The sequence below is a fragment of the Denitromonas ohlonensis genome, from assembly GCF_007625205.1.
GTDB classification, from domain to species: domain Bacteria; phylum Pseudomonadota; class Gammaproteobacteria; order Burkholderiales; family Rhodocyclaceae; genus Nitrogeniibacter; species Nitrogeniibacter ohlonensis.
The window spans coordinates 169,740-227,410 of record NZ_VMNI01000007.1; the positions used below are offsets into that span (position 1 = coordinate 169,740).

A 57,671-nucleotide genomic window follows, 5' to 3' on the forward strand; every position below is an offset into this window, starting at 1 on the left:
CCGTGCTCGACTACAAGGCCCGCGACACCGCCTCGCTGCGCCGGGCGGTGAAAGACCCGGAGGACGGGCAGCTGGCGATCTACGCCGCCTTGATGGACGACGCCGTCGCACAGGCCGGCTATGTGGCGCTCGACGGCGATCGTGTCGATACCTTTGCGCTCGACGACCCGGCCGCGGCCGCCGCAGCTCATGTGGCGCGGCTCACCGATCTGTTTGAACGCATGGGCGAGGGCGCGGCGATGATCGCCAACGGCGTCGGCAGTGCCTGCGACTACTGCTCCGTTCGTGGCCTGTGCCGCAAGGATTACCACGATGACTGATCTCTTCGTCCGTCAGGCGTTGGACCCGGCGCGTAGCGTGGTCGTCGAGGCCTGCGCCGGCAGCGGCAAGACCTGGCTGCTGGTGTCGCGCATCTTGCGCATTCTGCTTGCTGGCGCCCGCCCGGGCGACATTCTCGCCATCACATACACCCGCAAGGCCGCGCGCGAGATCGAGGCGCGGCTACGGCTGTGGTTGCGTGACTTGGCCCGGCTGGATGATACGGCGGCTTGCGCGTTTCTGGTTGAACGCGGGCTCGACGCCGCCGAGGCGCGCGCAGCCTTGCCCCGGGCACGTGGCTTGATCGAAACGGTCGAGCAGGCCAGCCCGGCGATCACCATCACCACTTTTCACGGCTGGTTCGGCCGTATCCTGTCAGGCGCCAGCCTCAACGCCGGTCTGGCCGGCTTTGCGCTCGCCGAGGCCGAAGGCCCGCTGATGGACGAAGCCTGGGCCTTGTTCGCGCGGCGCTGCGCCGAGGCGCCGGACGGCCCGGCGGCTACCGCGCTCGGGCAGCTCTACCTGCTGTTCGGTAACAACAATACCCGCAGCCTGCTCGACGCCTTTGTGTCGCGCCGAGGCGAGTGGCAGGTGTTCGCCAACGGCGCGCCACTCGAATCCGTGTTGGCCGAGATGCACGCGGCGGCGGACGTGTCGTCCGACGCCGAGGCGCTGGCGATGTTCTTTGCCGCGCCGGATCTCGTGCCGCGTTTGCAGCGCTACGCCGCCTATCTCGGCAAGAACACCGCCTCCGACCAGAAGTCGGCCAACGCGCTGATCGATGCGCTGACGATTGCCGACGACGCCGCGCGCTTCGAGGCGCTGATGCCGGTCTTCCTGACTGATAAAGGGACGGTGCGTGCCCGCAAGGCATCCAAGGCGCAGGCGGGGCGGTTGGGCGAGGCGGGCGAGGCCGACCTCTTGACGCTGCACGAATCGCTGGCCGCGGCCGTGCTCGATTGCGTCGCCGCGCGACTGGAACTGCGCGTGCTGGCATTCAATGTGGCGGCACTGACCGCCGGCACTGCGCTGCTGACCGAGTTTGAAGCCTTCAAGCGACAGCGGCGGGTGATGGATTACGCCGATCTGGAGATCGAGGTCGACCGCCTGCTCGATGACGTGGACCGCGCGCCCTATCTGCAAGCGCGACTCGACGCCCGCTACCGGCATCTGTTGCTCGATGAGTTTCAGGACACCAACCCGGTGCAGTGGCGCATTTTGCTGGCCTGGCTGGCAGCCTATGAGGTGGATGCGTATCGGCCGTCGATTTTTCTGGTGGGCGACCCGAAGCAGTCCATCTACCGCTTTCGCCGTGCCGATTACCGCATTTTCAATCACGCCGCGGCCTGGCTGGAAACCGACTTCGACGCGCTTCGTCTGCCCAACAACCACACCTGGCGAAACGCCCCGGCGGTGGTCGAGGTGGTCAATGCGCTGTTCGTCAAAGAGCCGGCGTTTGTCGGCTTTGCCGAACAGGCGGCGCGGCGCACCGGGCGCGAGGGCATGGTGTGTCTGCCCGCGCTGGTGAGCGCGCCCGAGGCGGCCGACGCGGTCGATGACGGCGCCCTGCGCGACCCGCTGAGCGTGGCCCGGCGCGTGCGCGAGAACCTTGCCCGTCGCCAGGAAGCGCAGGTGATGGTGTCGACCTTGTTCGACTGGGTGGGCGATCGCGCCATCGACGGCAACGCCGGCGCGCGCCCCATGCAGTGGGGCGATGTACTGATCCTGACCCGCACGCGTGGCATTCTGCCCGAGTACGAGCGGGCGCTACGCGAGTCGGGCGTGCCGTATCTGAGCGTCAGCCGCGGCCAGCTGCTGTCGACGCTCGAGGCCGCCGATCTGACCGCGCTGCTGCGTTTCCTGACCACGCCGTCCGATGACCTCGCGCTGGCGCATTGTCTGCGCGCGCCGTTTTTTGATCTGTCAGACGACACGCTGCTGGCCCTGGCGGCCGAGCCGGACGGCGACTGGTGGGCGCGGCTGCGCGCCGTGGCGGCCGGCGCGGGGCCGCACGCGGCCGTGCTGGCACCGGTGGTCGAGCTGCTGTCGGACTGGATGGCTTTGGCGGCGCACTTGCCGGTGCACGACCTGCTTGACCGGATCTACCATCAGGGCGAGGTGATGGCCGCCTATCGTCGCCGTGTGCCGCCGCCGATGTGGGCGGGCGTGGCCGCCAACCTCGAGGCCTTTCTGGCGCTCGCGCTGAGCGTGGATGGCGGGCGCTACCCGAGCCTGCCGCGCTTTGTCGATGAGCTCCAGCGACTCGGCCGCGCCGGCGACGACGAGGCGCCGGATGAGGGCGCGCTGATTGATGGCGCGTCGCAGGGGCGAGTACGCATCATGACCATCCACGGCGCCAAGGGGCTGGAAGCGCCGGTGGTGTGGCTGATCGATGCCAACAACACGCATGTGCGGCCGGACAGTTATCAACCGCTGATCGACTGGCCGGCCGGCGCGCCGCGGCCGACGCACTTCTCGTTGCACGCCACCACGGCGCTGGCCGGGCGGGCGAGGGCGGCGATCTTTGAATCCGAAGCGGCGGCCCGTGAGCGTGAGACCCTGAATCTGCTGTATGTCGCCATCACCCGCGCCGAGCAGATTTTTGTCGCCAGTGGCAGCGAAGCACGCGGCGACGCGTCGCAGACCTACTACGGGCGGCTGCGCCGGGCGCTCGACGATCTGGACGCCGGCGAGGCGTATGGCGACATCGCGCGCATTCGTGCGCCGATGGTGGAGACTTCGGTGGATGCCGTTGAGGCGCCGACCGAGCTGGCGGTGACGCCAGTGGGTGAGCGGGTTCTTGCGCCTGAGGCCAGTCAGGCGATGGATTTTGGCACCGCGATGCATGCGCTGATCGAGGCGGCCACCACGCCCGGCGCAAGCTTGCCGGAGTCCGTCGATGAGGCCGTGCGCAGCGCCGCCGAGGCGATTCTCAAGGCGCCGGATCTGCAGTGCTTTTTTGACCCCGCGCAGTTCGATCAGGCCTATACCGAAGTAGAGATCATCGACGACGCGGGGCGTCTCGGCCGGATCGACCGGCTGGTACTGCGCGGCGGTGACGCCTGGGTCATCGACTACAAGAGCGGGCATCCCGAGCCGCAGCTGATGGCGAAGTATCGACAGCAAATGCAGGACTACTGCCGTGCGGTGTCAGCCATGTTCCCGGCGCGCGAGGCGAGGGCGATGCTCGTGTTTTCCGACGGCAGTCGCGAGCGTGTTGAGCTGGCAACGTGATGGATAGGGGGTTTCCCGCTTCCCCCGTGCCACGCAATCGACTACCATCCGAGACAAACAAGCGCACCCAAAGAGTGCAATCCGTCAGGCAAGGGGTAAATCATGCAGGTGAGTGAAATCCTGGCGATCAAGGGCAAGGTGCTCTACACGATCGCTCCGAACCGTAGTCTTTCCGAAGCCGTTGCCATCATGACCGAGCAGGACGTCGGCTCGCTGGTGGTGTTCGATCACGGCAAGATGGCCGGTATGCTCACTTTCCGTGAAGTGCTCAAGCATGTGCATGGCGCGGGCGGCAGCTGGCAGGATCTGTCGATTGCCGACGTCATGGTCCGCGATCCGCTGACCGCCGGTGCCAACATGGAAATGGATGAGTTGCGCCGCCACATGGTTGACCATCATCAGCGCTATCTGCCGGTCATGGACGATGACACCCTGTTGGGCGTGATCTCTTTCCACGACGTGGCCAAGGCCGTGCTGGAAGAACAGAGTTTCGAGAATCGCATGCTGAAAAATTACATTCGCAACTGGCCCGAAGAATCCAACGAGGCCTGAGTCGAGTGTGACCGGCTCGACGCCTCAGGGGGGGCGGCGAGCCGGTAAAGAGTCGTTGGAAATGCGCGTCGTCGATTGACGGCGCACTTGCCTTGGGAGGGCGGGGTCCGGCTATGGCCGGATCAAATTCCGACGCAAAACAAGGAGACACCATGGACAAAATCTGGCTCAAAAGCTACCCCCCTGGCATTCCCGCTGAAATCGATCTGTCCGAGTTCGATTCGATCGGTGACATGTTTCTTCAAAGCTGCCGGCAGTTCGGCGAGCGCACGGCCTATGTCAACATGGGCAAATCGATGCGCTTCGATGAACTGGAGCAGCTCAGCGAGCAGTTCGCTGCCTATCTTCAGGGCGAGTTAAAGCTGCCCAAGGGCGCACGCGTCGCCCTGATGATGCCCAACGTCATGCAGTACCCGATCGCCATGTACGGCGCCTTGCGCGCCGGCTATACGGTGGTCAACTGCAATCCGTTGTACACAGCGCGTGAGCTTGAGCATCAGCTCAAGGATTCCGGCGCGGTGGCGATCGTCATTCTCGACAACTTTGCCCATACGCTTCAGGACGTGCTTGCGCACACCGGGATCAAGCACGTGGTGGTGACCCGACTGGGTGACCGGCTCGGCGGCCTCAAGGGCGGCATTGTCAATTTCGTGGTCAAGTACATCAAGAAGATGGTGCCGGCCTGGGATCTGCCCGGGCACAAACGCTTCAACGACATCCTTGCCGTCGGTGCGCGGCACACGCTCAAGCCCGTTCAGGTCGGCCATGACGACATCGCCTACCTGCAATACACCGGCGGCACAACCGGCGTGGCCAAGGGCGCGATGCTGACCCACCGCAACATCATCGGCAACCTGCAGCAGGCACACGCATGGATCAAGCCCTTCCTGGGCGACAAGCCCGAGGTGATCATCACCGCGTTGCCGCTCTATCACATCTTCTCGCTCACCGCGAACTGCCTGACCTTTTTCAAGCTGGGCGCCACCAACGTCCTGATCACCAACCCGCGCGATATTCCCGGCTTCATCAAGGAGTTGGGCTCGGTACGTTTTTCTGCCATTACGGGTGTGAACACCTTGTTCAATGCGCTGCTGAACAACCCTGAGTTTGAAAAAATCGATTTTTCGTCCCTGCGCATCACGCTCGGTGGCGGCATGGCGGTGCAGCAGGCGGTGGCTGAGCGCTGGAAGAAAGTCACCGGACGCCCGCTGATCGAGGCTTATGGTCTGACCGAAACCTCGCCGGCGGTGTGTATCAACCCGCTGGACCTGGTTGAGTTCAACCACGCGATTGGTTTGCCGGTCAGTTCCACCGAGGTCAGCATTCGCGACGACGACGGCGTCGAACTGGCGGTGGGCCAGCCCGGCGAGCTGTGCGTGAAGGGGCCGCAGGTCATGGCGGGCTACTGGAAGCGACCGGACGAAACCGCCAAGGTCATGACTGCCGACGGCTTTCTGCGCACGGGCGATGTGGCAACCATCGACCCCGATGGCTTCGTGCGCATCGTCGATCGCAAGAAAGACATGATTCTGGTGTCGGGCTTCAATGTGTATCCGAACGAAGTCGAAGACATCGTGGCCAGTCATCCGGGCGTCATCGAAGTGGCGGCGGTTGGTGTGCCCGACGAGCGTTCGGGCGAGGCCGTGAAGGTGTTTGTGGTGCGCAAGGACCCGAATCTCACCAAGGAGGCCTTGGTCGCTTATTGCCGTGAAAACCTGACCGGTTACAAGGTGCCGCATCTGGTCGAATTCCGCGAGGAATTGCCCAAGACCAACGTCGGCAAGATCCTCCGTCGGGCCTTGCGCGATGAGGATGGAAAGGCCTCATGACAAAACAGGGCTTGCCTTTTTATTTCGATCGTGGTTTTATCGCCTCGTTGCTTGAAACCAAGATCTGTTGACCCGATGAACCGTTTCGCCCTAGCCCTCGACGTAGTTGTCGTAGTACGCGTAGTCAGCGTAGGCAAGGTCGCGTCGTAACGGGTCACCCAGAAAAATAGATTCTGAAACCCCCGCCGGCGCGAAGCTGGCGGGGGTTTTTGTTTTTCTCCCGCCGGTTTTTACCCGGACTGAAACCTGGAGAAAAACATGATGCAGATGACTGGCGCCGAATTGATCTTGCGCCTCCTTGAGCGACAAGGCATTGAGACCGTGTGCGGCATCCCCGGCGGCGCGATCCTGCCGTTTTACGATGCCCTTGGTCAGTGCGACACCATCCACCATGTGCTGGCGCGCCATGAGCAGGGCGGCGGCTTCATGGCGCAGGGCATGGCCCGCGTGTCGGGCAAGCCTGAAGTGTGTCTCGCCTCGTCAGGCCCGGGCGCAACCAATCTGGTGACGGCCATCGCCGATGCCAAGCTCGATTCGATCCCGATGGTCGCCATCACCGGTCAGGTGCCGCTGGGCATGATCGGCACCGACGCCTTCCAGGAAGTGGATACCTACGGGATGACCATCCCGCTGACCAAGCACAACTTTCTGGTGCGTGATGCCAATGATCTGCTTGAAGTCATCCCCGAAGCCTTCCGTATCGCCATGTCGGGCCGTCCCGGTCCGGTGCTGATCGACGTGCCCAAGGACGTGCAGTGCCAGATGGTGAGCTTCGAAGACTACCCGCCGGTGGCCGTGCCGAATGCGCTGCCCGAGGTGGATCTGGTGGCCATCGAAAAGGCCGCCGAAATGATCAACGCGTCGGAGCGTCCTGTGCTTTACCTCGGCGGCGGCGTGATTCATTCCGGCGCTTCGCACCTCGCGGTCACGCTGGCCGAGCAGGGCGGCTTGCCGACCACCATGACGTTGATGGCGCTCGGCACCATGCCGATCGACCACCCGCTGTCGATCGGCATGCTCGGCATGCATGGCGCGCGCTACACCAACTACGTGCTCGAAGAAGCGGATCTGCTGATCTGCGTCGGTGCGCGTTTCGATGACCGTGCCATCGGCAAGGCGGCCGAGTTCTGCCCCCGCGCGAAGATCATCCATGTGGATATCGATCCGGCCGAGCTGCACAAGATCAAGACCGCCCATATCGGCATTACTGGCGATGTCACGCAAGTGGTCGAAGCGCTGCTGCCGCTGGTGCAGGTCAAGCTGCGCGAGCCGTGGCTGGCGCAAGTGGCCGATCTGAAGCAACGTTTTCCGCTCGCAAAGCCCGACCTCGACAACCCGCGCTCGCACTACGGACTGGTGCAGGCCGTGGCCGACGCGCTCGATGACGAGGCGGTCATCGCCACCGACGTGGGCCAGCACCAGATGTGGGTGGCGCAGGCTTACCCTTTCCGACGGCCGCGACAGTGGCTCACTTCGGGCGGCCTGGGCACCATGGGCTTCGGCCTGCCGACCGCGATCGGTGCTGCGCTGGCCGCGCCTGAGCGCACGGTGGTGTGCTTTACCGGTGACGGCAGCCTGAAGATGAACATTCAGGAAATGGCGACGCTCGCCGAGGAAGATCTCAACGTCAAGATCGTGTTGATGAACAACAACTCGCTCGGGCTGGTGTATCAGCAGCAGAGCATGTTCTACGGCAAGCGACCGGTGGCGTCGAAGTACAAGCGCGCGGTGAATTTCCTGAAGATCGCCGAGGGCTTCGGTCTCGATGCGGTGGATCTGGATACCGCCGAGAATCCCGCGGCCACGCTGGCCGAGGCGCTGCAGCGTCCGGGCCCGTGCCTGATCCACTGTTCGATCGACCGGGAAGAGTTTGTCTATCCGATGGTGCCGCCGGGTGCCGCCAACACTGAAATGATCGGCTAAGGAGTCAATCGCATGTCTATGGTTATTGAACGCGAAACGGCCGCAGTGACGAAGGTCGTGCTGGAACTGGAAGTGGCGAACCACGCCGGGGTGATGTCACACATTTGCGGCCTGTTTGCGCGCCGTGCCTTCAACGTGGAAGGCATCTTGTGCATGCCGCTGGCCGACGCCTCGCGCAGCCGCATCTGGCTGCTGGTGTTTGAAGATGAGCGTCTGGAGCAGATGATCAAGCAGGTCGAAAAGCTCGAAGATGTGATCAGCGTGGTTCGGCATGGCGCCGAGCACGCCGTGTTCGAGCGTCTGGAAACCTTCTTCCGCTAAAGCGAGCGGTTGAAGAAAACGGCCGGCATTGCGCCGGCCGTTTGCCGTTTACTGTGCCGTGGCGCCAGCTTCGGTGGGGGTTTGCCAGCCGCCGCCGAGCGCGCGGAACAGATCGGCAATTGCGGTCTTTTGTGCCGCCGATGCGTTGGCCAGCGCCACTTGCGCGTCGAGCAGGCTGCGTTCGGTGTCGAGCACCTCAAGCCGGCTCACCAGCCCGGCATCAAAGCGCTGTTGCGACTGGTCCAGCGCGGTGTGCAAGGCTTCGACCCGCGTGGCCTGTGCTGCGCGGCTGTCAGTCGCGCCGCGTTGGGCCGCCAAGGCGCGACGCACATCGGCAAAGGCGCCGGCCACGGCCTGGGTGTAGCGCAGGCGGGCTTGCGTGGCGCGGGCCTCGGCGATGTCGACATTGCGCTTCAGGCGACCGGCGTCCCAGATCGGCTGGGTGAGGCTTGCGGCCAGCGAGAACACGCCGGCGTTGGCATCGAGCAGATTGGAGAGGTCGGTCGATTCGCGCCCCAGCGCGGCGGTCAGCGCGATCGCCGGCAGGCGTTGCGCCTGCGCTTCGCCAATGCGTGCGGTGGCGGCGACAAGCGCCTGCTCGGCCTCGATCAGATCGGGGCGACGGCGGAGGAGTTCGGCGGGCAGGCCGGCCGGCACCACCACGGCGGTGTCGGTCTTGGCGCCGCGCGCCAGCGTCTCTTCGAAGATCGCCCGCGGCGAGCGCCCGAGCAGCACGGCCAGCGCCGCTTCGGTGCTTTGCTGCGCGCTCAGCGTCGTGGCCAGATCCGATTCGACTTGGGCCACGGCGGCATCGGCTTGCAATACGTCGAACTGCGAGGCGCTGCCGGCGTCCATGCGTTGGCGCAACAACGCGGCGGTGTTCTTGCGGGCGCTCAGCGTTTGCTGCAGCACACGCAGGCGTTCGTCGGCCGCTTGCAGGTCGAAGTAGCGCGTGGCCAACTCGGCGCTGAGCGACAGCGCCACCGTGCGCCGCGCCGCCACCGCGCCGAGCAAGTCGGCGCGTGCGGCCTCGCTGGCCTGGCGGTAGCGCCCCCACAGATCGAGCTCGTAGCTGGCGCTCAGGCCCAGCGTATGAAGGTTGTAGGTGCGGGGGTCGGTGGCGATGCCTTGTTCGCTGCTGCGAATGCGATTGCTGCCGGCGCTGGCGCTGACGGTCGGGTAGCGGTCGGCGTCGGCGATGCCAGCGCGGGCGCGGGCTTCTTCGAGCCGGGCTGCGGCCAGTTGCACGTCGGCGTTGTGGGTCAGCGCTTCGGCCATCAGTTGGTCGAGCACCGGGTCCTGGTAGTGCAACCACCAGGCGTCGCCGAGCTGGGTGGCGAGCGTGGCGCTGGCCGGTACCGCCTCAAACTGGCCGGGCAGCGCGATGGTCGGTGCTTCATACACCGGGCCGACGGCGCAGGCGCTGAGCACCAGCGCGGCGAGGAGGGGGGCGAGGCGCGTCAGGGGCTTAGTCATGGCCGTGCCCCTTGCCGTTGGCTTCCGCTTGGGCGACCAGTTTTTCGTGGGTGATGTCATGGTGAATACGGATTTCCTCGAACATCTCATCGCGGGAGCGTTGCTCCGAGAGTTTGTGTTCGGTGATGAAACGATAGAACAAGGGCACAAAGAACACCGCCAGGAAGGTCGCCGCGAGCATGCCGCCGACCACCCCGGTGCCCACCGCATGCCGTGCACCAGCGCCCGCACCGCTCGACAGCACCAGCGGTGTGACGCCGAGGATGAAGGCCAGCGAGGTCATCAAAATCGGACGGAAGCGCAGGCGGGCTGCTTCGATCGCGGCGGCTGCAGCGCTCATGCCTTCGCGGTGTTTATAGATGGCGTACTCGACGATCAGAATCGCGTTCTTGGCGGCGAGGCCGAGCAGGGTGACCAGACCGATCTGGAAATACACATCGTTGGTCATGCCGGTCAGCCACACCGCAGCGAGCGCGCCGAAGGTGCCAAAGGGCAGGGCCAGCAGCACCGCCAGTGGCAGCGACCAGCGCTCGTATTGCGCTGCGAGAATGAGGAAGACCATCACCGCGCCGAGCACCAGCGCCAAGCCGGACGAACCGCTGGATCGACGCTCCTGGTAGGCCGCGCCGCTCCAGTCGAGGCTGAAGCCCGGCGGCAGAGTCTTGGCGGCGATTTCTTCCAGCCGGGCGATGGCCTGGCCGGTCGAAAAGCCCGGTGCCGCGCTACCCAGGATCTTGACGGCCGGCAGGTTGTTGAAGCGCTCCAGCGTGTCGGGGCCGGCTTCGTTGCGAATGGTGGCGAGTGACGAAATGGGCACCAGCGCGCCGCCGTCGGCCCGCACATACGCGGCCGCGATGTCCTGCGGTTCGTTGCGGAAGGCCGGATCGGCCGACATCAGCACCTGCCAGGTGCGGCCATACTTGTTGAAGTCGTTCACATAGTAGCTGCCGAGATTGGCGCCCAGCGTGGCAAACAGGCCGTCGAGCGGTACGCCGAGGCTCTTGGCCTTTTCGCGGTCGACATCGACAAACAGCTGCGGCGTCGACGCGCGCCAGAGGGTTTGCGCCATGGCAAACATCGGGTCCTGGTTGACCGCACCGAGGAACAGGTCCTTGGTGGCGGCCATGACTTTCGGGTCGTTGTCGCCCCGGTTTTGCAGGTAGAACTCGAAGCCACCCGCGTTGCCCAGACCAAAGATCGCCGGCGGGTTGAAGGACAGGATCAGCGCCTCCTGAATGTGGCCGGTGGTGGCGTAGGTCTTGCCGACCAGTTCAGCCGCCGTGGTGGTCCGCTCGTCCCAATGCTTGAGCGTGACGAAGAAGGTCGCCGCGCTGTTCTTGAAGCTGCCGCCGAGGAAGTCGAAGCCGGTAAAGGCGATGGTGTAGGCGACGTTCGGATCGCTGCGGATGATCTTTTCGACCTCGGCCACGACCTTGTCGGTGCGCTCCAGCGAGGCGCCGTCGGGCAGGAAGACCGCGGTGATGAAGTAGCCCTGGTCTTCGTCCGGCACCAGGCTGCCGGGCGTGGATTGCCACAGCTGCGCGGTGATGGCGACCATGCCGACAAACAACAGCAGGCCGACCATGCCGCGGCGGATGAGCCACGCAACACCATGGGTGTATTGGCGCGTGACGACATCGAAGGCGCGGTTGAAGCCGCGGAAGAACCAGTTGGTGGCCTTGTGCTCATGACGCAGGATGAGCACGCATAGTGCCGGCGTCAGCGTGAGCGCAACGACGCCCGAAATGCTCACCGCGATGGCGATGGTGACCGCGAACTGCCGGTACAACTCGCCAGTGAGTCCGCCGAGGAAGGCAATCGGCACAAACACCGCGCACAGCACCAGCACGATGGCGATCACCGGGCCGGTGACTTCGCGCATGGCCTGAATGGCCGCCTGGCGAACCGTCAGGCCTTCCTCGTGCATGATGCGCTCGACGTTCTCGAGCACTACGATGGCGTCGTCCACCACGATACCGATGGCCAGCACCATGCCGAACAGGGTCAGCGTGTTGATTGAGTAGCCGAGCATCATCAGGCCGGCGAAGGTGCCGATCAACGACACCGGCACGGCCAGGGTCGGAATCAGCGTGGCGCGCCAGTTCTGCAGGAACAGGTACACCACCAGGAACACCAGCGCCATGGCCTCAGCCAGCGTTTTGATGACCTCGCGGATCGACACGTTGACGAAGTCGGTGGTGTCGTAGGGAATGGTGTAGCTCAGGCCGTCGGGGAAACGCGTGCCCAGGTCCGCCAGCGTGGTTTTGACATCCTGCGCGACATCCAGCGCGTTGGCGCCCGGCTTGAGGAAGATGCCGACCAGGGTAGCCGGCTGGCCGTTGATGCGGCCGATGAAGTCGTAGTCGCGGGCGCCGAGTTCGACGCGTGCCACATCCTTGAGGCGCAGCTGGGCGCCATTGGCGTCGGCACGCAGGATGATGTTTTCGAACTCGCTGGCCTCGGCCAGACGGCCGCGGGTATTCACCGTCAGTGACAGGGCCTGACCGGTGGCGACCGGCGGCTGGCCGATGCGACCCACGGCGTACTGCGCGTTCTGCTCCTCGATGGCGCGGATCACGTCAGTGGTGGCGAGATTGTGGTGGCGCAGACGATCCGGATTGAGCCAGACCCGCATTGCGTAGTCCTTGGCGCCGAAGATCTGGACGTTGGTGGTGCCCGGCACGCGCTTGAGCACATCGAGTACGTTGAGCGTCACATAGTTGCTGGTGTAGACGTCATCGAAACGACCATCCGGCGAGTTGAAGGCCACCACCTGCAAGAAGGCGGACGAGCCTTTCTCGACGCTGATGCCCTGGCGGCGTACCTCCAGCGGCAGGCGCGGCTCGGCCTGCTTGACGCGGTTGTTGACGTTGATCACCGCTTGGTCGACATCGGTGCCGATGTCGAAGGTGACCTGAATCTCGACGCGGCCATTCGAGGCCGAGGTCGAACTCATGTAGAGCATGTTCTCGACACCGATGATCTGGGTCTCGAGCGGCGCGGCGACGGTCTTTTCGATCACGTCGGCCGAGGCGCCGGGGTAGGTTGCGGCGACGGTGACCACCGGCGGTGCGATTTCGGGGTATTGCGCAATCGGCAGGCCGCGCATGGCGGCCAGACCGGCGATCATGATGAACACCGAGAGGACCGTCGCGAAGATCGGACGGTCAATAAAGAAGCGCGAGAACATGCTTAGGCTCCCGGCTTGGCGGCGGCATCAGCCGGCGGCGTGACCGACACCGGGGCGCCCGGGCCGATCTTGAGTACGCCATCGGTAATCACCTGGTCGCCGGCAGTCAGTCCATCGACGACCATCGTGTTGCCGCTCCAGTCCAGCGGCGTGACGGGGCGTACGGCGGCCTTGCCCTCGCTCACGATATACACGAAGCGGCCACTCGGCCCTTCGAGCACCGCGCGCTGCGGCACGGCGATGGCGTTGGGGCGGGTCGCGCCTTCGAGGCGTACACGCACGAATTCGCCGGGCCGCAGGCGACGGTCGGCGTTCGGCAGATCGGCTTGCGCTTCGCTGCTACCGGTTGTCGGGTCGATGCGCACATCGGTGAAGTCGAGGCTGCCGGTGGTGTTCGTGGCTTGGTGGGCGGCGCCGATCAGTCGTACCCGGAAGCGGCCGTCGGCCAGGCTCAGGCGGCCCGCGGCGATGTCATTGTCGATGCGCGTGCGATCAGAGTCCGGCAGGCCAAAGCGCACCTGAATCGGGTCGGTCTGGGTGACTACCGCGAGCAGGGTTTCGGGCCCAGCCAGCAAGCTGCCTTCGGATTGCAGTGCGCGTGAGGTGATGCCGTCGATGGGCGATTCGACGCGGGTGTATTTGAGCGACAGACGCGCTTCGGTCAGGCGGGCGCGCGCGGCCAGCACATCGGCGGCGGCGATTGCCTGGTTGGAGGTGGCGTCGTCAAAGTCGCGCTGCGCCACGGCCTTGGAGGCGACCAGCGGCTTGAGGCGCTCGGCTTCGCGGCGGGCTTGCGCCAGGCGGGCATCGGCGGCGGCCAGATCGGCTTTGGCGCGGGCGACGGCGGTCTCGCTGGGCACCGGGTCGATCTGGAAGAGCGACTGGCCGGCTTTGACGCGGGCGCCTTCCTCGTACTTCCGCTTGAGCAGGATGCCGCTGACGCGGGGGCGGATTTCGACCTCGCGGGCGCCGTGCAGGCGGGCGGGGTATTCGAAGCTCACCTCAATCGAGGTTGGCATTGCGGTCATGACGCTGACTGAGGCGGGCGGCGGCGCGGCGTTCTGGGATGCGGGGGCGTCGCTGCCGCAAGCGCTGACCACCAGGGCGGCGGCAGCAATCAGGGCGACGACGGGGTGTGATGCCGTTCGCGTGAAAGGGATGAGGGCTGGCATTGGGGCGTGTTCCGATCGTTATTGGTATGGGCGCAATTGTAGAAACATTCATGAATGTATGTAAAGTGACATTTTCGATTTTGTGTGCTTCAATCCGTGGCAACAGATGTCAGCAAGGACTGCGAGAGCGATGGTAAGAAAGACCAAAGAAGAGGCGCTCGAGACGCGACATACGATTCTCGATGCGGCCGAAGCGGTGTTCTACCGCAAGGGTATGGCGAGGACGACCTTGGCGGATATCGCGGAAGCGGCCAGTGTCACGCGCGGGGCGATCTATTGGCATTTTGCCAACAAGGGCGAGGTGTTCGAGGCCATGATGCGCCGCGCCATCGACCCACTCGAGGCGATCTCCGAGGTCGACTACTCGACCAGCGAGCGTCCGCTGGAAGAGCTGCGTGAACGGGTGCTGGGCGTGATTGAGCGTATCAATTCCGATCCGCGTTACATCCGGGTGTTTGCCATCGCAATGCACAAAAGTGAATACGTGGACGAGATGGTGCCGGTGGTGGATCAGTGCATGGAGTGCTGTGACCGCCATCTGCTGCGTCAGGAGCAAGCCTTTGCGGTGGCCAGAGCGCGGGGCGATTTGCCGGCCTCGGTTGACCCGCATCGCGCGGCCTTGTCGTTGTCCGTCATGATCGATGGACTGATCGCCAGCTGGAGTCTCCAGCCCGACGTCTACTCGCTGGATCTGGCGGGCGGGCTGATCAATTGCTTCTTTTATGGGCTCAAGCACGACGCCTGTCATTGAGGGCTGCGCCGGCCATTGGGCGGCGGCCCCGCCATTTGATAAACTCGCAAGCTTTCCTCGCTCGCGGTAGATCCCATGTCCGGTAATCGTTTAGGCAAGTTGTTTTGCGTGTCGTCCTTTGGCGAGTCGCATGGGCCGGCGATCGGCTGTGTGGTTGACGGTTGTCCGCCGGGGCTGGCGATTACCGAGGCGGATATTCAGGCCGAACTGGATCGGCGCAAGCCGGGCACCTCGCGCCATGTGACGCAACGCCGCGAGCCCGACACGGTCGAGATTCTCTCAGGCGTGTATGAAGGCCTGACCACCGGCACGCCGATCGCGCTGTTGATCCGCAATCAGGACCAGCGCAGCAAGGACTACTCCAATATTGCCGAGACCTTCCGTCCCGGTCACGCCGACTACGGCTACTGGCAGAAATACGGCATTCGCGACCCGCGCGGTGGCGGTCGCTCGTCGGCGCGCGAGACGGCGGTGCGTGTGGCGGCGGGTGCGATTGCGCGCAAGTGGCTGACCGAGCGCTACGGCATCGTGATTCGCGGCTACATGGCGCAGCTCGGCCCGATCGAGATCCCGTTCAAAGCCTGGGAAGACCTCGACGCCGAAGGCAATGCCTTCTTTGCGCCCAATCTCGCGATGGTCCCCGAGCTGGATGCCTATATGGACGAGCTGCGCAAGTCGGGTGATTCGATCGGCGCGCGGATCAATGTGGTCGCCACCGGCGTGCCCGTGGGCTGGGGCGAGCCAGTGTATGACCGCCTCGACGCCGATATTGCCCACGCGATGATGAGCATCAATGCGGTCAAGGGCGTCGAGATCGGCGCCGGTTTTGACAGTGTCGTGCAGCGCGGGACGGAGCATTCGGACGAAATGACGCCTGCGGGCTATCTCACCAACCACGCCGGCGGTGTGCTGGGTGGCATCTCCAGCGGGCAGGATGTGATGGTCAGCATGGCGATCAAGCCGACCTCCAGCATCCGGCTGGATCGCCGCTCGATCAACAAGGCGGGTGAGCCGGTGATCGTCAATACGCATGGCCGGCACGATCCCTGTGTGGGCATCCGCGCCACGCCGATCGCCGAGTCCATGCTGGCACTGGTGCTGATGGATCACGCATTGCGCCATCGTGCTCAGAATGCCGATGTGGTCTGCGCGACGCCGAAGATCGCCGGTCTGGCGCCGGAGGGCACGCAGGCGGTGCCGTCGCCGACACTCGGTGCACGGGGCGATTGACCTGAATCAACTCAATGCCGCAGGGCGGGGCGTAGGCTGAAGTCAACGAAACGGCAACAAAGAGAGGACGAAAGATGAGCTTGCAAGCCCATGATCTGCATACTGAATTCCCCGAATACCGCGACGCGATTCATGCACTGAAAGTGTCCGACAACCACTTCTCGCGCCTGTTTGATCGCTACCATGAAGTCAATCGCCATGTGGTGCGTATCGAGGTGGAAGCCGAGGTGGCGACCGATCCGGAGCTTGAGGATCTGAAAAAAGAACGGCTCAAACTCAAGGATGAGTTGTTTGGTCTGCTGCAACGCTTCAGCCCGGCCTGAACCGGTTCGCGACATGACGAAAGCGCCTGCGGGCGCTTTTTTCATGTCTGCCGTGCATGCGTCGTTTGCGGTGGCGGGCTGTCGGTACAATGCCGGCCATGCTTCCTTACTGGCGCCTGTCGGGCTACTACTTCTTCTATTTCGCGTTCATTGGCGCTTTTTCGCCGTACTTCACGCTCTACCTGCAGTCGCTCAGCTTTTCGGCCACGGATATCGCCATTCTGATGTCGCTCATGCAGGTCATGCGGGTGGTGGCGCCCAATCTGTGGGGCTGGTTGGCTGATCGCCTCGGTGCGCGGATGCCCATCGTGCGCTTGTCGGCTTTTGCGTCGCTGGCGGGCTTCGCGGTGTTCTTTCAGACCACCAGCTTCGAAGGCATCTTTGTCGGCATGGCGATCATGGCCTTCTTCTGGAGCGCGGCCTTGCCGCTGGTCGAGAGCCTCACGTTCAGCCACCTCGCGGGGCAATCGGGGCGCTATGGCAACATCCGGCTGTGGGGCTCGGTCGGATTCATTGTCGCCGTGCTCGGCATCGGTCATGCCTTGAGTTGGCTGCCCGTCGATAGTCAGTTGTGGATGACCGCCGCCCTGCTGGCGGGGATTGCGGCGTTTGCGCTATGCGTGCCCGAGGCGCCGCGGCCGCCGCATCATCACGACACGCCCGGGCTGTCGGCGGTGCTTCGGCGGCGCGATGTGCGCGCCATGCTCGGGGGCGCGTTCTTTATGTCGGCGGCGCATGGCGCCCTGTATATTTTCTACTCAATCCTGCTGGTTGATGCGGGCTACTCGAAAGCCTTTGTGGGCTGGATGTGGACGCTCGGCGTGGTGGCGGAAATCGGGGTCTTCATGGTCATGCCGCAGCTGACCCGACGCTTTGGTCTGCGTCAGATTCTGCTCGTTGCGTTTGCCGCGGCGGTGCTGCGTTTTGCAATGATTGGCTGGGGTGTGGCTTCGCTGGTGGTGCTGGTACTTGCCCAGTTGCTCCATGGGGCAACGTTTGGTGCTTATCATGCGGCCTCGATTGCGGCGGTGAATCAGTGGTTCCCGGGGCGGCTACAGGCGCGTGGGCAAGCGATCTACGGCAGTTTGAGTTTTGGCGCGGGTGGGATGCTGGGCGGTTTGATCAGCGGTTACACTTGGGACTGGATGGGCTCTGGCTGGACATTTACCCTCGGCTCCGTGTTTGGGCTGATGGGCTGGTTGTTGATCTGGCGGGGCTGGCGGAATGACTCGCATCAGGAGGTGTAACATGCGTAAAACTTGGAGTCGCTGGTGTGGCATGGCATTGGCCGCGCTGGTGCTGGCGGGGTGTCAGACGATTCAGACAACGCAAGGCGGCGCGGTCGGTGTGGATCGCGGCCAGTCGATGCTGGTCTCGGCCTCGGAAGTGGAGCAAGCCTCGGCGCAGCAATATCAGCAGGTGATCGCCGCGGCGCAGAAGAAAGGTCAGCTCAATCGTGACCGACGCATGCTGACGCGGGTGCGTGGCATCGCCAACCGGCTGATTCCGCAGACATCCGCTTTCCGTGCCGACGCGCCGGGTTGGCGTTGGGAGGTCAACGTGATCGAGTCAAACGAGCTCAACGCCTGGTGTATGGCGGGCGGCAAGATTGCGTTCTATCGTGGTTTGATTGACCGCTTGAAACTGACTGACGACGAAATCGCGGCGGTGATGGGGCACGAAATTGCTCACGCACTGCGTGAGCACGCCCGCGAGCGCGTGTCGCAAGCCATGGTCACCAATATTGGAGTATCGGTATTGAGCGCGGCAGTCGGGCTCGGGCAGCCGGGCGCGGAGTTGATGGGCACGGTCGCCAAGGTCAGCTTTGAGCTCCCCAACTCGCGCCTGCACGAGACCGAAGCCGACAGCATGGGGGTCGAGCTGGCCGCTCGCGCCGGCTACGATCCGCGCGCGGCGGTGGGGCTGTGGGACAAGATGGCGAGCCAGAGCAATGGTGCGCAGCCGGAATGGCTGTCCACCCACCCCTCGCATGCGACCCGCAAGGCCGAACTGGCACGCGATGCCGCGCGGGTGATGCCGATCTACGAGGCCACCCGGCGCCGTTGAAAATGCGGATGGCGCACTGCAGCATATCGGCTATCCAGCAGGGAATAGCTGTGGTTTAATCAAACGTTCACGGTGTGTTGGAAGACAAGATGCAACAAGCACAAACACTTTACGAAAAGTTGTGGTCCAGCCATGTGGTTCGCCAGGATGCGGACGGCACGGCGCTGATCTATATCGATCGTCATCTGGTGCACGAAGTCACCAGTCCGCAGGCCTTCGAAGGGCTCAAGCTGGCCGGGCGCAAGCCGTGGCGGGTGAGTTCCATCGTGGCCACGGCCGATCACAACACGCCGACCGATCACTGGGAGGAGGGGATCAAGGATCCGATCTCTCGCCAGCAGGTCGAGACGCTGGACGCCAACATCCGCGAAGTCGGGTCGCTGGCCTATTTCCCGTTCAAGGATGAGCGTCAGGGCATCGTGCACGTGATCGGACCGGAAAACGGCGCCACGCTGCCGGGCATGACCGTAGTCTGCGGCGATTCGCACACTTCGACGCATGGCGCGTTCGCCTGTCTGGCGCATGGCATCGGCACCTCCGAGGTCGAGCATGTGCTGGCCACGCAGTGCCTGATGCAAAAGAAATCGAAGACGCTGCTGATTCAGGTCGATGGCGATCTGGCTCCGGGTGTGACCGCCAAGGACGTGGTGCTGGCCATCATCGGCCGTATCGGCACGGCCGGCGGGACGGGCTACGCGATGGAATTCGGCGGCAGCGCGATTCGTGGGCTGTCGATGGAAGGTCGAATGACGATCTGCAACATGGCGATCGAAGCCGGCGCACGCGCGGGCCTGATTGCTGTGGACGAGACCACGATCGAGTACCTGAAAGGGCGTCCGTATGCGCCCGCGGGCGATGCGTTTGAGCAAGCGGCCACCTACTGGCGCACGCTCACCTCTGACGCCGGCGCGGTGTACGACAAGGTCGTCGAGATGGACGCCGCGGCGATTCGCCCGCAGGTGACCTGGGGCACGTCCCCCGAAATGGTGTCCGACATCAGCGGTGTGGTGCCTGATCCGGCGGCCGAGAAGGACCCGGTCAAGCGCGAGGGCATGACCCGTGCGCTGGCCTACATGGGCCTGGAAGCCGGCACGCCGATCAAGCGCATTCCGGTCGATCGTGTGTTCATTGGCTCGTGTACCAACTCGCGGATTGAAGATCTGCGTGCAGCGGCCGCGGTGGCCAAGGGGCGCCAGAAGGCCGATTCGGTCAAGCAGGTGCTGGTGGTGCCGGGTTCCGGACTGGTCAAGCGCCAGGCGGAGTCGGAAGGGCTGGACAAGGTCTTTGTTGCGGCCGGTTTTGAGTGGCGTGAGCCGGGCTGTTCGATGTGCCTGGCCATGAACGCCGATCGTCTCGAGTCGGGCGAGCGTTGCGCGTCGACCTCGAACCGCAACTTTGAAGGGCGCCAGGGCGCCGGTGGCCGGACCCATCTGGTGAGTCCGGCGCTGGCGGCTGCGGCGGCGATTGCCGGTCACTTTGCCGATGTGGCCGAGTTGAACTGAGGAGCGTGAGATGAAACGACTGATCGCTTTGATCGTGGCCACGATGGCCTTGGTGAGCCTGTCGGCATGCAATACGGTGCGCGGCGTGGGTCAGGATATTGAAAAGGGTGGCGAAGCCATCCAGAAGGCGGCGAAAAAGTAATGCGAGCTTTTACAACTCTCGATGGATTGGTCGCGCCACTCGACCGTGCGAATGTCGATACCGACGCGATCATCCCGAAGCAATTCCTGAAGTCGATTCAGCGCAGTGGCTTCGGCCCTAACCTGTTCGACGAATGGCGCTATCTGGACCACGGCGAGCCGGGCATGGACAACAGCACCCGCAAGCTGAATACGAACTTCGTGCTCAATCAGTCGCGGTACACCGGCGCGCAGATTCTGCTGACTCGTGACAACTTCGGCTGCGGCAGTTCGCGTGAGCACGCGCCGTGGGCGCTTGACGACTACGGGTTCCGCGCGCTGATCGGCACCAGCTATGCCGACATCTTCTTCAACAACTGCTTCAAGAACGGCGTACTGCCGATTTGTCTGCCAGCAGATGTTGTTGATCGCCTGTTTGCCACTTGCCTGGCGAACGAGGGCTATCGCCTGAAGATCGATCTGGCCGCGCAGCAAGTGATCGAATCCGACGGAACCGCTCACCATTTTGATGTGGACGCCTTTCGCAAGGAATGCCTGCTCAATGGCTGGGACGAGATCGGGCTGACGCTGCGCCATGCTGACGAGATCCGCGCATTCGAGGCGAGCCGCAAGGCCGAGCATCCTTACTACTTCCGCTAATCGCGAACCCATTTGCTGTCGGCGTGCGTGGCGCGCCGGCCGGAGAATTGAATGAAAATCTGTGTGCTGCCCGGCGACGGAATCGGTCCCGAGATCATGGCCCAGGCGCTGCGCGTGCTGGACGCATTGCGCGCTGACGGTTTGCCGTTTGAAACCGAAACCGCACATCTGGGCGGTTGCGCCGTCGATGCGACCGGCGTGCCGCTGCCCGAGGAAACGCTCAAGTTGGCCAAGGCGGCTGATGCGGTGCTGCTCGGTGCCGTGGGCGGCCCGCAGTGGGATGCGCTGCCGCGCGAACAGCGTCCAGAACGCGGGCTGCTGGGCATCCGCAAGGAACTGAATCTGTTTGCCAACCTGCGACCGGCGATTCTGTATCCCGAACTGGCCAACGCCTCTTCGCTCAAGCCCGAGCTGGTGGCCGGGCTGGACATCATGATCGTGCGCGAACTGACCGGCGACATCTACTTCGGTCAGCCGCGCGGCATCGAGGTGCGCAATGGCGAGCGCGTGGGCTACAACACGATGATCTACAGCGAATCCGAGATTCGCCGCATCGGCAAGGTGGCCTATGAGATTGCCCGCAAGCGCGGCGGCAAGCTGTGCTCGGTGGACAAAATGAACGTCCTCGAATGCACCCAGCTGTGGCGCGACGTCATGATCGAGATGGCGCCGGATTACCCCGATGTAACCCTGAGCCACATGCTGGTCGACAACGCCGCGATGCAACTGGTGAAGAACCCGAAGCAGTTCGACGTGGTGGTCACCGGCAATATCTTTGGCGACATCCTGTCGGACGAAGCGGCGATGCTGACCGGCTCGATCGGCATGCTGCCGTCGGCCTCGCTCGACGAGAACAACAAGGGCATGTACGAGCCTTGTCACGGTTCGGCGCCCGATATCGCCGGCAAAGGCCTGGCCAACCCCTTGGCAACGATCCTGTCGGTTGCGATGATGCTGCGTTACACCTTTAATCAGGAAGCGGCCGCGCAGCGTATCGAGACGGCGGTCAAGTCGGTGTTGGCGCAGGGCTATCGCACCGGCGATATTTACGAGGCCGGCACGCGCAAGGTGGGCACGATTGAAATGGGCGACGCGGTGATCGCGGCGCTCTGATCCGGAAATCTTTGAAACCAGGAATCAAGACGATGGCAACGATGCGAGTAGGTCTGGTGGGGTGGCGCGGCATGGTCGGCTCCGTGCTGATGCAGCGCATGCGCGAAGAAAACGATTTTGCGCTGATCGACCCGGTGTTTTTCAGCACCTCCAACGCCGGTGGTGCTGCGCCTGACGTGGGCAAAGATGCGCCCCCGTTGCAGGACGCAAACAGTATTGACGCGCTCAAGGCCATGGATGTGATCCTGACCTGCCAGGGCGGTGATTACACCAATGAGGTCTTCCCCAAACTGCGTGCGGCGGGCTGGAAGGGCTACTGGATTGACGCGGCTTCGGCGCTGCGCATGAAGGATGAGGCAATCATCGTTCTCGATCCGGTCAACATGGATGTCATCCGCAACGGTCTGCACCGCGGCGTGAAGGATTACATCGGCGGCAACTGCACGGTCAGCCTGATGCTGATGGCGCTGGGCGGCCTGTTTCAGAACGATCTGATCGAGTGGGCCACGTCCATGACCTATCAGGCCGCGTCGGGTGGCGGTGCGCAGCACATGCGCGAACTGCTCAACCAGATGGGCTATTTGAACGCTGCCGCCGGTGATGCGCTCAAGGATCCGGCAGGTGCCATTCTTGATATCGACCGCAATGTCGCGGCTGCGCTGCGCAACAGCGACTGCCCGACGGCGCAGTTTGGCGTGCCGCTGGCTGGATCGCTGATTCCCTGGATCGACAAGGATCTGGGTAACGGTCAGAGCAAGGAAGAGTGGAAGGGCCAGGCCGAAACCAACAAGATTCTTGGTCGCAGCGGCAGCCCGATCGTGATCGATGGACTGTGCGTTCGCATGGGCGCCATGCGCTGTCATTCGCAAGCTTTAACAATCAAGCTAAAGAAAGACGTCCCGCTTGACGAAGTAAACGACATGCTGGCCAAGGCAAACGGTTCGGTCAAAGTGGTGCCCAACGAGCGCGAGCTCTCGATGCGGGATCTCACGCCGGCCGCCGTCACGGGAACATTGACGGTTCCGGTGGGGCGTCTGCGCAAGATGGGCATGGGCGGGGAGTATCTTTCCGCCTTTACCGTCGGCGACCAACTGCTGTGGGGTGCTGCCGAGCCCTTGCGTCGTATGTTGCGCATCTTGCTCGAGCAGTAATTTGCGATGGCCCGGTGCTCAGGTGCCGGGTCATGTCATGACCGTCGAATGCGGAATATGACGCTTGTAAGACCGCGATTGTCATTGGCTGGCAGACCGGAGAAGGAAATTTTCCTTCCGTTTTAAGGTTTTGCGGATAATACTTAATGTGGATACTTGCTTGATACACCCTATCCATAATGATATGTTCGCAATCCTGTATTGCTCCAGCGCGAGGATGCGGTTTTGAATACCTTCCAGAAGACCTCTCTCAGGGCCACCGTTATTGCGGCCACGATCGCGGCGATGCCGTTCAGTGCTCAGGCCGCCGGTCTGGGCCGCATTTCCGTACTCAGTGCGCTCGGGCAGCCACTCAGGGCAGAGATCGAACTGAATGCGACCGCCGACGAAGTCAAGTCAATGACGGCTGCCGTCGCCGCGCCAGACGCGTTCAAGGCAGCCAAGCTCAGTTACGCGCCGGCACTGACCAGCGTGCGAATGGCCGTTGAGCAGCGCGGAGGTAAATCCTACGTTCGCCTGAGCAGCGTCAAACCCGTCAATGATCCGTTTGTCAGTTTGCTCGTTGAGCTCAACTGGCAGTCGGGGCGGCTCTTGCGCGAATACACCTTCCTGCTCGATCCGCCGTCCATGCCGGCGCCCAAAGCGTCTGCCGGTGTGGCCGCAGCGCCGATCGTCAAGCCGCAGGCAGCAAGCGCGCGTCCCATCGGCGGACAAACCGGCGGGACTTACAACGTTCGCCGTGGCGACACCCTGGGCAAGATCGCCGAACAGCATCTGCCGCAAGGCGTTGCGGTCGACCAGATGCTGGTGGCGCTCTACCGCGCGAACCCCGATGCCTTTGTTGGCAACAACGTGAACCGGCTGCGCTCGGGCGTGATTCTTAACGTGCCCGATGCCGCCGAGGTCAGCGCAATTCCGCGCGCCGAAGCGCGCCGCGAAGTTGTTGCTCATGCAGCCGACTTCGCCGACTACCGTCGCCGCGTTGCGGCGCGCGTTGCGCAGACCGCACCCGAGCCAGAAACTGCGCCGTCGGGTCAGACCAGCAGCGGCAAGATTACCGCCAAGGTGGAAGAGCCCACCTTGCCAAGCGCCGCGAGCAAGGATCAGGTCAAGGTTTCCAAAACAGTCGACGACGCCACACCTGCGGTCGCCGACAATGGCACGGCAATGGCCGCCGCCACCGAGCGTTTGAAGTCACTCGAAGAAGATCTGGTCGCACGCGACAAGGCCCTGCGCGAGGCCACGGATCGTCTGGCTGCGCTTGAAGCCAATATCGCTGAGTTGCAAAAACTCATCGCGCTGAAGAACGAGAATCTCGCCGCACTTCAGACGCAAGCGAGCACGCCTGCACCGGCACCCACCGCGGCGGCGCCGGCACCTGAACCTGTAGCGCCCGCGCCTGAGGCGTCCGCGCCCATGGCAGCGCCAAAAACCGAGACGCCGCCTGCCAGCGCTGCTGAGCAGGACGCGATCGACAAAGAACTCAAGGCGCTGGTGGCGCCCGAGCCTGCAGCCGAACCGGCCGTGGCGCCGGCGCCGCCCGTTGAGGCACCAGCCCCCGTCGCAGCGGAGCCGGCGCCGACGCCAGCTCCCGCTCCTGCACCGACGGCGCCGCCACCGGCGGAGCCCAGCTTCCTCGATTCATTGATCGCCAATCCGACTACCCTATACGGTGGCGGCGGCATTCTCGCCTTGTTGCTCGGCTACGGCCTGCTTCGCAGCCGCAAGAATCGCGCCGCATCGCCCGAGGCAACCGCGATGGCATCGGTTTTCCCGCCTGACCAGAATTCGGTGTTCGGTGAAACGGGTGGCCAGAGTGTCGATACCGGTAGCAGTAGTCTGATTCAGACCGATTTCAGTCAATCCGGCTTGTCGGCCATTGATGCCGACGAGGGGGTTGATCCGGTGGCCGAGGCCGATGTCTATATGGCCTACGGCCGCGACGCGCAGGCTGAAGAGATTCTTCTGGATGCGCTCAAGGGCGATCCGAACCGTTCGGCGGTTCATGTCAAGCTGCTCGAAATCTACGGCCAGCGCAAGAACATGAAGCAGTTTGAAACCACGGCGACCGAGTTGTATTCGGTGACCGGTGGCAATGGCCCGGACTGGGCGAAAGCGGCCGAAATGGGCCGCAAGCTCGACCCGGAGAACCCGCTGTTCCTGCGCGGACCGCAGAGCGAAATCGATCTGCCGCTTGACGAAGCGCTTCCGGACGCGGCTGGCTTCAAGGCGGATGACGACACGACGGATGACAAGGCAGCATTTTCTGCGCCAGTCGCCGAGGCAGCCGTGGAAGCGGCGCCTTCGGATATCGATGCGGCCATTGACGGTGACGAGTCAGCCGAGATGCCGCTCGACTTCTCCTCGTCCGTGCCGAATCCCGATGCGCCTTCTCCGTCACAGCTGAAAGATACTTGGGCAATCCCCGGCGACCTGAACCAATACACCGACTCCGATCTTGAAGCAGCGGCGGTGGCTCAGATCGAAGAGGAGGCGGCGTCTGATGCCGCTGAGGCGCCAGACGCGCTTGATTCGGGCGATCTTGACTTCAACCTGGATCTCGATGAGGCCGAAGCGCTACCCACGGCGGACGCAGCCTCCATGGAAGCCACCGAAGTGGCGGGCCGACGTCTGGACGAGAGTTTCACCACGACCGATACAGGGCTTGAGTTCAACCTCGATCTGGCAGATGGCGACGAGGTTGCAGACGCATCGCTGGATGTGACGCGTGTCGATGGCGTCGAGCCAACTGCGGATGCCGATGTCGGCCAAGCCAGCGATCTGGATTTCGATGCCGAGATCACCCTGCCGGAAGTGGATGCAGACGCCGAGCCTGACGTCGATGCCGGTGTGAAGGTCGCGCCTGAGGCCGAGACCGCGGCAGAACCGGAAGCAGAAGCCGAGGCGGATCTGGACCTGGATCTGCCAAAAGAAGATGAGACCAAGGCGTCTGCAGACGCCGCGGGTGTGTCGGTAGTTGATCTCGAGAAAACAAATTTCGATGGCAGTTTGCTGGATTTCGATTTTGATCTTGATGAAGGCCAACCTGGCGCGGGCGACGATGAACGGATGATGGCAACATCTCTCGACTTGTCGGATATCAGCCTGGACCTGGAAGGTGCCGACGATGAGGTCAAGCCGGCTGACGCCGGGCCAGAAAATGCAGCCGCTGAACCGCCGGCCGAAGTTGCTGATGATGCAGTCGGCGACAAACTCGATATCGATGTTGGCGACGAGTTGGACGATGAAGCGCCGGTATTTGACGAACCTGCCCCCGCGGCTGCCGAAGCCGATGAGCAGGCTCAGGAAGACGACATGATGGCATCGCTGTCCAAGAGCGTTGTAACCTCGCTCACCGATAGCCGCAGCATGCCGGACCTTCCCGATGACGAGGATCTGAATCAGGAAGTCGACACCAAGCTCGAACTGGCGCGGGCCTATGAAGAAATGGGTGACGCTGAAGGCGCCCGGGAACTGCTTGACGAGGTCATTCGCGATGGCAATGACGCTCAACAGGAGCAGGCGCGTGCGGTGTTTGCACGATTGGGGTAAGCCTGCATGACACGTGCTGGCTGACGTGATGGTCTTGCATCCGGCGGCGATGCTCACCCTTTGGGCGGGCGTCGCCGTTTTCGTTCAGACCTTGCCGGCGCCGACGCTGTGGGTCGCGGCCTTGGGTGTGTTGGCGGTCGCGCTGTGGGTGGATCGTACGCGGACGATAAAGCTGATTCGCCGCATCCGCATTTTGCTGGTGATGATTGCGCTGATGTTCGCCTTCGCGACGCCCGGGACAGCCGTATTCGCCGATGGGGCCTCGTGGAGTCCGACCTACGATGGGGTGGCGCTCGGTGCAACACATGCGGCGCGGCTGCTTGCCATGGTGTCGCTGGTGTCCATTTTGTTATCGAAAATGCCGGTGGCTCATCTTGTTCTTGCCTTGCATGTGCTGGCGTCGGCACTGCGGCCTTTGGGCGTGAGCCCGGAGCGCGCCGCCGTGCGGTTGAGCCTGGTGCTGGCCGAGCTTGACGGTCCGCGCATGCGGTGGCGCGACTGGCTTGAAACAGTGGAGGCGCCCGCAACACAAGGCGCGCTGACGCTCGAGGCCTTGCCTTGGCGTGTGCAAGATCACGGCGCTGTTGCCCTTGTTTTTTTTGTGGGTCTTGTTTGGTGGTGGGTTTGATGCGTACCGTACTGAGTGTCGAATACGCTGGCGAGTCCTTTGAGGGCTGGCAGACGCAGCCGCATGGCAGGACGGTGCAGGACGCACTGGAACTGGCGTTGGCGCGGATCGCCGATGCACCTGTGCCGACAGTGTGTGCCGGCCGCACGGATACGGGGGTTCACGCCACGACGCAGATTGCTCACTTCGATGCCCCGGTGGCACGACCCCTCAGCGCGTGGGTGAGGGGTGTCAACAGCCATTTGCCGGATGGCGTGTCGGTACGATGGGCGCAAGGGGTGGCCGATGATTTTCATGCACGCTTCAGCGCCACGGCCCGTCACTATCGCTACGTGCTGTTCAACGGCCCTGTACGCCCGGCCTTGCTGCATGCCCGCGTGGGCTGGTTCCATCGCCCGCTAGATGCAGGCGCAATGGCAAAAGCGGCGCTGGCCCTGGTTGGCAAGCACGATTTCACCGCTTTCCGCGCGGCGAGCTGTCAGGCGCATTCGCCGGTGCGTACCATGCGACACGCCCGGGTTCAGCGCCATGGCGAGTATGTTATTTTCGATTTTTGCGCCGACGCCTTCCTGCACCACATGATCCGAAATCTGGTGGGTGCCCTGGTGTATGTCGGCAAGGGTGCTCAGCCCTTGGACTGGCTGACGGTGCTGTTGTGCGGGCGCGATCGCACGCTCGCGGCGCCGACCTTCTCGGCGTCGGGCTTGTATCTGTGTGGTGTCGAGTATCCGGATCAATGGTCCTTGCCGGGGCAGGGGCGTATCATTTGCACTCCGCAACTTGCCCTGCCTGAATCGTGCATCGAACCCGAATCAAAATTTGTGGACTGACCCGCACACAAGACGTTGACGCGGCTGTCGCGTCGGGCGCCGATGCTGTGGGTTTTGTTTTTTATCCCCCCAGTCCGCGCAATGTCACGATCGAACAGGCGGCGGTCTTGATGGCGCGGGTGCCGCCTTTCGTGACCATCGTGGCCTTGTTTGTCAATGCTGATCCGGCCTGGGTCCGCGAGGCGCTGGCGCGGTTGCCGATTCAGTTGTTGCAGTTTCACGGCGATGAAACCGAAGCGGACTGCCTGCAGTACGGCCGCCCCTACATCCGCGCCGCGCGGATGCGGGCGGGGGTCGATCTGGTAGAATACGCAGCTGGTTTTCCGTCGGCGCGTGGCCTGTTGCTGGACGCCTTTGTCGAAGGCTACGGCGGCGGTGGAAAAGTGTTTGATTGGTCCTTGATCCCCCCGGATTTTGATCGGCCCCTGATTCTGTCGGGCGGCTTGTCGGCGGACAACGTTATCGATGCCATGCGGCGCGTTCGCCCATGGGCGGTGGACGTGTCCAGCGGTGTCGAAGCGGGCAAGGGAATCAAGGATGCCGAGGCGATCGCCCGGTTTATTTCCGGAGTTAAAGATGCAGATGGCTGACACGCCGTATCAGATGCCCGACGCGCAAGGCCATTTTGGGCCGTATGGTGGCGTGTTTGTGGCCGAGACGCTGATCCCCGCCCTGGACAGTCTTCGTGAGGCCTATGCTGCCTGCCAGAAGGATCCGGCCTTCATGGAGGAGTATCGCTACGAGTTGCGCCACTTTGTTGGCCGACCGAGCCCGATTTACCATGCCCAGCGTTGGTCCGAATTGCTGGGCGGCGCGCAGATCTACCTCAAGCGCGAAGATCTCAACCACACTGGCGCGCACAAGATCAACAACTGTATCGGTCAGGCGCTTTTGGCTCGTCATATGGGCAAACCGCGCGTGATCGCCGAAACCGGCGCCGGCCAGCACGGCGTGGCAACGGCAACCGTTGCGGCACGCTATGGGCTGGAGTGCGTGGTGTACATGGGCTCCGAAGACATCCGCCGGCAAGCCGCGAACGTCTATCGCATGAAGTTGCTGGGCGCCAGCGTTGTGCCGGTCGAGTCGGGCTCGCGCACGCTCAAGGACGCCCTGAATGAAGCCATGCGCGATTGGGTGACCAACATCCATGACACCTTCTACATCATTGGCACGGTGGCCGGCCCGCACCCCTATCCGCAAATGGTGCGTGATTTCCAGAAGGTCATCGGTGAAGAATGCCTGACTCAGATGCCGGAGATGACCGGGCGTCAGCCTGATGCTGTCATTGCGTGCGTTGGCGGCGGGTCGAATGCAATGGGTATTTTCTACCCGTATATCCCGCATGCGGATGTGCGATTGATTGGTGTTGAGGCCGCCGGTGATGGTCTTGATTCCGGGCGGCATGCGGCCTCTTTGAGTGCCGGGCGTCCTGGGGTGCTGCACGGCAACCGCACCTATCTGCTGCAGAACGAGGACGGGCAGATCATCGAAACCCACTCGATCTCCGCTGGCCTGGACTATCCGGGGGTTGGGCCCGAGCACGCCTGGCTTAAAGACTGCAGCCGCGCCGAGTATGTCGGGGTGACCGACGCCGAAGCACTGCAGGCGTTTCACGATTTGTGCCGCTACGAAGGTATTATCCCGGCCCTCGAGTCCTCGCATGCCCTGGCATACGCGGCAAAGCTCGCGCCGACGCTGGGCAAGGACAAGGTGCTGCTGGTGAATTTGTCCGGACGTGGCGACAAAGACATGCATACGGTGGCCGAAAAGTCCGGCATCCAGTTCTGATTTTTGGCCGGGTGCACTCAGCCCGGCGTGTAGGTGTTTATGTCACGAATTCAATCTTGTTTTGAACAGTTGCGTGCGGCCGGTCGGCGCGGACTGATTCCTTTTATCACCGCAGGCGACCCGTCGCCCGAGGCGTCCTTGCCGCTGATGCATGCGCTGGTCGATGGCGGCGCCGATATCATCGAACTGGGTGTACCGTTTTCAGACCCGATGGCTGATGGCCCAACCATTCAACGTGCCTCCGAGCGGGCGCTCGCCGCAGGCATGTCCCTGCGCAAAGTGCTTGCACTGGTCGAGGCGTTCCGCAAGACCAACACCACCACGCCGGTGGTGCTCATGGGCTACGCCAACCCCATCGAAGCCATGGGGGCCGAAGCCTTCGTTGCTGCGGCTGCTGCCGTGGGCGTCGATGGCGTACTGGTGGTGGATTACCCGCCGCAGGAGTGCGTTGCTTTCGCCGGCATCGCCAAGAGCGCGGGGATCGATCCCATCTTTCTGTTGGCGCCAACCTCGCTCGAGTCGCGTTTTGACGATGTGGCGAAGGCCGGTAGTGGCTATATCTACTATGTTTCCCTGAAAGGGGTGACCGGCTCAGCCAAGCTGGATCTCGACGAGGTCGCCCAGCGGATTCCGTTGATCCGCGAGCGTGTTGGCATGCCGGTCGGCGTTGGCTTCGGCATTCGTGACGCCGAAACGGCCAAGGCGGTCGGCGCCGTGGCTGACGCGGTTGTGATTGGCAGCCGGATTATCGAAGAAATTGAACACGCTGGCCCCGACGCCGCGGTCGCGCGCGTGACGGCTTTTCTGCGCTCGATTCGCGAGGCGCTAGACAGTCTTGGAGAACCCCGCTCATGAGTTGGCTTCAGAAACTGCTGCCCCCGAAGATCAAGCGTGATGACAGCGCCGCCCGCAAGTCGATTCCCGAGGGATTGTGGAGCAAGTGCCCGGCCTGCGAAGCGGTGCTCTATCGCTCCGACCTGGAAAGCAACCACAGCGTTTGCCCCAAGTGCAGCCATCATCAGCGCATTCGTGCGCGCGAACGCCTGAATCTGCTGCTCGATCCCGAAGGCCGATTCGAGATCGGCGCCGACGTGACGCCGATGGACTTGCTCAAGTTCAAGGATTCGAAACGTTACCCTGATCGGCTCAAGGCCGCTGCACGTGAGACGGGCGAGCAGGACGCGATGGTTGTGCTGCAAGGTGCCATTTTGAGTGTGCCGGTGGTGGTGGCCTGCTTTGAATTCGACTTCCTTGGCGGCTCGATGGGCTCGGTGGTGGGCGAGCGCTTCGTGCGAGGTGTTCACGCAGCCATCGAACAGCGCGTGCCGTTTATCTGCATCACCGCCACGGGCGGGGCGCGCATGCAGGAAGGGTTGTTTTCGCTCATGCAGATGGCCAAGACCACGGCGGCCATCAATCAACTGGCCGTGCGCAAGCTGCCCTTCATTTCGATTCTGACCGATCCGACAATGGGCGGGGTGTCCGCAAGCTTTGCCTTTATGGGCGACGTGGTCGTTGCCGAGCCGAATGCGCTCATTGGCTTTGCCGGCCCGCGGGTGATCGAGCAAACCGTACGCGAGAAACTGCCCGAGGGCTTCCAGCGCGCCGAATTCCTGCTTGAAAAAGGCGCCATTGACATGATCGTCGACCGTCGTGAAATGCGTCGCCGCCTTGCCGACCTGATGACTCTTTTGACACGCCAGCCCGCTACGAATGCCTGATTCCGTTTTGCCCGGCGATCTCGCCGGATGGTTGGCCCTGATCGAAGCCCGACATGGCCAACGTATTGAGCTCGGCCTTGAGCGTGTTGCCGCGGTGCGCGACGCCATGGGGCTGTCTTCTGACGCGATTGTCATCACCGTTGCCGGCACCAATGGCAAGGGCTCGAGCTGTGCAATGCTCGAAGCGATCTGCCTGGCCGCAGGCTATCGGGTCGGGCTGTACACCTCGCCTCATCTGATGCGCTACAACGAGCGGGTTCGTATCAACGGTTTCGATACCGACGATGCCACGCTTGCCGCCGCGTTCGCACAGGTCGAGCAGGCCCGCGGCGACACCTATCTGACCTATTTCGAGCATGGCACGCTGGCCGCCTGGGCTTGTTTCGCCGATGCCGCGCTGGATGTAATCATCCTTGAGGTCGGATTGGGCGGCCGGCTGGACGCGACCAACGTGTTCGAATCGGATTGCGCCATCGTCACCAGTATCGCCATGGATCACATGGAATACCTCGGCGATACCCTTGAAGCGATCGGACGCGAGAAGGCCGGCGTTTTCCGGCCCGGGCGCCCCGCGATCTGCGCTGATCCGCAGCCACCGGCGACAATCGAAGCGGTCGCTGCAGAAGTGGGCGCGCAGTTGCAGATCAGTGGGCGCGATTTTGGTTTTTCTGGCGATCGCACGCAGTGGAAATTCTGGGGGCCTGGCGTCCGCCGTGGCGGACTGGCCTATCCGGCGCTGCGTGGCGCCAATCAGTTGCTCAATGCCAGCGCGGTCATGGCGGCGCTCGAAGCGATTCGCGACCGGCTGCCTGTGTCGATGCAAGCCATCCGCGAAGGCATGATGCTGGTCGACTTGCCGGGGCGTTTCCAGACCTTGCCGGGGCAGCCCGCCGTCGTGCTGGATGTGGCCCACAATCCGCAGGCGGTCGGCGTGCTGGCCGAGAACCTTGCCAACATGGGTTACTACCCGGAAACCTGGGCGGTGGTCGGCATGATGGCCGATAAAGCCGTTGAGGCATCGCTGGCGCGAATCAAGCATCGTGTTGATCACTGGCTGCCGGCCAGTTTGCCCGGACCGCGGGGATTGTCCGCCGATGATCTCGCGGCGCGCATGACGGCTGCTGGCATCGACGTCGGTGATCATCGCCATGCGTCGCCCGCCGACGCCTATCGGGCTGCTCGGGCGGCGGCACAGGACGGTGATAGAATCATCGTCTTTGGTTCTTTCCTTACGGTGGCCGACGCATTGGTCGCCATTCGCGCTGAACGCTGAGCTTGCCATGGCGACCGACGACGCCCAGACCGATCTGAAAAAGCGCGCACGCCGCCGCCTGGTAGGCGCCGCTGCGTTGGCGCTGCTTGCCATCATCATTTTGCCGATGGTGATGGATCCGGCGCCCAAGCCCTTGGGTGAGGATATTCAGGTCCGCATTCCCAGCCAGGATGGCGAAAACTTCGCGCAACGAAAGATCGAGTTGCCATCGCCACCCGTGGTGTCGCCGATGGCGGTGCCTGCCGATGCGCCGAAGATCGAGCCGCCGCCTGAACCTGTGGCGGCTGCGCCGGTCAAGCCGGCCGCTGTCGACAAGCCAGAACCGAAGCCTGTCACACAGAAAACGCCCGAGGACCAGAAACCGGCGCCGACGACTGCGACGACCACGACTACGACTGACGAGCGTGCCCGCGTCGAGGCGATTCTGGCCGGCAAATTGCTGAAACCCGAAGCCCCAGCGACGGGTGAGGCCTTTGTGGTGCAGCTGGGTGCCTACAGTAATGCGGATAGCGCGACGAATCAGGCGAACAAGGTGCGCGAAAAGGGATTCAAGGTATTTACCCAGAAGGTTGGGACCAGCACGCGTGTGCGTGTGGGGCCGTACGGCAGTCGGGACGCCGCGGAAAAGGCCGCAGATCAATTGGAAAAAGCCGGTTTCAAAGGCGTGGTAATGGCCCGCGGCTGAGTGGCCGGGCACCGTAATGACAGTTTTCGACTATGCGTTTCTGGGTTTGCTCTGCGTCATGGCGATTCTCGGCTTTTGGCGCGGATTGATCAGTGAAGTCCTGGCCCTGGCGGGTTGGATTCTCGGCTTTATCGTGGCGCGCATGTTTGCCGGTCAGGTCGCGTTTTTGTTTGCCGACTGGATCAGTGAGCCCGCGTTTGCCTATCTTGCCGCGTTCGCGTTGATCTTCCTGGCGGTGCTTGTGTTGGTGGCGGTTGTCCGGTATGCCCTGCGTGCGCTGATTCACGCGGTCGGTCTGGGCTTTGTTGATCGAGGATTTGGTGCGCTGTTCGGAACGGCCAAGGCGGTTGCGATTGCGTGTCTGCTGGTAGCTTTTGGGGGTGCGAGCGGTCTGTCTCGGGCCCCGTGGTGGGAGGCGGCGATGTTCTCGCCGCTGCTTGAGACAGCCGTGGTTGCGGCGAAACCCTGGATGCCCAATGTGGTGGCGGAACGGGTGAGTTTTCGATAGGTGATGGCATGTGCGGGATTCTAGGGGTTGTCGCTACAACGGCGGTCAATCAGTTGCTCTACGACGGACTGCAGGTGCTGCAGCACCGCGGCCAGGATGCGGCCGGGATCGCGACCACCGAGGGTGGGCGCTTCCTGATGCACAAAGGCTCGGGTCTGGTTCGTGATGTGTTCCGTACGCGCAATATGCGCAACCTTCAGGGCAACTGGGGGATCGGCCATGTGCGCTATCCGACGGCGGGTTCGGCGTATAACCCGGCTGAGGCGCAACCGTTTTATGTGAATTCGCCGTTCGGGCTGATGCTCGCTCATAACGGCAATCTCACCAATTCGGAAGAGCTCAAGCGCGAGATGTTTCTCGCAGACCTGCGCCACATCAACACCAACTCCGACTCCGAGGTGCTGCTCAACGTGCTCGCGCACGAGCTGCAGGCTGCCTCCAATGGATGCAAACTGGACGAGAAGGCCATTTTCCAGGCCGTCGCGGCGGTGCATCGTCGTTGTCGCGGCGCGTATGCCGCGGTCGTGATGATTGCCGGGTATGGTCTGCTGGCGTTTCGCGACCCCTACGGGATCCGGCCGCTGGTGATTGGTCGCAATGACGCACCGGCTGGCACAGAGTGGATTGTCTCTTCGGAGAGTGTTGCCGTCGATGCGCTCGGTTTCAAACTGTTGCGCGACGTCGAACCTGGCGAGGCGATCGTCATCGACATGGAAGGCAACTTCCGCAGCCACGCCTGTGCCGAGTCAACGGTGCACGCACCGTGCATGTTCGAGTATGTGTACCTGGCACGGCCGGATTCGCTTATCGATGGCGTGTCGGTGTATGAAGCCCGCCTGAAAATGGGCGAGTATCTGGCAGCCAAGTTTCGACGCACCATGCCGCATGTCGAGGTCGATGTGGTGATTCCCATCCCCGACTCGAGCCGGCCCGCCGCGCTTGAAATGGCCAACCAGATGGGGGTGCCGTACCGCGAGGGCTTCGTCAAGAATCGCTATATCGGTCGGACTTTCATCATGCCTGGTCAGGCGGTACGACGGAAGTCAGTGCGCCAGAAGCTCAATACGATCCATCAGGAATTCAAAGGCAAGCGGGTGCTGCTCGTCGATGATTCGATCGTGCGTGGCACCACCAGCCAGGAGATCGTGAGCATGGCCCGCGATGCGGGAGCGACCAAGGTGTATTTCGCCTCGGCGGCGCCTCCGGTGCGTCATGCCAACGTGTATGGCATCGATATGCCCACCCGCGCCGAATTGATCGGCTCAGACCGGGACGAGGCCGAAATTTGTGCAGCCATCGGCGCCGATGGCCTGCTGTATCAGGATCTTGAAGACTTGCGCGCGTCAGTGCGGGCCATCAATCCGTCGCTCCAATACTTCGAAACTTCCTGTTTTGACGGCAAGTATGTGACCGGCGATGTGACGCCGGACTATCTCTTTGGCATTGAGAATCGTCGTAGCTCGCCGCCGGTGACGCTGGAAGACACCGACAGCGATCCGGTCGCCAATCAGCTCGACCTGAATCTGGCGTCGGACAACTCGGACTAGCAAGGACTTTCGCGTGGCAGATCATTCCGGGCTCTCGCTCGATTTCGATACCCTGGCAGTGCGCGCAGGCATTGAGCGCAGCCAGTTCAACGAGCACAGCGAGGCGATGTACCTCACCTCAAGCTTCGTGTTCGACAGCGCAGCGCAAGCGGCGGCGCGTTTTTCCGGCGAAGAGCCTGGCAATGTGTACGCGCGCTTCACCAACCCGACGGTCTCGGCCTTGCAGACCCGTCTGGCCGCGCTCGAAGGCGGCGAGGCCTGCGTGGCCACGGCGTCCGGGATGGCGGCCATCCTGTCGACCGTGATGGCCTTGCTCAAGAGCGGCGATCACATCGTTGCCTCGCAGGGACTGTTCGGATCGACGCAGCAGTTGTTCGGGAATGTCTTTTCGCGTTTCGGGATCGAAACCACCTTCGTGCCCGCTGCGGACATCGCGGCGTATGATGCGGCGGCGCGTCCGAACACCCGGCTGTTCTTCGTCGAAACCCCGTCCAACCCGCTCACCGAACTGGTCGATATCGCTGCCGTGGCCGAAGTCGCCCATCGTCACGGTGCATTGCTGGCTGTCGATAACTGTTTCTGTACGCCTGCGCTGCAAAAACCTTTGGCGCTGGGTGCCGATCTGGTCATTCATTCGGCCACCAAGTATCTCGACGGACAGGGCAGGGTACTCGGCGGCGCCGTGGTCGGCGCCGCATCGCTGACCGAAGAAGTCTTCCGCTTCCTGCGCACTGCCGGACCGTGCCTGTCGCCCTTCAACGCATGGGTGATTCTCAAAGGCCTGGAAACGCTGCGTATCCGCATGGAAGCGCAAAGCGCCAGTGCGCTCGCGCTGGCGCAGTGGCTCGAAGCGCAACCGCAAGTCGAACGGGTGTATTACCCGGGCCTGCCGTCGCATCCGCAACATCAACTGGCATTACGCCAGCAGGGCTCGGGTGGGGCGATCGTCAGTTTCGATGTCGTCGGCGGTCGTGCTGCAGCGTGGCAACTGATTGACGCGACGCGCCTGATATCAATCACGGCCAACCTGGGCGATACCAAGACCACCATCACCCATCCGGCTTCGACCACGCACGGTCGCATTTCGGCGGAAGCGCGCGCGGCGAGCGGGATTGGCGAAGGTCTGATTCGTGTGGCCGTCGGGCTGGAGTCGGTGGCTGATTTGCGGGCGGACTTGGCGGGACTGACTCGCTGACATTGTCGTGAGACATCTCGAAAGGCGCTGACGAAAGTCCGCGCCTTTTTATTTTGGAAGTCAGTATGTAAGAGTCTGTAGCAAAGATTCCTGCGGATCACTTTCTTCAGTGGCCGGCTTTGCCTTGCTACTCGCCGGATCGAGCATGGAAGTGCACTTCTGGCGTGTGCTTTAAGCCCATGGCGTCAGCGTTTCACTGTGAGTTTGCATGGCGCAAGATTGGGAAACGCGTCTATTTCTGACGATGAACCGTAACGTCGCGCTGACTGGCTGCGCGCGTTCGCTCCAACTGATCCGGTGTGTCCGCCTCGTCGTCCAGTCACTGTTCTGCCGTGCTCTTGTCGTGTTGCACTGAAGAGCTCGTCGCTGACATGGAGGTTGCACATGCGCTGGATGCTGGCTTTGCTTTTAGTCGCGCTTGCAAGCATTGCTTTGGCCGACGACGACACGACGACGCCATTGATCTGGGTCGAATTCGATATTGATCGCACGCCTTCGCAGTACCAGGGGATGCAGTTCGATCACCCGGATGTATGCATCTCGTTACCTGAAGTGAACAATCGGGTGCACAACCAGAAATCCGCCGGCAATGCACCCAACGGTATCAGCGGCCCCGGCCGTCTCATGCGTCGTGACAAGACCGGGCGGGTGACTGTTCTCTACGACTGTGCCGCTGCCGGGAAGATCTGTATGCCTACGGATCCTCGCCTGTCGTTTGATGGCACGAAAGTGGCGTTCACGCTTTATCACGGTAGTCAGTGGGAGCCGGTGTGTGGTTCAAGGAACAGGGTGCTGGCCGGGGTGTCTGGCGCCAGCGTCGCTATTCATGATTTGGTCACTGGGTCCACTACCGCTTGGCCCTATAAGCCAGGGCAGCATGACCTGACGCCGGCATTCGTGAATCAGAACGGTCGTTTGCGGGTGACGTTTTCATCGGATCGCGATCGCGAGTACGAGCCATTGTTGCCGCGAATGTCTGTTCAGGGCTATGCAAACCTGCAAACCTATTTCGCCGATCTCGATGGCGCGAATGTCGTCAAGACGGGTTATCACGACATGGCCAGTTTTTACGGTGCGACTCAAATTCGGGATGGCCGATTGATTGGCTCGTGCGCCCAGTGGGGCCATGATCTGGCCTATATCGGTTATGGCCCGGTTTACACCAATTACCCGGGAACCCTTCTGAATCAATGGTGGATATGCGCGACCGATCCTTGGGGCGGCTCTCAGGAGTCGTCGTTCGGTGCGCATTATCGTGGCCGTGCCTTGCACTGGGTCAGCCAGCTCCAGGACGGCAGGCTGGCGGTTGGGGAGTACTACCGAGGCAATAATAATCAGGGGGCGGGCAAGATTTTTCTGTGGTCGCCCAAGCCGTTCACCGTCGAGGGAGTCCCGGTTCGTGAAGCGAAGGGCCGCTTCGCCGCGCTCAACCCTCGCGATCTACTTGATGTTGCGAGTTGGGCGAACGGCAACGATGAAAAGGCACACTTCGATTTTTCCAATGCACGCTACAAGGGCAAGATCCGCGATCCGTTTGGCTTGCCTGGGAACGCCTTGGGTTTTGTGTGGTGCCAGGGCATGTGCAACAAGCAGATGGGCCTGAAGCCGGATGGCAACGACCGTTTTGTGGAACAAGGCCCCGACCCCAGCCGGCGCCCCGCAAATATCGTCAATCCAGTCGGGATCGAGATCGGTATCTACAAATTGCCGGCGGACAAGATCCCGTCGGATGATTACCAGCGCGACCCGGTGCGTTTGATTGATCGACCGGGAGTGGCTGAATACGGAGCGATTTACGGCGGGCCGTATATCGATGTTCACGGTCAAGCCACACCCGACAACGTCGCACAGCCACGCTCAGAAGATGGAAAGTGCTATTTGCATATCGCGTCCCAGCAGTCTGAGACGAAGGCCTATCCGGTGCTGCATGGCAACTACCGCTGGGGGCATCAGGAGTTGTCGCCCTTGCTTGGCAAGGAACTGGTCGGAGTCAAAGATGCCGATGTGAAGTACATCCGGATTACCCAGGTGCTGCCGAATACCGAGCGAGTGCGCAATTTCGCCGGGGAAGGTCGGCAGTGGTGGTCGGTGTGGGGGTATCGTGGGGCGATTCTTGGCGACGCGCCCGTCGAGTCGGATGGCTCGGCAAACATCGAGGTGCCCTGCGATGTGCCTTGGGTGCTGTCTGGTCTGAACGCCGATCACGAAGTGATTCGTCGAGACATGATGCCGCAGTCCTTGCGCCCGGGCACTGTACTTAGTTGCGGCGGTTGCCACAACCACAATGATATTGATGCGTCCCCCGAGTTTTCTGGCAGCCTCGCCGCAATGCAGCCGCCGACGCGCCTGCTCGTCGCGACCCGTCAGCCCGAATACAACGCGGATATCGTGCCGATTCTCAACCGTCGTTGTGTCAGCTGCCACCGTGGATCGCAAGCCGCGGGGGGCATTGATTTTGACGACCGTGATGCCTCTGATGGAATGACGACGGTAAAGATGCTCATCAACGACTTTGAGCAAAAGGTAAATCCGCGCCCTGTGCAAGTGCATCAGCGCTCGGAGGGTTATTCCGAGAAGGCTGTGTATCGCCTCGATCGACCGCACATCTCCTGGCTGATCAACGGAAACTACGCCGCCGGCTCCGCCTTCTACTGGTATTTCAAAGGGCGCCGGGCGGACTATCGAACGAATGCAAGCACGAGTAATGACATTGATTTCAATGCAGCACATCCGGACGTCGGTGCCAGTGCCGAGGAGGTGACGGTGGTGCGGAACTGGATCGATACCGGTGCGTTTGTCGATCCGACCGTTCCTGCGCCACGTTATGATGGGGAGGGCACCAGGCGTGTGCCGCCATCACCGGGCGTCAGCGGAGGCGGTCAGGCGGGTGCCAAGGGCGGTGGTGGCGGTGGGGTTGACCGGCAGCCCGTTGGCTATCTGTCGGCGCCCGAGCGACCGGCAAAGACGGGTGGCGGGCCGGCGGGTAAGTGGGCGTGGTTCCCGGGCGTGTGGCAGATTGCCAATGAACGGTATTTCGATCCTCATGGCGTGGATTTTCAATGGGCGTATTCACGCACGGATCCGGTGCCGCCCCGCATGCGTCTGTTTGTGCACCTGCATGGCTCGTCCGCAGGAAATGGCGCCGGCATGACGCAAGTCTTCGCGCCACCGCTTGCACGGGCGGGTCAGATCGAATTGCGCAACCAGGACGCCGAAGCGCATCAGGGCGCCTGGCGGGAGTCTTGGGCATACGGTGCGGACGGGCAGATTTATGCGGGCCGGAGGTTGGCCGGGTCTATTGAATACTTGTTGCAGCGCTACCCCCAGATTGATGTTGATAAATTGGGTATCGTGCTCAAAGGCGGCTCAATGGGCGGTGGGGGTGCAGTGAGTCAGAGCATGATTCTGCCCGACCCGTGGCGCGCGCGAATTGCCTACGTGACCGGGGCTATTGGCCTGATCATGCCGCGCCGGATCGCGCAGCGTAACCCCGGCATGTACGCTGGCTGGCCGCCCGACCGGGGGGGCGGCAGGGTCTCTTGGGATCGCATCGATTTCGCCATTCAGGCTGAGCGTGATCCGGTCGTGCGAGGGATTCACTATCGCCACGTGTTCTCCACGGATGACGGATTCAGCGCCGGACCGGATGGTAATACACAGCTGGAATTCGTGAATCTGGTAGAGAAACACCGTATTGGCGGGGCGTTTTCCTGGTTTCGGAACGGGCACAATTCATCCGAACCGGGGGTGAGCCTGCCCGCGCTGTCGGAGTTCGAGGCCCCGGAGCAGGACGTCACACTGGACCGGGCGCATCCCGCATTTACACGGTCTACCGGAAACCACCCGTTGTTGGCGGAGGATCGGGTTGATGAAGCACGCTTTCCGCGCGGGCACTACAACATGGGCTTGTTGTGGGATCACGCGAAAATCGTGGATACGGCCTCACAACTTGTGTTCCCGATTCGCTATAAACGGCGGACCGGTATCGGCGCGGAGGTGCCCGATCAGCCGGCGCGCATCACCGTCAGTGTGACGCCGCGTCGGTCAGCGCATTTCCGCCTGCACGAAGGGGAGCGGATTCGTTGGTCTTGGGATGGTGGCGCCCTGGAGGGCAGCGCGCTTGTGCTTGGCGACACGGTGACTGCAGACGGCATTCCGTTGATTTCCGGTGAGCCGTACAAGACGCTGAGGTTTTATAAGTAGGTGTGTTTGTTGGTTGTGTCGGCTAGATGCGTAGTTCTTTACGACGCAAGACGCCGTCCAAGCACTCTAGATAGGGGGCACTACCATGCCAGTCAGCCAAGACCCAGCGCTCGCATGGCTGATTCTCGATGTCGTGAATATGGGTCGCCGGGCGGTGGGTGTGTCCGTGGATCATCAGGCCGCATTCGGCGCTCTGGAAGGCTGAAACAACCGCGGATTCGTTGACGTCCATGATGTCGGCCGCTTTTTGCTGCTTGCCAGCTTCGCTTTGCGCGCGGATGCCTTCGATGATGGCTCGGCGCTCGTCGAGCGGGCGGGCGAGAAATGCGGCTTGCCAGTCAGGGTTTCGGACTTGTTGTCGGAAGGCCTGGTAGGCGTGATCGTCGGTGCACAAGACGTCACCGTGTAGAAGGACCGCGTCGCGTCCGCCAAGCGAAATGGCGACAGGTTCGATGGCGAGCGCGATGCCGGTCGCCGCGCAGAAGTCTGCGCCGATCAGAAAATCGCGGTTGCCGGCCACGAAGATGACGGTGGTGCCGCTGGCTGTGAGATCGGTGAGGTGATCGGCAATGTGGCGGTGATACGGGGCGGCGAGGTCGTCGTCGCCAGCCCAGTACTCGAAGAGATCGCCGAGGATGTACAGCGTTTTGGCCTGGCGCGCGGGTCCGGCCAAAAAAGCTTCGAAGGCGCGCGTGGTCGCGGCCTCGGCCGCACACAGGTGCAGGTCGGCAATGAAGAGAACCGGTCCGTCCACCTGTGTGCCCATGGGCGCGATCAGATGATCTCGGCGCGCTCGATGATGACGTCTTCGGTCGGCACGTCCTGGTGGAAGCCGGACGAGCCGGTCTTGACCGCGCGGATAGCGTCAACGGTTTCCAGGCCTTCGGTCACACGCCCGAAGACGCAGTAGCCCCAGCCCTGCGGCGACGGCGAGCGGTGGTTCAGGAAGTCGTTGTCAGACACGTTGATGAAGAACTGGGCGGAGGCTGAGTGCGGATCCTGGGTGCGCGCCATGGCAATCGTGCCTTTGTCGTTCTTCAGGCCGTTGTCGGCTTCATTCTTGACCGGTTCGTTGGTCGGCTTTTGCTTCATGCCGGGCTCGAATCCGCCGCCCTGAATCATGAAGCCGTCGATCACACGGTGAAAAATGGTGTTGTTGTAGTGGCCGGCCTCGACATAGGCCAGAAAGTTCTTGACCGTCTCGGGCGCTTTTTCAGCGTCGAGTTCGAGGGTCATGGTGCCGTGATTGGTGTGCAGTTTGACTGCCATGTGATGCTCCTTGCGTGTTCGGGTGAGATTATTTGCTGCCGGTGATTTCACGGGCGCTGCGAATGGTGATGTCCTCGGTGGGGACATCGCGATGACCGCCAGCGATGCCGGTCGGCGCGGCGCCGATGGCTTTGACCACGTCCATGCCTTCTACGACTTTGCCGAATACGGCGTAACCCCAACCATCAAACGAGGGGTAGTCGAGCTTGCTGTTGTCGACGAGGTTGATGAAAAACTGGGCGCTGGCCGAGTGCGGATCGCTGGTACGTGCCATGGCGATGCTGCCGGGGACGTTGCTGAGGCCGTTCTTGGCTTCGTTCTTGATGGGCTCGCGGGTGCTCTTCTGCTTCATGCCGGGCTCAAAGCCGCCGCCCTGGATCATGAAGCCGGGAATGACGCGGTGAAAGATCACGCCATCGTAGAAGCCGTCATTGACGTATTTGAGAAAATTTTGGGTTGTCACCGGTGCGGCTTTGTCATCGAGTTCGATGACGATCTGGCCTTTGTTGGTTTCGAGTGCGACCTTGGGGCCAGCGTAGGCGGCGCCTGTGGACAATGCAAAGCTCAGCGCGAGCAACAGTGCTTTCATGGTGTTTACCTGTGTCGGTTTTTGGGGTGAGCGGGGTGGTGTGCCCCGGCACGTCAATTGCGAGAGATCAGCGAATCAGGCGTTGCCTTCATAGGCAATTCGCCACTGGCCGTCTTCCTTGATCCAGTATTGCTTCTTGCGCCGCTGATCGTCGTGGTTGTTGCTTTCATAACGCTGATCGAAGCTCACTTCGACCAATTCGTCCTTGCCGGGGCTGCGCAGCATGCTGATGCGATCCAGGCCCACTTTGATCCAGGTCTTGCCGCCGGCCACTTTGCTTTTGTGCTTCGACCAGCTCGCCAGATCGGCGCTGCCGCTCTTGAAGTTTTTGGCGTAGTGCTTGAGATAGCGGGCAACATCCCGGCTCTCCCAGTCTTTGCGCCAGGATTCAATAGCCGCATTGAGCGAACCGCGCTCGGCCTGCCAGTCGTCCATCGACAGCCATTCGATCTGGTTGCTGATGATGACCGGCGTCATGCCGACCTGGACGTAATTGGACAGGGTGTTGAAGTCCTGATTGGCGAGCACCACGCAGCCCTCTGAAGCGCGCGGCGGGCGAGCATAGGTGTCTTGCGGCACGCCATGCAGCCAGATGCCGTAGCCGGTGCGGCCGACCCGTTTGTCCCACTCGTTGGGGTAGTTGATCGGGAAGGCGCCGTCGCCGTAGAGGTCGGGGAGCTTGCTGCGATCAATTTGCGAGATGACGTGATAGACACCCACTGGCGTCTTGTTGTCGCCTTCGCGGATTTTTTCAGCGCCAGCCTTGCCGTGACTGGCATAGAAGTCGGCCACGAAACGCGGCGTACCGTTCTCGTTCTTGTAAACGTAGAGTCGGGCGCGGCGGGTATCGACCACCACTGCGTACTTCTGCTCTGCGCCCATTTGCAGCAAATAGCGCGGTACGTAATGGGTCTGCGGTTTGTCACGGTAGGCGCTCAGCCGGGCCAGCGCTTCGTCACGCAGATCGTTGATCGCGCCACTGCTGCTGCCGGTATTACCGAAGCCTTTGAGTGCGCCCCCGCGCGCGAGCAGGAGATCGCCCTTGATCAGGTGGGCCAGCCGGAAATTCGGATACACCTTGATGATGGCCTCGGTCTGCGCGAGTGCCTCGTCAAGACGCTTTGATTCAATGGCTTGAAACACCCGCAACAGATCGGCGTCCGGGCCGCTGTCCGACAGTGTTGCCGCGGATGCGCCAAGTGCGACCGTTGCGAGCGCCCCGATGACACCGAGGCGGAGGGTATTGAATACGTTCATTGGAGACCGATCAATTCCTGCTGAATGCGCCACCGGCCATCTTGCTGAACAAAGACCAGTGTTTTGTTGGTGGAGCCGCTAAAGCCGGATGAATCATAGTGTTGGCGGAATGTGGCTTTGGCCGTTTGGCCCTTGATCGTGACGTCGATATTTTCGAGCACGACTGAAATCTCACCGGGTTTGTCACCCACGCGCGCCTGACGTTCATTTTCCCATTGCGATCGGCTTCGGCCGCCCGGTACGCGGAAGTCTTTGGCGTAGTGCGACAGGTAGGCCTTGACGTCTTTGCGGGCCCAGTCGCGCGCCCAGCCGCTGAGTGCCTCGCGGACTGGATCGGTGGCGTCGACTTTGGCAGGCGCCTTGACGGGCGCGGCCGGTGCGGCCACGGCGACTGGCGCCGGTGTTGGTGCCGCAACGACTGGTGTGGGTGCCGGGGCAGGCGCAGCAACGGGGGCGGGTGTCGGGGCAGGCGTCGGTGTGGCCACGGCGACTGGCGCCGGTGGTGTTGGTGCCGCAGCGACTGGCGTGGGTGCCGGGGCAGGCGCAGCAACGGGGGCGGGTGCCGGGGCAGGCGCCGGTGTGACCACGGGTGACGGCAAGGGCGTCTGCGCGGGCTTGGCAACGGCGACCGGTGCGACGGGTTGGGCGATGGGCTTGGCTGGTGCAGGGGCGGCCTGAGCCATGACCACTGGCGGTGTGTGCCCGCCCGAAGCGGTCATGAGCTCGCGAATCAAGGCCAGCTTGGATTGCGCGACGGTATTGCTGGAGTCGAGCTGCAAGGCCTTGTCGTAGGCCTGGCTGGCCATGCGGGCGTAGACATCGCCGAGATTTTCGTGTGCCGTGGCGTAGCTCGGATGCGTGCGAATCGCCATTTCGAGCGCCGCCTTGGCTTTGTCGAAGGACTTTTGCTGGGCGTAGAGCACGGCCAGATTGTTGTACGGCTCGGGCAGCTCCGGATAGTCCTCGGTCAGCTTGCGGAAGACACCGATCGCCTCTTCGACCTTGTTCAGTTCGGTGAGAGCGACGGCTTTCAGGAAGCGGGTCTGTGGATCCGTGGGATTGCTGGTCAAATCGACGTCAGCAACACGGATCGCTTCAGGGAATTGGCCACGTGCGACCAGGGCCTGGATTTCCTGAACAGACGCGATGGCGCTCTGCCCGAAAGTGAGGAACAGCGCAGCGGATGCGGCGTGCAGGACGGAGGAGTCGCGTTTTTTCATTGTGATATACTTCGGCACCAAATTTGTCGCCGTTGATAGCTCGAAAAACAACGGGGCATTCTACCAATAAACATCAGTCGAGTCTCACCCGGGGCGCTTTGCCGGTTGCCGACTTGCCGTCGAAAAAGGCGGGTTCCCCTTGTGGGGCCCGCCTTTTTTGCGATTGGCGCGGGCGTTGGCACGAAGCTCCCATCTGAACAGGCACTTGTCCCATGTTGATGATTCACAATTCCCTTTCGCGTGAAAAAGAGCCGTTCCGCCCGATAGAGGCCGGAAAAGTGCGGATGTATGTGTGCGGGATGACGGTCTATGACTATTGCCATCTGGGGCACGCCCGGGTGATGGTGGTGTTCGACATGGTGACGCGTTGGCTGCGGGCCAGTGACTACGATGTGACCTATGTGCGCAATATTACCGACATCGATGACAAAATCATCCGACGAGCGGGCGAAAATGGCGAATCGATTCGCGCCCTGACCGATCGATTCGTCGCTGCCATGCACGAAGACGCGGCCAAACTGGGCGTCTTGCCGCCCGATCATGAGCCGCGCGCGACCGAGTACGTCGAGGGCATGCTCGGCATGATCGGCCAACTCGAAACCCGCGGCCTGGCCTATGTGGCCGACAACGCCGATGTTTGCTACGCCGTGCGCAAGTTCGCACCCTATGGTCGTCTGTCGGGCAAAACGCTGGACGAATTGCGGGCGGGCGAGCGCGTGGATGTGGCCGACGGCAAGCGCGATCCGCTCGATTTTGTGCTCTGGAAGCGCGCCAAGGAAGATGACCCGCGCGACGCACGCTGGGCGTCGCCGTGGGGCGAAGGGCGTCCGGGATGGCACATCGAGTGCTCGGCCATGGGCTCGGCCTTGCTCGGCAAACAGTTCGATATTCACGGCGGCGGCCAGGATCTGCAGTTTCCACACCACGAAAATGAAATCGCCCAGAGCGAAGGCGCGCATGATTGCCAGTATGTGAATTACTGGATGCACAACGGATTCGTGCGGGTCGACAACGAAAAAATGTCGAAGAGCCTGGGCAATTTCTTCACCATTCGCGAGGTACTCAAGCAGTACGACGCCGAAGTCGTGCGCTTCTTCATCTTGCGTGCGCACTATCGCAGCCCCTTGAATTACAGCGATGCCCATCTCGATGATGCCCGCACGGCCTTGACGCGTCTGTACACGGCACTCAAGCACGCGCCCGAGGCAATCGAGGTGGTGGATTGGACGGGCGAGTTTGCGCTTCGGTTCCGCGCCGCGATGGATGACGATTTCAATACCGCCGAAGCCATGGCGGTGTTGTTTGAAATGGCCGCCGAGGTCAATCGCACCGCAAACGCGTCGCTGGCCTCGCAGTTGCAGGCGCTGGGGAATGTGCTCGGTTTGCTTGAGCGTTCGGCGACGAGCTTCTTGCAGGGGGGCGGTGACGCCGATGGTCTGGATGAAGCCGCCATTGAAGCGGCGATTGCCGAGCGCGTGGCCGCCAAGCGAGCGAAGGATTACGCGGCCGCTGACCGCATTCGCGCCGAGCTCCAGACGGCCGGCATCGTGCTTGAAGATACGGCCGAAGGCACGCTGTGGCGTCGAGCGTGACATGTTGAACATGCATGCGCGGCACGCGGGGCTGGATTCGGGCACACTTCGTTCATGACGCGAGTGCACCTTCTTTCCCAGTGGTCCGGGCACACCGATTGTGCCAAATGCCCGGTGCGCGACTCGGCCTTGTTCTCGTCCTTGGCACCTGAGCAGATCGCGCTGGTTCAGGGCAGTCTCGATGATCTGAAAATCGAGGCAAAGCGGGTGCTTTATCACCAGGGCGCTCGAAGCGACGCGCTCTATACGGTGCGAGAAGGTGCGATCAAGCTGGTGCGCCATGGCGCCGATGGCTCGGCGCGTATTGTGCGCATCATCAAGCCGGGCGATCTGGCCGGTCTCGAGGTGCTCAGCGGGCGCGAATACGATGCGTCGGCCATCGCCATTGGTCCGGTGAGGGTGTGTCGCTTGCCGCTGGCTACGCTCGATCGTTTGCGGACCATCGATTCGGGTCTTGGTCAGCGCATGCTGGAGAAAGCCGGCGACGCGTTGGCCGAAGCCCAGTTGTGGCTGGCTGAACTCACCGCAGGTAGCGCCCCGGCGCGTGTGCGCGTCGCGCGCCTGCTGCTGCGCTTGAAGACCAAGCCGGGCAGCACTGAGGTGTTTCGCCTGGCCTCGTCGGATATCGCGGCCATCCTGGGGATCACCGTTGAAACCGCGAGTCGGGTGATCGCGGCCTTCAAGCGCAGCGGTGTTTTGACGCCGCCGGCGGCAGGCAGTTATGTCATGACGGCCGATTCAGATCGCTTGATGCAGGAAGCCGAAAGCCGCGCGGACTGAGTCGTGCCGGTTGTCGTGCCGCCGCGTCCAGATGCGGCGCGGTGCTGCAAACGCGGGTGTCTTGGCCGCGCTCCGACGACCCGCGCTCCGTCGCTTGGTGTGCTCTCAGCGCAGATATTTCCCGCGGCTGATAATCGCCAGATCGACAAATTTCGAGGCCACGTGATCGCGGGGCGAAAAGCCGATCTTGACCCCACCCGCATCCCAACCGTTCAGACTTTCCAGCGCCTTGATTAGCTTGTCGCGTGTCAGCTCCGCGCTCGCGCGCGTCAGGCCTTCCGTCAGCACCTTGGCCGCCATATAGCCTTCCAGCGAGGTGTAGGACATCTCGACTTTCGCCGCTTCTGCCGCTTTCCGGTAGGCCTGAGCCACCTCATGGTCAAAGCGGAAGGGGGAGGGCACCACCTGCGCAATCACCAGGCCGTGCGCGTTTTCGCCCAAGGTCTTGATCAGCTGATTGGCGCTGATGACTGACAAGCCGTAGAGCATCGGACGCGCATCGCGGGCGCGCAGTCCCTGCATGATTCCGATCGAGCTTTTGCCCGCGGTGACCATGATCAAGGCGGCGGGGTTGGCTTGCGCGATCGTGTCGGCGGCCTGCTCGGCGTCTTCGGCCGAGGCTTTGACCGCAACCTCGACGACTGCCGTCAAGCCTCGTCCGGCGAGCGCCTTGCGCGCCACGTCCAAGCCCGCGGTGCCAAAGCTGTCCGCGTGGTGAACGACCCCAATGCTGGTGATGCCGGCGCTCACCAGATGGCTGACGATCTTTTCGATTTCCTGGCCATACGAGGCGCGCATGTGGAACACCTCGGGCTTCATGCCTCGCAGCATGTCTGCGCCGGTGTAGGGTGCAAAGAACGGCACCCGGGCTTCGGTGGCGACCGGAATCGTGCGCAGGCTGGGGCCGGTGCCGAAGCATCCGAACAAGGCAAACACCTGCTTGTCTTGAATGAGGGCTCGTGTGTTCTGTTCTGCACGTTCAGCATCGTAGGCGTCATCGAGCGTGATCAATTCGATCTTGCGCCCATGAACGCCACCGCCGCGATTGACCGTGTCGAAATACAGGCCGGCGCCGCCAAGGTACTCACTGTTGAGCGTGGCCAGCGGACCGCTTGCGGCGCCCGTCTGGCCGATCAGGATGCGCTCGGCGGTGACGCCGATTTCGGCATGAACCAGGGGGGTGGCCGCGAGCAGCACTGCGGCGATCCAGGATTTGAGTGGTCGCATGGGCGTCCTCTATGTAAGGGGGGCGTTGGAGCGCGGAGTCTCGGCGGATGTTCGGGTCAGGCGGCGTGCACGGGCAGGCATCGCGCGGTGACACGCGGCGGATGTGCTGGGTGGGGGCCGCGCTTTTGGCGGAGGTGGGCAGTGCGGTTGGATGTTCCGTGGCCGGAGTGTCCGAGCCATGCGGGTACGACGGGAGCGATCGTGTGGTGCGGACGCGTGGCAGTCGCGGCCGAGGGCCCTCGTGGCGAGCCGCCTAGAGTGAGATATGGCATTGTATTTATGTCTTTTGTAAAAAAATGTCTCCTGCGGGTCGAGTATAGCGAAGCTTCCGCGAACGTAAACGTTCGTTTGACGATGGCTGACGAAACGGGGGTACGGGCGGATGTGCGGTCGATGCTGGCCGCGAAGCAATCGGAGTGGCACGAATGGCCACTCCGGGTAAGGGGTGTTACTGGAAGAAGTCTTTTACCTTGTCCATCCAGGACTTGGCTTTTGGGTTTTGTCGGTCGGCATTCTCGGAGCCAATACTTTGAAATTCCTCAAGAAGCTCCTTCTGACGATCAGTCAATTTGACCGGCGTTTCGACCAGCACATGGCACATCAGGTCACCCTGAACATGTGAGCGGACATTGCGAATCCCCTTGCCGCGCAGGCGGAAGACCTTGCCGGTCTGGGTCTCGGCGGGCACCTTGATGCGGGCCATGCCGTCCAGTGTCGGGATCTCGATGTCGCCGCCCAGGGCTGCGGTGGCGAAGCTGATGGGCATTTCGCAGTGCAGATCGTCCCCCTCACGCTGGAAGACGGCGTGCGGTTTGATATGGATTTCGACATAGAGGTCGCCTGACGGGCCGCCGTTGATGCCAGGCTCGCCATGACCGCCGTGACGCAGGCGCATGCCTTCGTCGATACCGGCGGGAATCTTCACTTCCAGCGTCTTTTGCTTCTTGACGCGGCCCGCGCCATGGCAGGTGGCGCAGGGGTCGGGAATGTACGAGCCCGAGCCGTGGCATTTCGGGCAGGTCTGCTGGATCGAGAAGAAACCTTGCTGGATGCGCACCTGACCCGCGCCGCCGCAGGTCGGGCAGGGCTTGGCGTGTGAGCCAGCTTTGGCGCCACTGCCGCCGCAGGTGTCGCAGCGTTCCTGGGTGGGAATGCGGATGGTTTTCTCGGCGCCGCGGGCGGCTTCTTCGAGCGAGATTTCGAGGTTGTAGCGCAAATCTGCGCCGCGATAGACGTTGGAGCGTCCGCCGCGACCACCGCCGCCACCACCAAAAATATCGCCAAAGATGTCGCCAAAGGCGTCGCCGAAGCCCTCGAAGCCCTGGCCGCCCGCACCGGCGCCCATGCTCGGATCGACGCCGGCATGGCCGTAGCGGTCGTAGGCGGCACGCTTGTCGGGCTCGGACAGCACCTCGTAGGCTTCTTTCACCTCTTTGAAGTGTTCCTCCGCATCCTTGCTGTCCGGGTTGCGGTCGGGGTGAAACTTCATCGCCAGCTTGCGATAAGCCTTTTTTAGGTCGGCGTCGGAGACGTCACGATTGACGCCGAGAATTTCGTAGAAGTCGCGCTTGGCCATGGTCTTGTATCAGCTCTGTCGTGGAAAGGCCGGACCGCGCTGCACGAGGTGCAGTACGGCCCGGCCGGGTGTTGCGAGGGAGCGAATTACTTCTTCTCGTCCTGCACTTCGGTGAACTCGGCATCGACGACATCGGCGTCTTCGGCCTTGCCACCCTGGGCGCCTTCAGCCGCACCCGCCGCACCGGTTTGGGCCTGTGCGTCGGCGTACATCTTCTCGCCCAGCTTCTGGCTGACCTGACCGAGAGCCTCGGTCTTGGCGACGATGGTGTCCTTGTCGTTGGACTTCATCGCTTCTTCGGCTTCGACAACGGCCGCTTCGATCTGCGCTTTTTCCTCCGCTTCGATCTTGTCGCCGTGCTCGGTCAGCGCTTTCTTGATTGAGTGCACCAGCGTGTCGCAGGCGTTGCGGGCATCGACCAGTTCATGCGCCTTCTTGTCATCTTCGGCGTGCGCCTCGGCGTCGCGCACCATGCGCTCGACTTCCTCGTCGCTCAGGCCGGAGTTGGCCTTGATGGTGATCTTGTTTTCCTTGCCGGTGGCCTTGTCCTTGGCCGACACATGCAGGATGCCGTTGGCGTCGATGTCGAAGGTGACTTCGATCTGCGGCATGCCGCGCGGTGCCGGCGGGATGTCGGACAGGTTGAACTGGCCCAGGCTCTTGTTGCCGACGGCCATCTCGCGCTCACCCTGCAACACATGGATGGTGACTGCGTTCTGGTTGTCTTCGGCCGTCGAGAACACCTGGCTGGCCTTGGTCGGGATGGTGGTGTTCTTCTGGATCAGCTTGGTCATCACGCCGCCCATGGTCTCGATACCGAGGCTCAGCGGGCTGACGTCGAGCAGCAGCACATCCTTGACTTCACCTTGCAGCACGCCACCCTGAATCGAGGCGCCGATGGCGACGGCTTCGTCCGGGTTCACATCGCGGCGGGCTTCCTTGCCGAAGAACTCCTTGACCTTGGCTTGCACCATGGGCATGCGGCTTTGACCGCCGACCAGGATCACGTCGTCGATGTCGGTCACTTTCAGGCCGGCATCCTTGAGCGCCACGCGGCAGGGCTCGATCGTGCGGCTCACCAGCTCTTCGACCAGCGACTCGAACTTGGCGCGGGTGATCTTCACGGCCAGGTGCTTGGGGCCGGAGGCGTCAGCAGTGATGTAGGGCAGGTTGACTTCGGTCTGGCTGCCGGAAGAGAGCTCGATCTTGGCTTTTTCAGCGGCTTCTTTCAGGCGCTGCAGGGCCAGCACGTCTTTCTTCAGATCGACGCCCTGGTCTTTTTGGAACTCGGTGACGATGTAGTCAATGATGCGCTGGTCGAAGTCTTCGCCGCCCAGGAAGGTGTCGCCGTTGGTGGCCAGCACTTCGAACTGGTGCTCGCCGTCGAGGTCGGCGATCTCGATGATCGAGATGTCGAAGGTGCCGCCGCCCAGGTCATACACCGCAATCTTGGAGTCGCCCGGCTTCTTGTCCATGCCGAAAGCGAGCGCGGCTGCGGTCGGCTCGTTGATGATGCGCTTGACGTCCAGACCGGCGATCTTGCCGGCGTCCTTGGTGGCCTGACGCTGGCTGTCGTTGAAGTAGGCCGGCACGGTGATGACCGCTTCGGTGACTTCTTCACCGAGGTAGTCTTCGGCGGTTTTCTTCATCTTGCGCAGCACTTCGGCAGACACCTGCGGCGGGGCGATTTTTTTGCCGCGCACTTCCACCCAGGCGTCGCCGTTGTCGGCCTTGGCGATGGTGTAGGGCATCATCGCGATGTCTTTTTGCACTTCTTTTTCTTCGAAGCGACGGCCGATCAGACGCTTGATGGCGAACAGCGTGTTCTTGGCGTTGGTCACCGCCTGACGCTTGGCCGGGGCGCCGCACAGGATCTCGCCGTCTTCGGCGTAAGCGACGACGGACGGCGTGGTGCGCGCGCCTTCGGAGTTTTCAATGACCTTGGGCTTGCCGCCTTCCATGACGGACACACAGCTGTTGGTGGTGCCCAGGTCGATACCGATGATCTTTCCCATGATGGTTCCTTTAACGAGATGCTTGTCTGGCCGGACCAGGCATCCGGTCCGTTGTTGAATTCAGAAGTGGGGGCGTGGTGCGAAATTTCAACCCGCTTTGGGCGCAGAAACGATCACCAGCGCCGGACGGATCACCCGCTCGTGCAGGCTGTAGCCGCGCTGGAGCACGTTGATGACACGGTTCGGCTCGCCGTCGTCCGGCTGGGCGCTGATCGCCTGGTGCAGGTTGGGGTCGAATTTTTCGCCCATCGGGTCGATGACGGCGAGGCCGGCGCCGTCGAAGGCGGCGGTCAGTTGCTTGAGTGTCAGCTCAACACCATCACGCAGGTTTTCGACCGTGCTGTTCTCGGCGGCGAGGGCGGCCTCAAGGCTGTCCTTGACCGGCAGCATGGCCTGCGCGAATTTTTCGGCGGCAAATTTACTGGCCTTGCCGATGTCTTCCTGCGCGCGGCGACGCACGTTTTCGGTCTCCGCTTTGGCACGCAGCCAGGCGTCGTGATGTTCGCTGGCTTTGAGTTCGGCCTGGCGCAGGGTTTCTTCCAGGCTCGGCATCACGTCGGCTTGCGCGGTGTCCTGGGCAGCTTCAATGGTGTTTTCTGTGGCGTCGGTGTCGGTCGCATTGACGTCGATAACCGGCGTTTGCTCGGGGGCTTCGGGCGTCTGTTTCTCTTGCATGGATCGGTCCTGATGCGGTTTGAGTTGGGCGATGCAGGCCTAACTTGGGGCTGGGTCGCGGATTTCAAGCCGAAAAAGCGAAATTTGTTGTGCCCAGTAATGGTGTGATTTGCATCAAGCCGGGGAGGCGGGGGCATAATGATGCGTATCAAATACGGCCGCGCGTGTGTGCCGTCACGGCTTGGGTGGAGGATTTCAATGAGCGATCTCCCGGCACAGATCGGGAATTTCCGGATCATCAAGGAGCTTGGCAAGGGCGCGACGGCCACCGTCTACCTGGCCGAGAGCCCGGACTATCCGGAGCCGGTGGCCCTGAAGTACATCCGCTTCGAAGACAAGTCCAAGGACGAAGCCAAGTGGAACCGGCGGCTGCTGAAACTGCTCAAGGCGGAGCGGGCGGTCGCCAGTCGACTCAACCATCCGCACATCATCCGTATCTTCGAAGGCGTGGTCGCCCACAAAGAAGCCTATGTGGTGATGGAGTATTTCGCCGGCGAATCGCTCGAGCGCTTCTGTACTTTCGCCCACTTGCTGCCGGTGCATCGAACCATCGGCATCGTATTCAAGTGCTGCATGGCGCTCGACTATGCCTATCGTCAGGGCGTGGTACACCGGGACATCAAGCCGGCAAACATCCTTGTGGATGAAAAGGACAACGTCAAGATCACCGATTTTGGCTTGGCCATGAACATCAACAAGAAGGTGGATACCGATTCGACCTTCATCATGGGCGTCGGCTCGCCGGCCTACATGTCGCCGGAGCAGATCAAGAGCTATCCGCTCAATCAGAAAACCGATCTCTACTCGCTGGGTGTGGTGCTTTTTCACATGCTCACGGGGCGTTTGCCGTTTCGCGCCAAGAATCCCGCGCAATTGATCTACAAGATCATCAATGCCGATCCGCCTGCCGTGACGCAGCTATTGCCGGATCTGCCGGAGCTGATGGATCGCGTGATACGCAAGTCGCTCGAAAAGGATCTGTACTCGCGCTACAAGAACGGCGCCGAGTTTGCCAAGGATCTGTCGGCCGTCCGCTACCAGCTGGTCGATGACAAGCTTCTGCCGCCAGACACCAGTCGCTTCTCGACCTTGCGCAAGCTGAGCTTTTTCACCGAGTTTGACGACATCGATGTCTGGGAAGCGCTACGCATCTCCACCTGGCGCACCGTGAAACCGAATACCACCCTGATTCGCGAGGGCGATCAGGACCAGCGCTTTGGTTTGGTGATTGAAGGCAAGGTCGAGCTGTCGGTGGCCAACAAACGGATCATCGAGTTGGGTGAAGACGAGGTATTCGGTGAAACCGCATTTCTCGATGAACTTGGCCACAAGCACGTGTTCTCGGTGGTGTCGCTGACCGACGCGACTTTCCTTGAGATCAACCCGGCGGCGCTGGCCTTGTCGACTGACGAGAGTCAGGACCTGTTCCGCCGGCGCCTGACAACGACCATGGTCAAGCGCTTGAGCCTGCTCTCGGCGGATGTCGCGAAACACGCCCCGTCGGCCGCCAAAGGCCAGGCGCTGGCCGCGGGTATTGATTTGCAACTGATGGACGACTGAGCCGCGGCTCAGAGGTTTTCACGCGTCCAGGCGGCCAGTCGGGTCGCGTCCATGGCGCCGCTGATGCGCGCGACTTCCCGTCCCCCACGAAACAGCACCAAAGTCGGAATGCTGCGAATGTTGTAGCGGCCGGCGAGCGCCTGTTCATCCTCGGTGTTGACCTTCAGCAGACGGGCTTCGGTCATCAGCGCCTTCGCCGTGGCCTCAAACGCCGGCGCCATCGAGCGACAGGGGCCGCACCAGGGCGCCCAGAAGTCCACCAGCACCGGCAGATCATCGTTGGCCAGATGGCGCTCGAAGACCGGTGCGCCGGTCGGGATGGCTTTGCCTTCGATGAGTGGCTCGCGACACTTACCGCAGCGCGCGCCGTCGCCGAGGCGGTGAGCGGGAACACGATTGACGGCTTGGCAGTGCGGGCAGACGACCTGCGGTGTGTCGGCGGGCATGGGGCGTTCCTGATGATTAGCGATGGCTGATACATGGTGGCCGCTTGTCGGCTTTCAAGACCGTTCTTCCGCTACCGGTAAAGTTTTTCGGTCTGCGGCCGAAAGCGTCCTTATGCCCCACATGAATCCGGGCCGGAGGACGTTCGAGTGAGCCAAAGCAGCGTATATGGCATCAGCCGTGTCGATAATGAAGCGAGCCGCACCCATGGCTGGCTGGTCACGATCCAGCGCCGGGGGGTGATCTACCGGAAGCACTTCAGCGACGGCGTGTTCAGTGGCAAGCGCAAAGCCTTCTCGGCCGCCAAGAGCTATCGGGACGAGGTGATTGCCGCGCATCCGCCCTTGTCGATGCAGGAGTATTCGTCGATCCGAAAAAAGAACAATCGTTCTGGCGTGGTCGGCGTGTGCCGCTACTGCGCCTCGGAAACGCGAGACCTGCCCGAGGACAGGCAGCGCTGGTTCTGGGTGGCGTCGTGGCCCTTGCCGGACGGTCGGCGCAAGCGTGTCAAGTTTTCGGTGAATAAATACGGCGAAGATGGCGCGTTCAAACTGGCGCTCGAGGCGCGCAATGAGGCGCTGAACAAACTCGATGGCGATTTCGACCCGGGTGCCGTGCGTCGGCGGCCGGCGCGCAAATCGCCGTCACACAACGGCGCAGACAAGTCGGCCCGACTCTGATGGTCTGGAAGGGGCCGGGCTGACTCAGCCCCGCCCATCGGGCGGCCAGCGATTGACGCTGACGCGCACCGTTTTGTTGCCGTCCGACAAGGCCATGCTGACTACCCAGGTGAGCAGGCTGTAGACCAGCGCCCCCCAGAATGCCGTGGAAAAATCCGGCACCAGCAATCCTGCGACAAGCCCGGAAACCAGCCAGAACAGCAGCCCGTTGATGACCAGGGTGAAGATGCCCAGGGTCAGCACCGTGATCGGCAGCGTGATCAAGATCAGCACCGGGCGGATCAGGGCGTTGACCAGGCCGAGCAGCAGGGCGCTGATCAGCGCCGTGGTGTAGGACGTCACCTCCAGCCCGTCCACCAACTCGGGCACCAGCATCAAGGCCACCGCATTGAGCGCCCAGCGCGCGATCAGCGTCACATTCACTTCGCGTCTCCGTTCTTGGCGCCCAGGGCGACGGCGCGCGCCTTGCCGATCTGACGATCCGCCGTGCTTCGGCGGGGGTCCGCTTCAAGCCAGTGGCCGGCGTGGCGGATCACCAGTGCGGTGAGCGCATGCATCCAGTCGTTGCGGGTGTTCAGGCAGGGGATGTAGTGGAAGCGCTCGCCGCCGTGGGTGAGGAAGGCCTCCTTGCACTCCATGGCGATCTCTTCGAGCGTTTCAAGGCAGTCCGAGGAGAAGCCGGGGCACATGACGTCGACCGAGCGTACGCCTTGCTTGGGCAGGGCTTCGAGTGTGGGTTGGGTGTAGGGCTTGAGCCACTCGGCCTTGCCGAAGCGTGACTGGAAGGTGAGCATCACGCGCTCGGGCGCGATGTCGAGCGCGTCAGCGAGCAGGCGCGCGGTCTTGTGGCATTCGCAGTGATAGGGGTCGCCTTTGTCGAGCGTGTAGCGCGGCACGCCGTGAAAGCTCAGGATCAGGCGGTCGGCCTGGCCATTTCTGGCCCAGTGCTCGGTCACGCTGGCGGCCAGCGCCGCGATGTAGCCGGGGTCGTCATGGTAGCTGCGAATGAAGCGCAGTTCGGGCAGATTGCGCCAGGCGTGAATACTGCTGGCGACCTCGTCCATCACGCTGCCCACCGTGCTGCCGGCGTATTGCGGGTAGAGCGGCACGACCAGGATGCGGTCGCAGCCCGCAGCGCGCAGCGCATCGAGCCGGTCGGGAATGGACGGCTGGCCGTAACGCATGGCCCAGTCCACTTTCACGTCGTGATGTCCCGCCTCGGTCAGGAAACCGGCCAGCAACTTGGCCTGACGTTCGGTGTACACGCGCAGTGGCGAGCCTTCGTCGGTCCAGATGGAGGCGTACTTTTCGGCAGACTTGGCAGGGCGGGTGTTGAGGATGATCAGGTTGAGGATCGGCCACCACGCCAGCCGGGGGATCTCGACCACGCGAGGGTCGGACAGAAACTGTTTGAGGTAGGGGCGGACGGCGGCTGCGGTGGGTGCCTCGGGCGAGCCGAGGTTGACCAGCAAGACACCAATGCGCGGTGTGCTGCCGTGAGCATGCGTCGGTTCAGGCCGGTAACGGGCCATCAAGATGTCTCCGGAAAAGCGGGTTCAATTGTTTGACGACAGCGCGCTCGAGAGCAGGCGCGCGGTGATGTCGACGATGGGGATGACGCGCTCGTAGGCCATGCGGGTCGGACCGATCACGCCTAGCGAGCCAACCACCTGGCCATCGACTTCGTAAGGTGCGGTGATCACGCTGCATTCGTCGAGCGGCGCGAGCCCCGACTCGCCGCCGATGAAAATCTGCACGCCTTCGGCCCGGTTGGACACGTTGAGCAATTGCAGCAGACCGGTTTTCTGGTCGAACAGCTTGAACAGTTCGCGCAGGCGAACCATGTTGGACGACAGGTCTTCCACGTCGAGCAGATTGGTTTCGCCCGACAGGATGTACTGGGAGGATTCCTCGACCGCTTTCGA

General features: G+C 62.5%; 49 protein-coding genes (2 of these 49 cut by a window edge). 33 read left to right on the plus strand and 16 right to left on the minus strand.

The window, feature by feature from the left end:
- The 6 genes from FHP89_RS08015 to ilvN form a co-directional block, all read left to right on the plus strand.
- Positions 1-320, plus strand: partial view of a PD-(D/E)XK nuclease family protein gene (locus FHP89_RS08015; protein ID WP_144172884.1) — the 3' portion only. It extends 2,356 nt beyond the left edge of the window; the window shows 320 of its 2,676 coding nt (coding positions 2,357-2,676); the start codon falls outside the window, past its left edge; its stop codon occupies positions 318-320.
- Positions 313-3,552 (plus strand): UvrD-helicase domain-containing protein, encoded by a 3,240-nt coding sequence (locus FHP89_RS08020; RefSeq protein WP_144172886.1) that lies wholly within the window; start codon positions 313-315, stop codon positions 3,550-3,552. The genes FHP89_RS08015 and FHP89_RS08020 overlap by 8 nt, the downstream gene beginning before the upstream one ends.
- A 102-nt stretch (positions 3,553-3,654) precedes the next feature.
- Complete coding sequence (locus tag FHP89_RS08025) at positions 3,655-4,104, plus strand: CBS domain-containing protein (RefSeq protein WP_144172888.1); 450 nt, start codon at positions 3,655-3,657, stop codon at positions 4,102-4,104.
- 152 nt (positions 4,105-4,256) lie between these two features.
- Positions 4,257-5,933 (plus strand): long-chain-fatty-acid--CoA ligase, encoded by a 1,677-nt coding sequence (locus FHP89_RS08030; RefSeq protein ID WP_144172890.1) that lies wholly within the window; start codon positions 4,257-4,259, stop codon positions 5,931-5,933.
- 258 nt (positions 5,934-6,191) lie between these two features.
- Positions 6,192-7,856: an acetolactate synthase large subunit gene (ilvB, locus tag FHP89_RS08035; RefSeq protein ID WP_144172892.1), complete on the plus strand. Its 1,665-nt coding sequence runs from the start codon at positions 6,192-6,194 to the stop codon at positions 7,854-7,856.
- Between the two features lie 12 nt (positions 7,857-7,868).
- Positions 7,869-8,177, plus strand: a complete 309-nt coding sequence (gene ilvN / locus FHP89_RS08040) for an acetolactate synthase small subunit (protein ID WP_391525495.1) — start codon at positions 7,869-7,871, stop codon at positions 8,175-8,177.
- Positions 8,178-8,225: 48 nt separating this feature from the next.
- Here the strand turns inward: ilvN and FHP89_RS08045 are convergent, their stop codons facing one another.
- The 3 genes from FHP89_RS08045 to FHP89_RS08055 are packed head-to-tail and all read right to left on the minus strand — an operon-like array spanning position 8,226 to position 14,015.
- Positions 8,226-9,653, minus strand: coding sequence for an efflux transporter outer membrane subunit (locus FHP89_RS08045; protein ID WP_186300176.1), 1,428 nt, complete (start codon positions 9,651-9,653; stop codon positions 8,226-8,228).
- On the minus strand, positions 9,646-12,843 hold the full coding sequence (locus FHP89_RS08050) for an efflux RND transporter permease subunit (protein ID WP_144172896.1): 3,198 nt from the start codon (positions 12,841-12,843) through the stop codon (positions 9,646-9,648). The genes FHP89_RS08045 and FHP89_RS08050 overlap by 8 nt, the downstream gene beginning before the upstream one ends.
- Before the next feature lie 2 nt (positions 12,844-12,845).
- Complete coding sequence (locus tag FHP89_RS08055) at positions 12,846-14,015, minus strand: efflux RND transporter periplasmic adaptor subunit (RefSeq protein WP_144172898.1); 1,170 nt, start codon at positions 14,013-14,015, stop codon at positions 12,846-12,848.
- A 130-nt stretch (positions 14,016-14,145) separates the two neighbouring features.
- Between FHP89_RS08055 and FHP89_RS08060 the strand changes: the two genes are divergently transcribed.
- The 23 genes from FHP89_RS08060 to FHP89_RS08170 all read left to right on the plus strand — a co-directional run bounded on the left by FHP89_RS08060 (position 14,146) and on the right by FHP89_RS08170 (position 40,862).
- The gene (locus FHP89_RS08060; protein WP_186300177.1) at positions 14,146-14,766 is read left to right on the plus strand and encodes a TetR family transcriptional regulator; all 621 of its coding nucleotides are present in this window, start codon (positions 14,146-14,148) and stop codon (positions 14,764-14,766) included.
- 75 nt (positions 14,767-14,841) lie between these two features.
- Positions 14,842-15,996, plus strand: a complete 1,155-nt coding sequence (aroC, locus tag FHP89_RS08065) for a chorismate synthase (RefSeq protein WP_144172902.1) — start codon at positions 14,842-14,844, stop codon at positions 15,994-15,996.
- A 74-nt stretch (positions 15,997-16,070) separates the two neighbouring features.
- The gene (locus FHP89_RS08070; RefSeq protein ID WP_144172904.1) at positions 16,071-16,319 is read left to right on the plus strand and encodes a YdcH family protein; all 249 of its coding nucleotides are present in this window, start codon (positions 16,071-16,073) and stop codon (positions 16,317-16,319) included.
- A gap of 98 nt (positions 16,320-16,417) precedes the next feature.
- The gene (locus FHP89_RS08075; RefSeq protein ID WP_144172906.1) at positions 16,418-17,566 is read left to right on the plus strand and encodes an MFS transporter; all 1,149 of its coding nucleotides are present in this window, start codon (positions 16,418-16,420) and stop codon (positions 17,564-17,566) included.
- A gap of 1 nt (position 17,567) precedes the next feature.
- Positions 17,568-18,386 (plus strand): M48 family metallopeptidase, encoded by an 819-nt coding sequence (locus tag FHP89_RS08080; RefSeq protein WP_144172908.1) that lies wholly within the window; start codon positions 17,568-17,570, stop codon positions 18,384-18,386.
- 89 nt (positions 18,387-18,475) lie between these two features.
- Positions 18,476-19,888: a 3-isopropylmalate dehydratase large subunit gene (gene leuC, locus FHP89_RS08085; RefSeq protein WP_144172910.1), complete on the plus strand. Its 1,413-nt coding sequence runs from the start codon at positions 18,476-18,478 to the stop codon at positions 19,886-19,888.
- A 10-nt stretch (positions 19,889-19,898) separates the two neighbouring features.
- Positions 19,899-20,030, plus strand: a complete 132-nt coding sequence (locus tag FHP89_RS08090) for an entericidin A/B family lipoprotein (protein ID WP_144172912.1) — start codon at positions 19,899-19,901, stop codon at positions 20,028-20,030.
- The gene (leuD, locus tag FHP89_RS08095; RefSeq protein ID WP_144172914.1) at positions 20,030-20,668 is read left to right on the plus strand and encodes a 3-isopropylmalate dehydratase small subunit; all 639 of its coding nucleotides are present in this window, start codon (positions 20,030-20,032) and stop codon (positions 20,666-20,668) included. The genes FHP89_RS08090 and leuD overlap by 1 nt, the downstream gene beginning before the upstream one ends.
- Before the next feature lie 51 nt (positions 20,669-20,719).
- On the plus strand, positions 20,720-21,781 hold the full coding sequence (gene leuB / locus FHP89_RS08100; RefSeq protein WP_144172916.1) for a 3-isopropylmalate dehydrogenase: 1,062 nt from the start codon (positions 20,720-20,722) through the stop codon (positions 21,779-21,781).
- Positions 21,782-21,813: 32 nt separating this feature from the next.
- Positions 21,814-22,932 (plus strand): aspartate-semialdehyde dehydrogenase, encoded by a 1,119-nt coding sequence (gene asd / locus FHP89_RS08105; RefSeq protein ID WP_260851519.1) that lies wholly within the window; start codon positions 21,814-21,816, stop codon positions 22,930-22,932.
- Between the two features lie 285 nt (positions 22,933-23,217).
- Positions 23,218-26,484 carry a FimV/HubP family polar landmark protein gene (locus tag FHP89_RS08110; RefSeq protein ID WP_144172918.1) on the plus strand — a complete coding sequence of 1,089 codons (3,267 nt, stop codon included), beginning with the start codon at positions 23,218-23,220 and terminating at the stop codon, positions 26,482-26,484.
- 13 nt (positions 26,485-26,497) lie between these two features.
- Entirely contained in the window at positions 26,498-27,112 is a 615-nt protein-coding gene (locus FHP89_RS08115; protein WP_144172920.1) for a CbiQ family ECF transporter T component, read from the plus strand.
- Complete coding sequence (gene truA, locus FHP89_RS08120; RefSeq protein WP_186300178.1) at positions 27,112-27,942, plus strand: tRNA pseudouridine(38-40) synthase TruA; 831 nt, start codon at positions 27,112-27,114, stop codon at positions 27,940-27,942. Before FHP89_RS08115 ends, truA begins: the two co-directional genes overlap by 1 nt.
- On the plus strand, positions 27,909-28,532 hold the full coding sequence (locus FHP89_RS08125; RefSeq protein WP_144172924.1) for a phosphoribosylanthranilate isomerase: 624 nt from the start codon (positions 27,909-27,911) through the stop codon (positions 28,530-28,532). The genes truA and FHP89_RS08125 overlap by 34 nt, the downstream gene beginning before the upstream one ends.
- Positions 28,519-29,730 carry a tryptophan synthase subunit beta gene (gene trpB / locus FHP89_RS08130; RefSeq protein ID WP_144172926.1) on the plus strand — a complete coding sequence of 404 codons (1,212 nt, stop codon included), beginning with the start codon at positions 28,519-28,521 and terminating at the stop codon, positions 29,728-29,730. Before FHP89_RS08125 ends, trpB begins: the two co-directional genes overlap by 14 nt.
- Positions 29,731-29,769: 39 nt before the next feature.
- Positions 29,770-30,585, plus strand: coding sequence for a tryptophan synthase subunit alpha (gene trpA, locus FHP89_RS08135; RefSeq protein WP_144172928.1), 816 nt, complete (start codon positions 29,770-29,772; stop codon positions 30,583-30,585).
- Positions 30,582-31,451: an acetyl-CoA carboxylase, carboxyltransferase subunit beta gene (accD, locus tag FHP89_RS08140; RefSeq protein ID WP_144172930.1), complete on the plus strand. Its 870-nt coding sequence runs from the start codon at positions 30,582-30,584 to the stop codon at positions 31,449-31,451. Before trpA ends, accD begins: the two co-directional genes overlap by 4 nt.
- The gene (gene folC / locus FHP89_RS08145) at positions 31,444-32,724 is read left to right on the plus strand and encodes a bifunctional tetrahydrofolate synthase/dihydrofolate synthase (RefSeq protein WP_144172932.1); all 1,281 of its coding nucleotides are present in this window, start codon (positions 31,444-31,446) and stop codon (positions 32,722-32,724) included. The genes accD and folC overlap by 8 nt, the downstream gene beginning before the upstream one ends.
- Before the next feature lie 7 nt (positions 32,725-32,731).
- Positions 32,732-33,409, plus strand: coding sequence for an SPOR domain-containing protein (locus FHP89_RS08150; protein WP_144172934.1), 678 nt, complete (start codon positions 32,732-32,734; stop codon positions 33,407-33,409).
- Between the two features lie 16 nt (positions 33,410-33,425).
- The gene (locus FHP89_RS08155; protein ID WP_144172936.1) at positions 33,426-33,917 is read left to right on the plus strand and encodes a CvpA family protein; all 492 of its coding nucleotides are present in this window, start codon (positions 33,426-33,428) and stop codon (positions 33,915-33,917) included.
- A gap of 8 nt (positions 33,918-33,925) precedes the next feature.
- Positions 33,926-35,464 carry an amidophosphoribosyltransferase gene (gene purF, locus FHP89_RS08160; protein ID WP_144172938.1) on the plus strand — a complete coding sequence of 513 codons (1,539 nt, stop codon included), beginning with the start codon at positions 33,926-33,928 and terminating at the stop codon, positions 35,462-35,464.
- A gap of 13 nt (positions 35,465-35,477) precedes the next feature.
- Positions 35,478-36,659 carry an O-succinylhomoserine sulfhydrylase gene (locus FHP89_RS08165; protein WP_144172941.1) on the plus strand — a complete coding sequence of 394 codons (1,182 nt, stop codon included), beginning with the start codon at positions 35,478-35,480 and terminating at the stop codon, positions 36,657-36,659.
- A 384-nt stretch (positions 36,660-37,043) separates the two neighbouring features.
- Positions 37,044-40,862, plus strand: coding sequence for an HzsA-related protein (locus FHP89_RS08170; RefSeq protein ID WP_144172943.1), 3,819 nt, complete (start codon positions 37,044-37,046; stop codon positions 40,860-40,862).
- Positions 40,863-40,884: 22 nt separating this feature from the next.
- Here the strand turns inward: FHP89_RS08170 and FHP89_RS08175 are convergent, their stop codons facing one another.
- The 5 genes from FHP89_RS08175 to FHP89_RS08195 all read right to left on the minus strand — a co-directional run bounded on the left by FHP89_RS08175 (position 40,885) and on the right by FHP89_RS08195 (position 45,197).
- On the minus strand, positions 40,885-41,628 hold the full coding sequence (locus FHP89_RS08175; protein WP_144172945.1) for a UDP-2,3-diacylglucosamine diphosphatase: 744 nt from the start codon (positions 41,626-41,628) through the stop codon (positions 40,885-40,887).
- 8 nt (positions 41,629-41,636) lie between these two features.
- Entirely contained in the window at positions 41,637-42,131 is a 495-nt protein-coding gene (locus FHP89_RS08180) for a peptidylprolyl isomerase (RefSeq protein ID WP_144172947.1), read from the minus strand.
- 28 nt (positions 42,132-42,159) lie between these two features.
- The gene (locus FHP89_RS08185) at positions 42,160-42,720 is read right to left on the minus strand and encodes a peptidylprolyl isomerase (RefSeq protein ID WP_144172949.1); all 561 of its coding nucleotides are present in this window, start codon (positions 42,718-42,720) and stop codon (positions 42,160-42,162) included.
- A gap of 75 nt (positions 42,721-42,795) precedes the next feature.
- The gene (locus tag FHP89_RS08190) at positions 42,796-43,977 is read right to left on the minus strand and encodes a L,D-transpeptidase family protein (RefSeq protein ID WP_144172951.1); all 1,182 of its coding nucleotides are present in this window, start codon (positions 43,975-43,977) and stop codon (positions 42,796-42,798) included.
- The gene (locus tag FHP89_RS08195) at positions 43,974-45,197 is read right to left on the minus strand and encodes a nuclear transport factor 2 family protein (protein ID WP_144172953.1); all 1,224 of its coding nucleotides are present in this window, start codon (positions 45,195-45,197) and stop codon (positions 43,974-43,976) included. The genes FHP89_RS08190 and FHP89_RS08195 overlap by 4 nt, the downstream gene beginning before the upstream one ends.
- 212 nt (positions 45,198-45,409) lie before the next feature.
- Between FHP89_RS08195 and cysS the strand changes: the two genes are divergently transcribed.
- On the plus strand, positions 45,410-46,789 hold the full coding sequence (gene cysS / locus FHP89_RS08200) for a cysteine--tRNA ligase (RefSeq protein WP_144172955.1): 1,380 nt from the start codon (positions 45,410-45,412) through the stop codon (positions 46,787-46,789).
- Between the two features lie 54 nt (positions 46,790-46,843).
- Positions 46,844-47,569, plus strand: coding sequence for a Crp/Fnr family transcriptional regulator (locus FHP89_RS08205; protein WP_144172957.1), 726 nt, complete (start codon positions 46,844-46,846; stop codon positions 47,567-47,569).
- Positions 47,570-47,674: 105 nt separating this feature from the next.
- On the opposite strand, the gene FHP89_RS08210 is transcribed toward FHP89_RS08205, so the two are convergent.
- The 4 genes from FHP89_RS08210 to grpE all read right to left on the minus strand — a co-directional run bounded on the left by FHP89_RS08210 (position 47,675) and on the right by grpE (position 53,062).
- Entirely contained in the window at positions 47,675-48,796 is a 1,122-nt protein-coding gene (locus FHP89_RS08210) for an ABC transporter substrate-binding protein (protein WP_144172959.1), read from the minus strand.
- A gap of 448 nt (positions 48,797-49,244) precedes the next feature.
- Positions 49,245-50,372 (minus strand): molecular chaperone DnaJ, encoded by a 1,128-nt coding sequence (gene dnaJ / locus FHP89_RS08215; protein WP_144172961.1) that lies wholly within the window; start codon positions 50,370-50,372, stop codon positions 49,245-49,247.
- An 86-nt stretch (positions 50,373-50,458) separates the two neighbouring features.
- Positions 50,459-52,387 carry a molecular chaperone DnaK gene (gene dnaK, locus FHP89_RS08220; protein WP_144172963.1) on the minus strand — a complete coding sequence of 643 codons (1,929 nt, stop codon included), beginning with the start codon at positions 52,385-52,387 and terminating at the stop codon, positions 50,459-50,461.
- A gap of 87 nt (positions 52,388-52,474) precedes the next feature.
- Entirely contained in the window at positions 52,475-53,062 is a 588-nt protein-coding gene (gene grpE / locus FHP89_RS08225; protein ID WP_144172966.1) for a nucleotide exchange factor GrpE, read from the minus strand.
- A 198-nt stretch (positions 53,063-53,260) separates the two neighbouring features.
- On the opposite strand from grpE, the gene FHP89_RS08230 reads away from it, so the two are divergent.
- The gene (locus FHP89_RS08230) at positions 53,261-54,622 is read left to right on the plus strand and encodes a protein kinase domain-containing protein (protein ID WP_144172968.1); all 1,362 of its coding nucleotides are present in this window, start codon (positions 53,261-53,263) and stop codon (positions 54,620-54,622) included.
- A gap of 8 nt (positions 54,623-54,630) precedes the next feature.
- Here FHP89_RS08230 and trxC read toward each other — a convergent pair whose 3' ends face one another.
- A complete protein-coding gene (gene trxC / locus FHP89_RS08235; protein WP_144172970.1) occupies positions 54,631-55,068 on the minus strand; it encodes a thioredoxin TrxC in 438 nt (145 codons plus the stop codon).
- Between the two features lie 147 nt (positions 55,069-55,215).
- On the opposite strand from trxC, the gene FHP89_RS08240 reads away from it, so the two are divergent.
- Positions 55,216-55,746: an AP2 domain-containing protein gene (locus tag FHP89_RS08240; RefSeq protein ID WP_144172972.1), complete on the plus strand. Its 531-nt coding sequence runs from the start codon at positions 55,216-55,218 to the stop codon at positions 55,744-55,746.
- A 24-nt stretch (positions 55,747-55,770) separates the two neighbouring features.
- On the opposite strand, the gene FHP89_RS08245 is transcribed toward FHP89_RS08240, so the two are convergent.
- The 3 genes in view from FHP89_RS08245 to hrcA are tightly spaced (at most 24 nt apart) and all read right to left on the minus strand, a layout consistent with a single transcriptional unit that may run on beyond the window.
- Complete coding sequence (locus FHP89_RS08245) at positions 55,771-56,169, minus strand: phage holin family protein (RefSeq protein WP_260851520.1); 399 nt, start codon at positions 56,167-56,169, stop codon at positions 55,771-55,773.
- Positions 56,166-57,278 carry a ferrochelatase gene (gene hemH, locus FHP89_RS08250; RefSeq protein WP_144172974.1) on the minus strand — a complete coding sequence of 371 codons (1,113 nt, stop codon included), beginning with the start codon at positions 57,276-57,278 and terminating at the stop codon, positions 56,166-56,168. Before hemH ends, FHP89_RS08245 begins: the two co-directional genes overlap by 4 nt.
- A gap of 24 nt (positions 57,279-57,302) precedes the next feature.
- A protein-coding gene (gene hrcA, locus FHP89_RS08255) for a heat-inducible transcriptional repressor HrcA (RefSeq protein ID WP_144172983.1) crosses the window boundary here: on the minus strand, positions 57,303-57,671 show its end. 657 nt of this gene lie beyond the right edge of the window; 369 of the gene's 1,026 nt are visible here — the last part of the coding sequence; its start codon lies off the right edge, out of view; it ends in the stop codon at positions 57,303-57,305.

What these genes read in the sequence shown, in the direction of transcription:
- FHP89_RS08050 (WP_144172896.1), bottom strand. Translation starts at nt 12,843, where the DNA reads ATGTTCTCGCGCTTCTTTATTGACCGTCCGATCTTCGCGACGGTCCTC.
- FHP89_RS08180 (WP_144172947.1), bottom strand. Translation starts at nt 42,131, where the DNA reads ATGGCAGTCAAACTGCACACCAATCACGGCACCATGACCCTCGAACTC.
- trpB (WP_144172926.1), top strand. Translation starts at nt 28,519, where the DNA reads ATGCAGATGGCTGACACGCCGTATCAGATGCCCGACGCGCAAGGCCAT.
- leuD (WP_144172914.1), top strand. Translation starts at nt 20,030, where the DNA reads ATGCGAGCTTTTACAACTCTCGATGGATTGGTCGCGCCACTCGACCGT.
- trpA (WP_144172928.1), top strand. Translation starts at nt 29,770, where the DNA reads ATGTCACGAATTCAATCTTGTTTTGAACAGTTGCGTGCGGCCGGTCGG.
- FHP89_RS08175 (WP_144172945.1), bottom strand. Translation starts at nt 41,628, where the DNA reads ATGGGCACACAGGTGGACGGACCGGTTCTCTTCATTGCCGACCTGCAC.
- FHP89_RS08205 (WP_144172957.1), top strand. Translation starts at nt 46,844, where the DNA reads ATGACGCGAGTGCACCTTCTTTCCCAGTGGTCCGGGCACACCGATTGT.
- FHP89_RS08170 (WP_144172943.1), top strand. Translation starts at nt 37,044, where the DNA reads ATGCGCTGGATGCTGGCTTTGCTTTTAGTCGCGCTTGCAAGCATTGCT.
- FHP89_RS08045 (WP_186300176.1), bottom strand. Translation starts at nt 9,653, where the DNA reads ATGACTAAGCCCCTGACGCGCCTCGCCCCCCTCCTCGCCGCGCTGGTG.
- aroC (WP_144172902.1), top strand. Translation starts at nt 14,842, where the DNA reads ATGTCCGGTAATCGTTTAGGCAAGTTGTTTTGCGTGTCGTCCTTTGGC.
- FHP89_RS08080 (WP_144172908.1), top strand. Translation starts at nt 17,568, where the DNA reads ATGCGTAAAACTTGGAGTCGCTGGTGTGGCATGGCATTGGCCGCGCTG.
- FHP89_RS08185 (WP_144172949.1), bottom strand. Translation starts at nt 42,720, where the DNA reads ATGAAAGCACTGTTGCTCGCGCTGAGCTTTGCATTGTCCACAGGCGCC.
- asd (WP_260851519.1), top strand. Translation starts at nt 21,814, where the DNA reads ATGGCAACGATGCGAGTAGGTCTGGTGGGGTGGCGCGGCATGGTCGGC.
- dnaK (WP_144172963.1), bottom strand. Translation starts at nt 52,387, where the DNA reads ATGGGAAAGATCATCGGTATCGACCTGGGCACCACCAACAGCTGTGTG.
- FHP89_RS08150 (WP_144172934.1), top strand. Translation starts at nt 32,732, where the DNA reads ATGGCGACCGACGACGCCCAGACCGATCTGAAAAAGCGCGCACGCCGC.
- FHP89_RS08210 (WP_144172959.1), bottom strand. Translation starts at nt 48,796, where the DNA reads ATGCGACCACTCAAATCCTGGATCGCCGCAGTGCTGCTCGCGGCCACC.
- FHP89_RS08055 (WP_144172898.1), bottom strand. Translation starts at nt 14,015, where the DNA reads ATGCCAGCCCTCATCCCTTTCACGCGAACGGCATCACACCCCGTCGTC.
- hemH (WP_144172974.1), bottom strand. Translation starts at nt 57,278, where the DNA reads ATGGCCCGTTACCGGCCTGAACCGACGCATGCTCACGGCAGCACACCG.
- FHP89_RS08190 (WP_144172951.1), bottom strand. Translation starts at nt 43,977, where the DNA reads ATGAACGTATTCAATACCCTCCGCCTCGGTGTCATCGGGGCGCTCGCA.
- accD (WP_144172930.1), top strand. Translation starts at nt 30,582, where the DNA reads ATGAGTTGGCTTCAGAAACTGCTGCCCCCGAAGATCAAGCGTGATGAC.
- FHP89_RS08155 (WP_144172936.1), top strand. Translation starts at nt 33,426, where the DNA reads ATGACAGTTTTCGACTATGCGTTTCTGGGTTTGCTCTGCGTCATGGCG.
- FHP89_RS08110 (WP_144172918.1), top strand. Translation starts at nt 23,218, where the DNA reads ATGCCGTTCAGTGCTCAGGCCGCCGGTCTGGGCCGCATTTCCGTACTC.
- trxC (WP_144172970.1), bottom strand. Translation starts at nt 55,068, where the DNA reads ATGCCCGCCGACACACCGCAGGTCGTCTGCCCGCACTGCCAAGCCGTC.
- ilvB (WP_144172892.1), top strand. Translation starts at nt 6,192, where the DNA reads ATGATGCAGATGACTGGCGCCGAATTGATCTTGCGCCTCCTTGAGCGA.
- FHP89_RS08090 (WP_144172912.1), top strand. Translation starts at nt 19,899, where the DNA reads ATGAAACGACTGATCGCTTTGATCGTGGCCACGATGGCCTTGGTGAGC.
- leuB (WP_144172916.1), top strand. Translation starts at nt 20,720, where the DNA reads ATGAAAATCTGTGTGCTGCCCGGCGACGGAATCGGTCCCGAGATCATG.
- FHP89_RS08070 (WP_144172904.1), top strand. Translation starts at nt 16,071, where the DNA reads ATGAGCTTGCAAGCCCATGATCTGCATACTGAATTCCCCGAATACCGC.
- FHP89_RS08030 (WP_144172890.1), top strand. Translation starts at nt 4,257, where the DNA reads ATGGACAAAATCTGGCTCAAAAGCTACCCCCCTGGCATTCCCGCTGAA.
- folC (WP_144172932.1), top strand. Translation starts at nt 31,444, where the DNA reads ATGCCTGATTCCGTTTTGCCCGGCGATCTCGCCGGATGGTTGGCCCTG.
- FHP89_RS08025 (WP_144172888.1), top strand. Translation starts at nt 3,655, where the DNA reads ATGCAGGTGAGTGAAATCCTGGCGATCAAGGGCAAGGTGCTCTACACG.
- purF (WP_144172938.1), top strand. Translation starts at nt 33,926, where the DNA reads ATGTGCGGGATTCTAGGGGTTGTCGCTACAACGGCGGTCAATCAGTTG.
- dnaJ (WP_144172961.1), bottom strand. Translation starts at nt 50,372, where the DNA reads ATGGCCAAGCGCGACTTCTACGAAATTCTCGGCGTCAATCGTGACGTC.
- FHP89_RS08075 (WP_144172906.1), top strand. Translation starts at nt 16,418, where the DNA reads ATGCTTCCTTACTGGCGCCTGTCGGGCTACTACTTCTTCTATTTCGCG.
- truA (WP_186300178.1), top strand. Translation starts at nt 27,112, where the DNA reads ATGCGTACCGTACTGAGTGTCGAATACGCTGGCGAGTCCTTTGAGGGC.
- FHP89_RS08195 (WP_144172953.1), bottom strand. Translation starts at nt 45,197, where the DNA reads ATGAAAAAACGCGACTCCTCCGTCCTGCACGCCGCATCCGCTGCGCTG.
- FHP89_RS08230 (WP_144172968.1), top strand. Translation starts at nt 53,261, where the DNA reads ATGAGCGATCTCCCGGCACAGATCGGGAATTTCCGGATCATCAAGGAG.
- grpE (WP_144172966.1), bottom strand. Translation starts at nt 53,062, where the DNA reads ATGCAAGAGAAACAGACGCCCGAAGCCCCCGAGCAAACGCCGGTTATC.
- cysS (WP_144172955.1), top strand. Translation starts at nt 45,410, where the DNA reads ATGTTGATGATTCACAATTCCCTTTCGCGTGAAAAAGAGCCGTTCCGC.
- FHP89_RS08060 (WP_186300177.1), top strand. Translation starts at nt 14,146, where the DNA reads ATGGTAAGAAAGACCAAAGAAGAGGCGCTCGAGACGCGACATACGATT.
- ilvN (WP_391525495.1), top strand. Translation starts at nt 7,869, where the DNA reads ATGTCTATGGTTATTGAACGCGAAACGGCCGCAGTGACGAAGGTCGTG.
- FHP89_RS08020 (WP_144172886.1), top strand. Translation starts at nt 313, where the DNA reads ATGACTGATCTCTTCGTCCGTCAGGCGTTGGACCCGGCGCGTAGCGTG.
- leuC (WP_144172910.1), top strand. Translation starts at nt 18,476, where the DNA reads ATGCAACAAGCACAAACACTTTACGAAAAGTTGTGGTCCAGCCATGTG.